62 protein-coding genes and 1 pseudogene (1 of these 63 only partly in view) are annotated in these 54,050 nt (G+C 69.1%); 29 read left to right on the forward strand and 34 right to left on the reverse strand.

All coding sequences use genetic code 11. The annotated features are described in order from the left end of the window. Nucleotides 1–97: 97 nt before the first annotated feature. Together ABFX45_RS31325 and ABFX45_RS31330 are read left to right on the forward strand one after the other, a co-directional pair. Complete coding sequence (locus ABFX45_RS31325; protein ID WP_233440051.1) at nt 98–970, forward strand: peptidase inhibitor family I36 protein; 873 nt, start codon at nt 98–100, stop codon at nt 968–970. Nucleotides 971–1,234: 264 nt separating this feature from the next. Continuing rightward, nucleotides 1,235–1,780 carry a polysaccharide lyase family 7 protein gene (locus ABFX45_RS31330; protein WP_346133848.1) on the forward strand — a complete coding sequence of 182 codons (546 nt, stop codon included), beginning with the start codon at nt 1,235–1,237 and terminating at the stop codon, nt 1,778–1,780. A 1-nt stretch (nt 1,781) separates the two neighbouring features. On the opposite strand, the gene ABFX45_RS31335 is transcribed toward ABFX45_RS31330, so the two are convergent. Then, a complete protein-coding gene (locus ABFX45_RS31335) occupies nt 1,782–3,035 on the reverse strand; it encodes a PucR family transcriptional regulator (protein ID WP_112228631.1) in 1,254 nt (417 codons plus the stop codon). Between the two features lie 191 nt (nt 3,036–3,226). On the opposite strand from ABFX45_RS31335, the gene ABFX45_RS31340 reads away from it, so the two are divergent. Continuing rightward, complete coding sequence (locus tag ABFX45_RS31340) at nt 3,227–3,547, forward strand: hypothetical protein (RefSeq protein WP_346133851.1); 321 nt, start codon at nt 3,227–3,229, stop codon at nt 3,545–3,547. Here ABFX45_RS31340 and ABFX45_RS31345 read toward each other — a convergent pair. Continuing rightward, a pseudogene (locus ABFX45_RS31345) lies at nt 3,513–4,156 on the reverse strand (DNA alkylation repair protein). The gene ABFX45_RS31340 and the pseudogene ABFX45_RS31345 overlap by 35 nt on opposite strands. A gap of 64 nt (nt 4,157–4,220) precedes the next feature. Continuing rightward, nucleotides 4,221–4,517 (reverse strand): RICIN domain-containing protein, encoded by a 297-nt coding sequence (locus ABFX45_RS31350; protein ID WP_346133853.1) that lies wholly within the window; start codon nt 4,515–4,517, stop codon nt 4,221–4,223. Between the two features lie 7 nt (nt 4,518–4,524). On the opposite strand from ABFX45_RS31350, the gene ABFX45_RS31355 reads away from it, so the two are divergent. Beyond that, complete coding sequence (locus ABFX45_RS31355) at nt 4,525–5,028, forward strand: hypothetical protein (protein ID WP_112228629.1); 504 nt, start codon at nt 4,525–4,527, stop codon at nt 5,026–5,028. 22 nt (nt 5,029–5,050) lie between these two features. Here ABFX45_RS31355 and ABFX45_RS31360 read toward each other — a convergent pair whose 3' ends face one another. Both ABFX45_RS31360 and ABFX45_RS31365 read right to left on the reverse strand, forming a co-directional pair. Further along, nucleotides 5,051–5,266, reverse strand: coding sequence for a hypothetical protein (locus tag ABFX45_RS31360; RefSeq protein ID WP_109639920.1), 216 nt, complete (start codon nt 5,264–5,266; stop codon nt 5,051–5,053). Nucleotides 5,267–5,316: 50 nt separating this feature from the next. Next, nucleotides 5,317–5,541 (reverse strand): hypothetical protein, encoded by a 225-nt coding sequence (locus ABFX45_RS31365; protein ID WP_346133855.1) that lies wholly within the window; start codon nt 5,539–5,541, stop codon nt 5,317–5,319. A gap of 186 nt (nt 5,542–5,727) precedes the next feature. On the opposite strand from ABFX45_RS31365, the gene ABFX45_RS31370 reads away from it, so the two are divergent. Continuing rightward, the gene (locus tag ABFX45_RS31370) at nt 5,728–6,300 is read left to right on the forward strand and encodes a dihydrofolate reductase family protein (RefSeq protein WP_109639922.1); all 573 of its coding nucleotides are present in this window, start codon (nt 5,728–5,730) and stop codon (nt 6,298–6,300) included. A 1-nt stretch (nt 6,301) separates the two neighbouring features. Here ABFX45_RS31370 and ABFX45_RS31375 read toward each other — a convergent pair whose 3' ends face one another. Then, nucleotides 6,302–6,964 (reverse strand): HAD family hydrolase, encoded by a 663-nt coding sequence (locus ABFX45_RS31375; RefSeq protein ID WP_112228626.1) that lies wholly within the window; start codon nt 6,962–6,964, stop codon nt 6,302–6,304. A 160-nt stretch (nt 6,965–7,124) separates the two neighbouring features. Between ABFX45_RS31375 and ABFX45_RS31380 the strand changes: the two genes are divergently transcribed. Further along, the gene (locus ABFX45_RS31380; protein ID WP_346133858.1) at nt 7,125–7,730 is read left to right on the forward strand and encodes a hypothetical protein; all 606 of its coding nucleotides are present in this window, start codon (nt 7,125–7,127) and stop codon (nt 7,728–7,730) included. Continuing rightward, nucleotides 7,727–7,870 carry a hypothetical protein gene (locus tag ABFX45_RS31385; RefSeq protein WP_170155178.1) on the forward strand — a complete coding sequence of 48 codons (144 nt, stop codon included), beginning with the start codon at nt 7,727–7,729 and terminating at the stop codon, nt 7,868–7,870. Before ABFX45_RS31380 ends, ABFX45_RS31385 begins: the two co-directional genes overlap by 4 nt. A gap of 1 nt (nt 7,871) precedes the next feature. Here ABFX45_RS31385 and ABFX45_RS31390 read toward each other — a convergent pair whose 3' ends face one another. From ABFX45_RS31390 to ABFX45_RS31400, 3 genes are all read right to left on the reverse strand, one after another. Next, nucleotides 7,872–8,291 carry an acyl-CoA thioesterase gene (locus ABFX45_RS31390; protein WP_346133861.1) on the reverse strand — a complete coding sequence of 140 codons (420 nt, stop codon included), beginning with the start codon at nt 8,289–8,291 and terminating at the stop codon, nt 7,872–7,874. After that, nucleotides 8,288–8,791, reverse strand: a complete 504-nt coding sequence (locus ABFX45_RS31395; protein WP_146231761.1) for a hypothetical protein — start codon at nt 8,789–8,791, stop codon at nt 8,288–8,290. The genes ABFX45_RS31390 and ABFX45_RS31395 overlap by 4 nt, the downstream gene beginning before the upstream one ends. A 113-nt stretch (nt 8,792–8,904) precedes the next feature. Next, complete coding sequence (locus ABFX45_RS31400; RefSeq protein ID WP_109639927.1) at nt 8,905–9,492, reverse strand: TetR/AcrR family transcriptional regulator; 588 nt, start codon at nt 9,490–9,492, stop codon at nt 8,905–8,907. 84 nt (nt 9,493–9,576) lie between these two features. On the opposite strand from ABFX45_RS31400, the gene ABFX45_RS31405 reads away from it, so the two are divergent. Then, nucleotides 9,577–10,359, forward strand: coding sequence for an SDR family NAD(P)-dependent oxidoreductase (locus ABFX45_RS31405; protein ID WP_346133863.1), 783 nt, complete (start codon nt 9,577–9,579; stop codon nt 10,357–10,359). 9 nt (nt 10,360–10,368) lie between these two features. Here the strand turns inward: ABFX45_RS31405 and ABFX45_RS31410 are convergent, their stop codons facing one another. Then, complete coding sequence (locus tag ABFX45_RS31410) at nt 10,369–10,656, reverse strand: Rdx family protein (protein WP_109639929.1); 288 nt, start codon at nt 10,654–10,656, stop codon at nt 10,369–10,371. After that, nucleotides 10,653–11,522: a helix-turn-helix domain-containing protein gene (locus tag ABFX45_RS31415; protein ID WP_109639930.1), complete on the reverse strand. Its 870-nt coding sequence runs from the start codon at nt 11,520–11,522 to the stop codon at nt 10,653–10,655. The genes ABFX45_RS31410 and ABFX45_RS31415 overlap by 4 nt, the downstream gene beginning before the upstream one ends. A gap of 143 nt (nt 11,523–11,665) precedes the next feature. Between ABFX45_RS31415 and ABFX45_RS31420 the strand changes: the two genes are divergently transcribed. Further along, a complete protein-coding gene (locus tag ABFX45_RS31420) occupies nt 11,666–12,706 on the forward strand; it encodes an NAD(P)-dependent alcohol dehydrogenase (RefSeq protein ID WP_428834208.1) in 1,041 nt (346 codons plus the stop codon). Between the two features lie 15 nt (nt 12,707–12,721). Here ABFX45_RS31420 and ABFX45_RS31425 read toward each other — a convergent pair whose 3' ends face one another. Beyond that, nucleotides 12,722–13,093 carry a MerR family transcriptional regulator gene (locus ABFX45_RS31425; RefSeq protein WP_346133866.1) on the reverse strand — a complete coding sequence of 124 codons (372 nt, stop codon included), beginning with the start codon at nt 13,091–13,093 and terminating at the stop codon, nt 12,722–12,724. Nucleotides 13,094–13,152: 59 nt separating this feature from the next. On the opposite strand from ABFX45_RS31425, the gene ABFX45_RS31430 reads away from it, so the two are divergent. Next, nucleotides 13,153–14,202 carry an alkene reductase gene (locus ABFX45_RS31430; protein WP_346133867.1) on the forward strand — a complete coding sequence of 350 codons (1,050 nt, stop codon included), beginning with the start codon at nt 13,153–13,155 and terminating at the stop codon, nt 14,200–14,202. Between the two features lie 123 nt (nt 14,203–14,325). On the opposite strand, the gene ABFX45_RS31435 is transcribed toward ABFX45_RS31430, so the two are convergent. The 7 genes from ABFX45_RS31435 to ABFX45_RS31465 form a co-directional block, all read right to left on the reverse strand. Then, a complete protein-coding gene (locus ABFX45_RS31435; RefSeq protein ID WP_346133869.1) occupies nt 14,326–14,844 on the reverse strand; it encodes a pyridoxamine 5'-phosphate oxidase family protein in 519 nt (172 codons plus the stop codon). A 44-nt stretch (nt 14,845–14,888) separates the two neighbouring features. Then, entirely contained in the window at nt 14,889–16,208 is a 1,320-nt protein-coding gene (locus ABFX45_RS31440) for a hypothetical protein (RefSeq protein WP_346133871.1), read from the reverse strand. Nucleotides 16,209–16,251: 43 nt separating this feature from the next. Then, nucleotides 16,252–17,736: a glycoside hydrolase family protein gene (locus ABFX45_RS31445; protein WP_346133873.1), complete on the reverse strand. Its 1,485-nt coding sequence runs from the start codon at nt 17,734–17,736 to the stop codon at nt 16,252–16,254. Between the two features lie 124 nt (nt 17,737–17,860). Beyond that, nucleotides 17,861–18,916 carry a heme/hemin ABC transporter substrate-binding protein gene (locus ABFX45_RS31450; RefSeq protein WP_346133875.1) on the reverse strand — a complete coding sequence of 352 codons (1,056 nt, stop codon included), beginning with the start codon at nt 18,914–18,916 and terminating at the stop codon, nt 17,861–17,863. A 9-nt stretch (nt 18,917–18,925) separates the two neighbouring features. Next, nucleotides 18,926–19,723: a phosphotransferase gene (locus ABFX45_RS31455; protein ID WP_346133877.1), complete on the reverse strand. Its 798-nt coding sequence runs from the start codon at nt 19,721–19,723 to the stop codon at nt 18,926–18,928. Then, nucleotides 19,720–20,259 carry a PH domain-containing protein gene (locus tag ABFX45_RS31460; RefSeq protein ID WP_109639937.1) on the reverse strand — a complete coding sequence of 180 codons (540 nt, stop codon included), beginning with the start codon at nt 20,257–20,259 and terminating at the stop codon, nt 19,720–19,722. The genes ABFX45_RS31455 and ABFX45_RS31460 overlap by 4 nt, the downstream gene beginning before the upstream one ends. Before the next feature lie 80 nt (nt 20,260–20,339). Continuing rightward, the gene (locus ABFX45_RS31465; RefSeq protein WP_346133880.1) at nt 20,340–26,414 is read right to left on the reverse strand and encodes a PA14 domain-containing protein; all 6,075 of its coding nucleotides are present in this window, start codon (nt 26,412–26,414) and stop codon (nt 20,340–20,342) included. A 440-nt stretch (nt 26,415–26,854) separates the two neighbouring features. Here ABFX45_RS31465 and ABFX45_RS31470 point away from each other — a divergent pair, with 440 nt between their 5' ends. Then, a complete protein-coding gene (locus ABFX45_RS31470; RefSeq protein WP_109639938.1) occupies nt 26,855–27,496 on the forward strand; it encodes a DedA family protein in 642 nt (213 codons plus the stop codon). On the opposite strand, the gene ABFX45_RS31475 is transcribed toward ABFX45_RS31470, so the two are convergent. The 4 genes from ABFX45_RS31475 to ABFX45_RS31490 all read right to left on the reverse strand — a co-directional run bounded on the left by ABFX45_RS31475 (nt 27,486) and on the right by ABFX45_RS31490 (nt 32,731). Beyond that, a complete protein-coding gene (locus ABFX45_RS31475) occupies nt 27,486–28,511 on the reverse strand; it encodes an amidohydrolase family protein (protein ID WP_346133882.1) in 1,026 nt (341 codons plus the stop codon). The two genes, ABFX45_RS31470 and ABFX45_RS31475, sit on opposite strands and share 11 nt — an antisense overlap. Nucleotides 28,512–28,570: 59 nt before the next feature. Beyond that, complete coding sequence (gene katG / locus ABFX45_RS31480) at nt 28,571–30,817, reverse strand: catalase/peroxidase HPI (protein WP_346133884.1); 2,247 nt, start codon at nt 30,815–30,817, stop codon at nt 28,571–28,573. A gap of 18 nt (nt 30,818–30,835) precedes the next feature. Beyond that, nucleotides 30,836–31,270, reverse strand: coding sequence for a Fur family transcriptional regulator (locus ABFX45_RS31485; protein ID WP_109639941.1), 435 nt, complete (start codon nt 31,268–31,270; stop codon nt 30,836–30,838). Nucleotides 31,271–31,336: 66 nt separating this feature from the next. Continuing rightward, nucleotides 31,337–32,731 (reverse strand): aminotransferase-like domain-containing protein, encoded by a 1,395-nt coding sequence (locus ABFX45_RS31490; RefSeq protein ID WP_346133886.1) that lies wholly within the window; start codon nt 32,729–32,731, stop codon nt 31,337–31,339. Between ABFX45_RS31490 and ABFX45_RS31495 the strand changes: the two genes are divergently transcribed. The 4 genes from ABFX45_RS31495 to ABFX45_RS31510 all read left to right on the forward strand — a co-directional run bounded on the left by ABFX45_RS31495 (nt 32,730) and on the right by ABFX45_RS31510 (nt 35,941). After that, nucleotides 32,730–33,647, forward strand: coding sequence for a DMT family transporter (locus tag ABFX45_RS31495; RefSeq protein WP_346133888.1), 918 nt, complete (start codon nt 32,730–32,732; stop codon nt 33,645–33,647). The genes ABFX45_RS31490 and ABFX45_RS31495 overlap by 2 nt on opposite strands. Before the next feature lie 39 nt (nt 33,648–33,686). After that, a complete protein-coding gene (locus ABFX45_RS31500; RefSeq protein WP_109639944.1) occupies nt 33,687–34,031 on the forward strand; it encodes an MmcQ/YjbR family DNA-binding protein in 345 nt (114 codons plus the stop codon). After that, a complete protein-coding gene (locus ABFX45_RS31505) occupies nt 34,028–34,393 on the forward strand; it encodes a VOC family protein (protein WP_109639945.1) in 366 nt (121 codons plus the stop codon). Before ABFX45_RS31500 ends, ABFX45_RS31505 begins: the two co-directional genes overlap by 4 nt. Before the next feature lie 75 nt (nt 34,394–34,468). After that, nucleotides 34,469–35,941: a peptidase M16 family protein gene (locus tag ABFX45_RS31510; protein ID WP_346133890.1), complete on the forward strand. Its 1,473-nt coding sequence runs from the start codon at nt 34,469–34,471 to the stop codon at nt 35,939–35,941. Nucleotides 35,942–35,955: 14 nt separating this feature from the next. On the opposite strand, the gene ABFX45_RS31515 is transcribed toward ABFX45_RS31510, so the two are convergent. Next, nucleotides 35,956–36,609 (reverse strand): hypothetical protein, encoded by a 654-nt coding sequence (locus ABFX45_RS31515; protein ID WP_346133892.1) that lies wholly within the window; start codon nt 36,607–36,609, stop codon nt 35,956–35,958. Between the two features lie 126 nt (nt 36,610–36,735). Continuing rightward, entirely contained in the window at nt 36,736–37,128 is a 393-nt protein-coding gene (locus tag ABFX45_RS31520) for a hypothetical protein (protein WP_170155181.1), read from the reverse strand. 55 nt (nt 37,129–37,183) lie between these two features. Here ABFX45_RS31520 and ABFX45_RS31525 point away from each other — a divergent pair, with 55 nt between their 5' ends. After that, the gene (locus ABFX45_RS31525; protein WP_346133895.1) at nt 37,184–37,852 is read left to right on the forward strand and encodes an SDR family oxidoreductase; all 669 of its coding nucleotides are present in this window, start codon (nt 37,184–37,186) and stop codon (nt 37,850–37,852) included. A 5-nt stretch (nt 37,853–37,857) separates the two neighbouring features. Here the strand turns inward: ABFX45_RS31525 and ABFX45_RS31530 are convergent, their stop codons facing one another. Continuing rightward, complete coding sequence (locus ABFX45_RS31530) at nt 37,858–38,715, reverse strand: serine hydrolase (RefSeq protein ID WP_109639950.1); 858 nt, start codon at nt 38,713–38,715, stop codon at nt 37,858–37,860. A gap of 137 nt (nt 38,716–38,852) precedes the next feature. Between ABFX45_RS31530 and ABFX45_RS31535 the strand changes: the two genes are divergently transcribed. The 3 genes from ABFX45_RS31535 to ABFX45_RS31545 are packed head-to-tail and all read left to right on the forward strand — an operon-like array spanning nt 38,853 to nt 40,437. Beyond that, nucleotides 38,853–39,275 carry a hypothetical protein gene (locus tag ABFX45_RS31535; protein WP_233442274.1) on the forward strand — a complete coding sequence of 141 codons (423 nt, stop codon included), beginning with the start codon at nt 38,853–38,855 and terminating at the stop codon, nt 39,273–39,275. A gap of 53 nt (nt 39,276–39,328) precedes the next feature. After that, a complete protein-coding gene (locus ABFX45_RS31540; protein ID WP_109640090.1) occupies nt 39,329–39,496 on the forward strand; it encodes a helix-turn-helix transcriptional regulator in 168 nt (55 codons plus the stop codon). Next, nucleotides 39,493–40,437, forward strand: a complete 945-nt coding sequence (locus ABFX45_RS31545) for an NAD(P)-dependent alcohol dehydrogenase (protein ID WP_346133900.1) — start codon at nt 39,493–39,495, stop codon at nt 40,435–40,437. The genes ABFX45_RS31540 and ABFX45_RS31545 overlap by 4 nt, the downstream gene beginning before the upstream one ends. Here ABFX45_RS31545 and ABFX45_RS31550 read toward each other — a convergent pair. Further along, nucleotides 40,395–41,576 carry an amidohydrolase family protein gene (locus ABFX45_RS31550; RefSeq protein ID WP_109639953.1) on the reverse strand — a complete coding sequence of 394 codons (1,182 nt, stop codon included), beginning with the start codon at nt 41,574–41,576 and terminating at the stop codon, nt 40,395–40,397. The two genes, ABFX45_RS31545 and ABFX45_RS31550, sit on opposite strands and share 43 nt — an antisense overlap. A 38-nt stretch (nt 41,577–41,614) precedes the next feature. Beyond that, nucleotides 41,615–42,250 carry a GTP cyclohydrolase II gene (gene ribA / locus ABFX45_RS31555; protein WP_109639954.1) on the reverse strand — a complete coding sequence of 212 codons (636 nt, stop codon included), beginning with the start codon at nt 42,248–42,250 and terminating at the stop codon, nt 41,615–41,617. A 93-nt stretch (nt 42,251–42,343) separates the two neighbouring features. On the opposite strand from ribA, the gene ABFX45_RS31560 reads away from it, so the two are divergent. Genes ABFX45_RS31560 through ABFX45_RS31575 form a run of 4 tightly spaced genes read left to right on the forward strand, consistent with a single transcriptional unit; the run spans nt 42,344 to nt 45,441 of the window. Further along, entirely contained in the window at nt 42,344–42,754 is a 411-nt protein-coding gene (locus tag ABFX45_RS31560; protein ID WP_109639955.1) for a 6-pyruvoyl trahydropterin synthase family protein, read from the forward strand. Continuing rightward, nucleotides 42,732–43,703 carry a glycosyltransferase family 4 protein gene (locus ABFX45_RS31565; protein ID WP_325051075.1) on the forward strand — a complete coding sequence of 324 codons (972 nt, stop codon included), beginning with the start codon at nt 42,732–42,734 and terminating at the stop codon, nt 43,701–43,703. The genes ABFX45_RS31560 and ABFX45_RS31565 overlap by 23 nt, the downstream gene beginning before the upstream one ends. Beyond that, nucleotides 43,700–44,479, forward strand: coding sequence for a class I SAM-dependent methyltransferase (locus tag ABFX45_RS31570; protein ID WP_346133903.1), 780 nt, complete (start codon nt 43,700–43,702; stop codon nt 44,477–44,479). The genes ABFX45_RS31565 and ABFX45_RS31570 overlap by 4 nt, the downstream gene beginning before the upstream one ends. Beyond that, entirely contained in the window at nt 44,479–45,441 is a 963-nt protein-coding gene (locus ABFX45_RS31575) for a lysylphosphatidylglycerol synthase transmembrane domain-containing protein (protein WP_109639958.1), read from the forward strand. Before ABFX45_RS31570 ends, ABFX45_RS31575 begins: the two co-directional genes overlap by 1 nt. On the opposite strand, the gene ABFX45_RS31580 is transcribed toward ABFX45_RS31575, so the two are convergent. Both ABFX45_RS31580 and ABFX45_RS31585 read right to left on the reverse strand, forming a co-directional pair. Continuing rightward, nucleotides 45,355–46,047 carry a creatininase family protein gene (locus ABFX45_RS31580; RefSeq protein ID WP_211337585.1) on the reverse strand — a complete coding sequence of 231 codons (693 nt, stop codon included), beginning with the start codon at nt 46,045–46,047 and terminating at the stop codon, nt 45,355–45,357. The two genes, ABFX45_RS31575 and ABFX45_RS31580, sit on opposite strands and share 87 nt — an antisense overlap. Beyond that, nucleotides 46,034–47,032 (reverse strand): zinc-dependent alcohol dehydrogenase, encoded by a 999-nt coding sequence (locus ABFX45_RS31585; RefSeq protein WP_109639960.1) that lies wholly within the window; start codon nt 47,030–47,032, stop codon nt 46,034–46,036. The genes ABFX45_RS31580 and ABFX45_RS31585 overlap by 14 nt, the downstream gene beginning before the upstream one ends. Nucleotides 47,033–47,073: 41 nt before the next feature. Here ABFX45_RS31585 and ABFX45_RS31590 point away from each other — a divergent pair, with 41 nt between their 5' ends. Together ABFX45_RS31590 and ABFX45_RS31595 are read left to right on the forward strand one after the other, a co-directional pair. Then, nucleotides 47,074–47,808, forward strand: coding sequence for a CDP-alcohol phosphatidyltransferase family protein (locus tag ABFX45_RS31590; protein ID WP_346133906.1), 735 nt, complete (start codon nt 47,074–47,076; stop codon nt 47,806–47,808). Continuing rightward, a complete protein-coding gene (locus ABFX45_RS31595; protein WP_109639962.1) occupies nt 47,801–48,202 on the forward strand; it encodes a DoxX family protein in 402 nt (133 codons plus the stop codon). The genes ABFX45_RS31590 and ABFX45_RS31595 overlap by 8 nt, the downstream gene beginning before the upstream one ends. Here ABFX45_RS31595 and ABFX45_RS31600 read toward each other — a convergent pair. Then, on the reverse strand, nt 48,183–48,845 hold the full coding sequence (locus ABFX45_RS31600; RefSeq protein ID WP_109639963.1) for a RibD family protein: 663 nt from the start codon (nt 48,843–48,845) through the stop codon (nt 48,183–48,185). The genes ABFX45_RS31595 and ABFX45_RS31600 overlap by 20 nt on opposite strands. Nucleotides 48,846–48,928: 83 nt before the next feature. On the opposite strand from ABFX45_RS31600, the gene ABFX45_RS31605 reads away from it, so the two are divergent. Beyond that, the gene (locus tag ABFX45_RS31605; protein ID WP_109639964.1) at nt 48,929–50,503 is read left to right on the forward strand and encodes a sulfatase-like hydrolase/transferase; all 1,575 of its coding nucleotides are present in this window, start codon (nt 48,929–48,931) and stop codon (nt 50,501–50,503) included. Nucleotides 50,504–50,508: 5 nt separating this feature from the next. On the opposite strand, the gene ABFX45_RS31610 is transcribed toward ABFX45_RS31605, so the two are convergent. Together ABFX45_RS31610 and ABFX45_RS31615 are read right to left on the reverse strand one after the other, a co-directional pair. Beyond that, a complete protein-coding gene (locus ABFX45_RS31610; protein ID WP_109639965.1) occupies nt 50,509–51,027 on the reverse strand; it encodes a DinB family protein in 519 nt (172 codons plus the stop codon). A 119-nt stretch (nt 51,028–51,146) separates the two neighbouring features. Beyond that, complete coding sequence (locus tag ABFX45_RS31615; RefSeq protein ID WP_109639966.1) at nt 51,147–51,338, reverse strand: hypothetical protein; 192 nt, start codon at nt 51,336–51,338, stop codon at nt 51,147–51,149. 190 nt (nt 51,339–51,528) lie between these two features. Between ABFX45_RS31615 and ABFX45_RS31620 the strand changes: the two genes are divergently transcribed. Then, nucleotides 51,529–52,098: a DinB family protein gene (locus ABFX45_RS31620; RefSeq protein ID WP_346133910.1), complete on the forward strand. Its 570-nt coding sequence runs from the start codon at nt 51,529–51,531 to the stop codon at nt 52,096–52,098. Here ABFX45_RS31620 and ABFX45_RS31625 read toward each other — a convergent pair. Continuing rightward, nucleotides 52,029–52,268, reverse strand: coding sequence for a hypothetical protein (locus tag ABFX45_RS31625; RefSeq protein ID WP_346133912.1), 240 nt, complete (start codon nt 52,266–52,268; stop codon nt 52,029–52,031). The two genes, ABFX45_RS31620 and ABFX45_RS31625, sit on opposite strands and share 70 nt — an antisense overlap. A 193-nt stretch (nt 52,269–52,461) precedes the next feature. Here ABFX45_RS31625 and ABFX45_RS31630 point away from each other — a divergent pair, with 193 nt between their 5' ends. Both ABFX45_RS31630 and ABFX45_RS31635 read left to right on the forward strand, forming a co-directional pair. After that, on the forward strand, nt 52,462–52,941 hold the full coding sequence (locus ABFX45_RS31630) for a phosphatase PAP2 family protein (RefSeq protein WP_215732472.1): 480 nt from the start codon (nt 52,462–52,464) through the stop codon (nt 52,939–52,941). Between the two features lie 8 nt (nt 52,942–52,949). Beyond that, nucleotides 52,950–54,050, forward strand: partial view of a sensor histidine kinase gene (locus ABFX45_RS31635; protein ID WP_109639968.1) — the 5' portion only. 369 nt of this gene lie beyond the right edge of the window; the window shows 1,101 of its 1,470 coding nt (coding positions 1–1,101); it begins with the start codon at nt 52,950–52,952; its stop codon lies off the right edge, out of view.

Below are 54,050 nucleotides of genomic sequence, written 5' to 3' on the forward strand. Positions count from 1 at the left end.
GATGCTGCTTCCAGCGGAAAACAAAAGCTTCCCTGTGAAAGTGGGCTCCGGCAATTTCAGCGGGGGCCGGATCCTGCGAAGAAGAGAAGGACCAAAAGTGCTCAAGAAGTTCACTCTCGTGGCGATGATGGGCGCGCTGATCAGCGTGTCCTTCGGTGCGGCGACGGCCAACGCGGCCACTGCCCGCAACGGTGAATGCGAGTCGGGCGAATTCTGCCTGTTCTACAACAGTGATCAGGGTGGGTCGGTTTCCGACTTCACCACGTCGGTTTCCGACTACGGTGACGAGCAGCCCGGCTGCTACGACTTCAAGGGCGCCGGAAACGGCAAGGGCCTTTGTGTGAAGAACGAGGCCGCCTCGGTCTGGAACCGCACCGGAAGTCCCGTCACGGTGTACTTCAACAGCGGTTACGGGGGCTCCAAGCAGACGATCGCCGCGAACACCAAGGCGAACCTGAACTCGGACCTCAAGAACGAGAACGCCTCGCACAAGCTCAACGACAGCGGCAGCGGCGGCGGTGGTGGCGGCACCGGCGGCACCTACGGTGCGCCGAACGACAACCCGCACCCGTCCGCGACGGCCCGCGCGCCTCAGGCCACGAAGCGCACGCAGCACGTGGACGACGAGATCCGCCGCCTGACCGGCGAGACGCACTGCTGGGTGGGCGACTACCGCAGCAACGAGCCGTCGGACAGCAACCACAACACCGGCAACGCTCTCGACTGCACGATCTCGAACGCGATCGGGCAGCACCCGAACGCCGCGCAGAAGGAGCAGGGCTGGAAGCTCGCCAACTGGCTGAAGAAGTACGCGAGCAAGCTCGACGTCCGGTACGTGATCTGGCAGGGCAAGATCTGGAGCGTCGCCCGCGCGTCCGAGGGCTGGCGCACCTACAACGGTGGCTCCGGTGTGACCAGCGGTCACTACGACCACGTCCACGTCTCGATCCAGAACCCGCACGGCGACTGATCTGATCCACTCCCGCGAGGCCACCCGATCACCGGTCGGGTGGCCTTCCGGCTTTTCCGTGAGCATCCCTCGGGTTTGGCAATTGTTGACTCACGCGTCAGACTCTCCCTCGCCGCCGCCTGTGTATCCCTGCAGTGCACAAGGAGCGCAAATGGCACGACGAGTCGCAGCAGCCGCCGTCACCACACTTCTCACCTTCGCCGTCATCCAGCCGGCGGCCTCGGCCGGGCCGGTGGGCAGCGGGTGGCAGGAGTACAAGCCCGCGTGGAACCTGCAGATCCAGAGAGCCGCGGCGAGATCACGAGCTACCCCAGCAGCACCACCAGCGCGTCCGGACCGGGAGGGTCGTACCGCCGGGCGGGCGGGGTGCAGACCTTCAAGCTCTTCAACAACGGGTCGAATCGCGTCGAGGCCAGGATCCAGGACAACTACCGGACCGGGCAGCGGCAGTTCGAGGGCGAGCTCAAGGTCACCTCGGGCACCGACGACGAGAGCGCCATGCAGATCTTCGGCAACGACGGCGAGGGCGCCACCACGTTGATGATCAGGTCTTACGCGCGCAACGGCGGCACGCTGAGGGGCGGTGGCAAGGACCTCGTCAGCAACATCTACGGCAAGTGGGTGCGGATCAACGTCACGCACAACGCCACGGCCACCGGCGGCAGCTATTCGATCTACATCAACGGAAAGCACGTCCACACCGCGAACGGGCCCAAGGGCGACCACTACTTCAAGTACGGGGTGTACGGCACGCTGAAGACGGCCGGTGCCGAACACCAGTGGCGCAACGTGCACTTCTACCGGAAGTGAGTCAGGGCCGCAGGTCGTGGACGATCAGTGACGCCGCGAGCAGCCGGATGTCCCCGGGATCGGCCGGGTTGTAGCCGGTCAGCTCGGTGACGCGGCGCAGGCGGTAGTTCAGCGTGTTGCGGTGCAGGTGCAGCTTTTCCGCCGTGCGGTGGCGGTTGTGGTCGCTGTTGATGAACTCCCGCAGCGTGTGCAGCAGGTCGGGATGCTCGGCCAGCCGGTCCATCACGCGGGCGAGGCGTTTGCGGCCGGGGCCCGGACGGCAGAGCTGGTACTCGAGCAGCACGTCGTCGAGCACGTACGCGCCGGACGGGCGGCCCAGTCGCTGGGCCAGCTCGGCGATGTCGGCGGCCTGGCGGGCCGCGGTGGGGATGTCGTCGCGGCTCTCGGCCGCGGCGATTCCGCCCACCAGGCCGAGGCCCGCCGCGGTGTGCAGCCTGCGAACCAGGTCGGCGGCGTCGGCCAGTTCAGCGTCCACGGTCTCCGCCGAGGTGGGCAGCAGCACGGTGCCGCCGTCGTGGTCGAGTGCGGAGAGCGCGTGCTTCGGCAGTTCGGCGCGGAGGCGACGGACGAGCACGTGCGCGGCGAGCCGTGCGTCGTGGCCGTCGGCGCCCTCGTTCAGTGGTGGCGGTTCGACCCGCACGGCCAGGACGACGTGGTGGCTGGCCAGGTCGAGGCCGATGCGTTCGGCCAGCGGTTCCGCCTCGCGACCGGTCAGCAGGGCGGCCACCAGGGCGCGGCCCGCCTCGCGGCGTTCGGCGTGCAGGGCCTGCTGTTCGGTGAGGTACGAGGCGGCGACGGCGGGCACGGCGAAGCTCAGGTACTGCAGCAGTGCGGGCACGGTCGCGAGCAGGTCATCGATGTCGTCCTTCTCGGCGACGCCGGCCATCGCGGTCCAGCCGACGTGGGCGGCGACGTGGTAGGTGCTCAGCACGACGTCGAGGGGAATGCCCTGCTGAGCTCTGCGGACTGCGGTGGCGATCTGGGCCGCCAGCTCTTCCGGCGCGGGTGGCCGCTGCTCACGCAAGGAGCGCAGGAAGACCTGCAGGTTTCGGGTCACCGCCTCGGTGATCTCGCGGTCGACGAGCTGGTGCGGGAGTTGCCGGTAGGCCGCGGATCTGGCGAAGAACGCCTCCAGGACCTGCTCGGCTATGCGGGGGATCTGCATCGCTGCGCGCTCGTACAGCGGTGCGAGGGGGTCAGGTGCCGGGATGTCGACCACCGGCAGAGGCTTGCGCATGCGGATGGCCCGTGCCATCGCCCGAATCGGTCTTCTTTCGTGGGCGTGTTGCACGAACGGAGGCACGCGGCGTTGTGCAGCTGACCCAAACGTTTGACCTGTTCGAGTGATGCCCGGTCGGGTGTACCTGTGCGTGCGTCCAGAATTGGCAGTTCACACCGGCAGGGGCAGGAGACTTGGCGCACAACGTGAGCAGTGTCCAGGAATGCATGAGGCTGTTGCTGCGGCGCGGATTTCAGCGGACCGTCGTGCAGGACCGGCTGACGTGCGTCAACGCCGTGATGTTCCGGCGTGTGTGGCGCGGGACCAACGAGACGGTGCTCGCCTACTCCGAGATCGAGGCGCTGGCCTATCGCGTCCGCGAGGACGATGTGGACCCGTCGGACCCGTTCGTCGTCGACCCGGACGTCACGCTCTGGCAGTGCGGTGGTGAGTTCCTCGACGTCGCCGGCCAGCTGCTCGAACTGCCGCCGGAGCCGGGGCACTCGACGTTCGCTACGCGTCCTGCCGGCGGCGGACCATCTCGTTGATCCAGATCGGGGCGAACGGCGACGTGCAGTTCGGCGGCGTCGGGTAGTCCTTGAGGACCTCGAGGCGCTCACCGATGCCGATCGCGCGGGCCCTGTGCGCTGGGTGTTCGATGCCGATCTGGGCCAGGCAGTGGTTCATCGCCCACTGCAGGCGTTCCGGCGCGCCCTTCATCTCCGCCTCGATCGTGTCGAGCAGCCCTTCGAGATCGAGGCCTTCCGGCTTGCGTGGCACACGCTCGGTCGTCAACGCCCAGCCCGCGCTCGCGACCACCGGGTCCGGGTCGGAGAACCAGGAGACGCGCAGGTCCTCGGCGTGGGCGCTCTTCTTCACCACGTAGTTCACGAGCCAGTCGTGAACCTTGGGACGGCGGGCTTCGCGCAGCATCGTGTCGAGCTGGTCGCGGGAGAACGCCTTGGGGCGGCAGATCAGGAGGGCGAGGAGACGGGCCGCGGTGTCACCGGTCGCCCACAGCTCCAGCGAGAGGTCCTGCTGGGTCTTGAGGCGCTTGGCGAGCGCGCGGAGCTTGCCGAGGTTCACGCCGTGGTCGTCGCCGTGCTTCTCGTTGACCGCGCGTGCCTTCGGTCCTCCAGCGCGGCCAGCTCGGCCATCACCCCGGCCACCGTCGTTTCCGCCACCTCGGCCCTCCTGTCCGTTTCCGGTCAGCCTAAGCCGTCAGCCGATGACCCACTCCTGGGCGCGGTGGGCGACGCACCGGTTCTGGTGCAGCTTCGCCTTGTCGGCGAGCCCGCGGCCCGCGATCTCCAAGCACTGGCCGCTGTGGCGCGCCCGCAGCTTGAACGAGCCCGTGCCGGTCGGCTCGACGACGAACTGCTGGTTGAACTTGGTGGCGCTGCACGTGTACTGCGTGGCGTCGGCGGTCGCGTCCTGGCTCGCGTCCCACACGTCGACGCACTTGCCGCTGTGCGCGACCCTGATCCGCACGGCACCGCGGTGGTGCCGGTGGATCATCGGCCTGGTGCTGGAGAAGCACGTCCGGCAGGACGAGCTGGTCGAGTACGTCGAGGAGAACCTGCGTCTCATCGTGGCCGGGTTGTACGACCTCGCGGGGGAGCAGGCGCCGCAACCGGATCCCGTCCGCGAGGCCGCCGTGCCCTCGCTGGTCGCGCCCGCGGAGGAGACGACCAAGGCCGCGATGGAGCGGATCGGGCCGCTCAGGGACGTGCTGGACGAGCTGACGGGACGGCCGGACGTCATCGCCGCGCACGCCACCACCTGGTTCAACATCGCGGTCGCGCAGCGGGAGATGGCCGACGAGCTCGAGGACTTCATCGAGCGTGACGTGCCCGCGTGGGACGGCGCCGCCGAGCACCAGCGGTTGATGGGGCACAACATCGAGGCGCTCAGAGGGCTCAGCTGGCGATGGCGCCGTCGGACGCGACGTTCCGGCGGATGGCGTGCCGGATCGCGGTGTACGGGGTGGCGCTGCACGCCACCCTCACGCACCTGGAGAACCGGCTGAACGGCTAGTGCCGGTCAGGCCACTAGGCGGCACGGCGGGCGCGGCGCCTGGCGATCGACGGCAGGAACCACATGTAGACGCCGGTGCCCATGAGGATGAACAACGGCAGCAGCGGCACGTAGGACACCCACACCGCGGAGTTGTCCACGGTCAGGGCGACGGCCGTGAAGACGACGGTGGCCATGAAGAACATGCTGACCACGCGGTGGAACTGCCGGATCCTCTTGTTGCCGCTCATTTTCGTTGTCCTCCCTGTTGTTGTTGAGGACAACGTTAGGAGCGGGAGGATCACCTGCGCTTCTTGATTCCTGACCGGATTGCGGCGCGGGCTTCCGCGGCCGTGAGATTGCCCGTCAGGGTCAGGCCCGCGAGGCCGAGAGTCAGCGCCAGGTGCTCGGCGGCGCGGTCGGAGCCGAGCGCGGTGAGCAGGGCGAGGAGCTCGGAGTAGCTCTGCCGCAGCCGCTCGGACAGCTCGGGGTCGGTGAGCGCGTGCGTCTCGAACGCCTGCGGCACGCGGAACAGGCGGTGATCTTCCGGCCTGGCGGGGGACGGTGCCGCACGAGAAGCAGTAGGACCAGGTGGGGTGTCCAGCGTCGCCGTGACGCATGGCGGAAACTTTCCTGGCGCGAGGTGTCGATCCCGGCATCTCCCGTTCGACACACTGATGACAGCACGCTTCGAACACCAAGGAGAACTCCGATGCGCACCCTGATCGCCACCGCGTTCGTCTCGCTCGACGGCGTCGTCGAAGCCCCCGGCGGCGAGCCCGGTCACCGCAGCTCCGGCTGGACCTTCAAGGACATCGAGTTCGACGAGGCCGCCTACGAGATCAAGGGCCGCGAGCAGGAAGAGTCCGCGGCGATGATGATGGGCAGGGTCAGCTACGAGGCGTTCTCCCCGGTGTGGCCGACCCTCGACTACTTCCCGCGCTACAACGTGATTCCGAAGTACGTCGTCTCCAGCACGCTCAAGGAGGACCAGCTCGTCGACAACTGGGGCGACATCACGATCCTGCGCTCGCTCGACGACGTCGCGGCGCTGAAGGAGACCGAGGGCGGCCCGATCACCATCCACGGCAGCGCGACGCTCAACCGCAACCTGTCCGACGCCGGCCTGATCGACCGCTACCACCTGCTGGTGTTCCCGGTGCTGCTCGGCGCGGGCAAGCGGCTGTTCAGCCAGACCGACAAGGACAAGCAGATGCTGAAGCTCGCCGAGAGCGAGTCGTACCCGAACGGCATCCAGAAGCTGGTCTACGACGTCGTGCGCTGAGTCAGAGGCACTCGCGCACAGCGGTGACGACCTCGGCGAACGAGTCGACGAGCCAGGTGGGGCCGGCGCTGAGCAACTGGTCGACGCCGTGCACGCCGTAGGTCACGCCGATCGACGACATCCCGGCCGCGCGCGCCATCAGCACGTCGCACGTCGTGTCGCCGACGACGACCGCTCGCTCGGGTGCCACGCCGAGCCTGTTCAGCACCAGCAACCCCGACGCGGGGTCCGGCTTGGGCATCGGCACCTGGTCCGCACCGACGACAGCGGAGAACTCGTCGCGGAGGCCGGCCGCGACGAGCAGCTCCTCGGCGTTCGCGCTGAACTTGTTCGTCGCGACGGCGAGCAGGAAACCGTTCTCCCGCAACGACGCCAGCCCGTCGAACACACCGCGGAACACCAGGTTCGGTGCCATCGGCAGCATGATCCTGCGGGACATCGACCGGTAGTGCGCGACGCACTCGGCGACGCGGGGCTCGTCCTCGGCGACACCGAGCAGCTTCGCGAACGCGGCCGGCAGCGGCAGCCCGATCGTGCCGCGGATCGAGGCGGAGTCCACTGTGGGCAGGCCGAGCCGGCTGAACACCGCGGCGAACGTCGTGACGATCCCGCGCGGGGTGTCGACGAGCGTGCCGTCCAGATCGAAGATCACGCAGCGGTTCACGGGCGCACTCCTCCGCCGGGTGGTGGAGACGCTACGTCCGTCAGCTCGAACCCGGCTGGAGCGCCTTGCACCCGATGACCTGCGGTACGGAATCCCCGCACTGGACCAACGGGGGATTCACACGCGTCGTACGACCGTGGTTTGCGCTGCGCTGCTTTCGTTGCCGGCACCGGCGGTGCCGGCGCAGGCGAGCTCGGGCGAGTTCCTGTTGTGGCAGAACGGCACGCCGATCGCCGTGAACGCGCCGGTCTCGACCCAGCACTACCTCCTTGGTGCGAACGGCAGTGGCGAGCTCATCGGCTACGACTTCGCGACGCGCACGCCGCTCGTGTACCGGGACGGCACCTTGCAGACGCTGCCCGTGCCCGACGGAACCTCGGCGTCGCCCGACGGCACCAACGAGTCGGGCGACATCGTCGGCACCGCCTTCTCCTCGACCGCGTGGCCGCGCAGCCAGCCGGGCACCTTCAAGATCGTGGCCGACGACGTGGCGCTGGGCATCGACGACGCCGGGCGCGTGGTGAACCCGGACGGGACCCGCGCCGACCCTCGAAAGCTCGCCGAACCTCATCATCCGCCCGGCCCAGGGCAGCCAGGCGCTCGGCGAGAAGTTCGGCGACCACACCGGTATGTGGCGGTGGGACCTCGTCACCGGCGCGGCCGTGCAGAAGTACGTGATGAACGACCCGCGTCCCCATCGGTGTCAACGCGGCCGGCCAGCCGGCCGCGCGGCAGGACGACGACAACGACGGCAGGCTCACCGTGAAGGTCTGGCGCGGCACCGAGTTCTACGGCGAGCTGCCCATCAACGAACGCGTCCTCGCGGTGGCGGAGAGCAACGATCTCGCCGGACAGCGCAAGGCCGCCGACGGTCGCTGGGTGTCGGCGACCTGGACGTGCGAGTGACTCAGCCGCGCAGGGGCCGCACCTCGCCGAGCGCCTTGACCAGCTGGTCGGGCAGCTCGATGGTGCCGTGCCCCTCGGTGGACACGGTGGCGTAGACGACGCCACCACTGCAGACGATCTCCCCGTCCCGGCGGAACGCGAAGTCGAGCGTGAAGCTCTTGCGCCCGATCCGGGACGGGCTGATCAGCACCTCGGCGATGTCACGCGACCTGACACCGGCGCGGAAGTCGAGGTCCACGTGCACGACGTGGGCGTCGAAACCCATGCCGGGCCAGTCGGAGTACGGCAGGCCACAGTGGACGAAGAAGCCGTCGACCGCCTCGTCGACGTGCCCGAGGTACCACATGTTGAACATCACGCCCTGGCCGTCGATCTCGTAGAACAGGGGCGTGAACGTGTAGCCGGACCAGACGTCGTTCATCGCATCGCCCGTCCGACCGGCGGCAGCACCGACACCATCGACGCGGCCAGCCACAGCAGCAACGCCACACCCGGCACGATGATGAACGTTCCCCCGTGGAAGGTCGTCAGCCGCACGATGGCGAAGATGTAGTAGACGACCACGAGGAACCCGAGCGCGGCGGCGATCCAGCGCGCGAACCCCAGCCGGGCGAACAGCAGCACCACGAGCAACAGGACCACGCCGCCCGCCGTGCAGGTCGCCGCGATCACCGCGTCACCGTTGCCGACGATGCCGGGCGGCAGCATGATTCCGATCAACGCCACGGCGGCTCTCGGTGTCTGTCCCACACCGTCTGCGGTGTTGAGGCCCGCGAGAACGAAGCACAGCACGGACACGAGCAGCCACAGCCCACCCGCGAGGAACGCCGGCGCGGTGCTCGGTTTCGGTGGCGGGCCCCAGCCGGGAGGCGGTCCGTATCCCGGTGGTTGCCGCGGTTGCCAGCCCTGGTTCGGATGCACGGCCCACACGATACGAGCTGACGTGCGAGTTACGGTGCCGGTTCGCCGCGAAAGGTGGAGAAACCGAAGGGGGAGAACCGATGCGGATCGACACCCCGCTCAGCGTCGGCTGATCATCCACTTCGGACAGCGGTGAGCGCGGCATAGGTGAGCCGCCGCAGCTCGTCGAGGCCGCCGTCGGCGCCCTGACGCACCCAGGCGGCGGAGGCCGCGTCGAGACACGCCAGCACGGTGGCCACGATCGCCTCGCCGACGAGGCCGGGCGGGGCGCCGCCGGTGCCGACGCGGCGCTCGACCTCCGGTGCCAGAACCTCCTGCCAGCGCAGGTGCTTCTCCAGGTGGGCGGCGCGCAACGCGGGGCTGGTGGTGACCAGCCTGCCGATCATCGCGCCGCGCTCCGGGCTCATGCGCGTGGTCAGCACGCCGAACGCGTGCCCCAGCGCTTCCCAGATCGGCTCGTCGTCGGGGCGCTCACGCAGCGCTTCGAGGATCGCCGGGCCCTGCTCGGCGAGATCGCCGAAGACGATGTCCTCCTTCGTGCCGAAGTAGCGGAAGAAGGAACGCCGCGAGATCCCGGCCGCGGCCACCACCTGGTCGACCGTCGTCTCCTCGAAGCCGTGCTCCAGGAACAGCGCGAGCGCGGCGTCCACGACCTCCTCCTGGACGCGGCGGCGCGTGCGGTCCCACAAGCGATCTGACACGTGCCCAGCCTAGTGCCACCTCGACTCCTGGCGCCTGCCTGGCATTTGATGCTAACTTGGCACTCGATGCCAAGGAGGAATCGAGTGACAATCGACTGTCGAGGCATGCGGGTGCTGATCACCGGAGCCAGTGCCGGAATCGGCGCGCAGTTCGCTCGTGAGCTCGCCCGCAGGGGTGCTGACCTGGTGCTCGTCGCTCGCCGGGCGGAACGGCTGGAGGCACTCGCCGCCGAGCTGAAGGAGGTCGAGGTGACAGTGCTGCCGTGCGATCTCACCGAACCGGGAGCCGTGGCGGGCCTGGCCGCGGAGCTTCAGGCGCGAGGGCTGAAGCTGACCGGGCTGATCAACAACGCCGGGTTCGGCACGTTCGGCCCGTTCGCCGGGGAGGACGCGGAACGGCTGCGCGCCGAGATCGCGCTCGACGTCTCGGCCGTGGTGGAGCTGTCCAGGACGTTCGTCGACGAGCTCGCGGCATCCGGCCGCGGCTTGCTGGTCAACATCGCGAGCATGGCCGCGTACGCGCCGGTGCCGAGGATGGCGGTGTACGGCGCGGCCAAGGCGTTCGTGCTCAGCTTCACCGAGGCGTTGTGGCAGGAACACCGCCGCAGTGGTCTGCGGGTGCTCGCGCTCTCGCCAGGAGCGACCAGGACCGAGTTCTTCGACGTCGCCGGCCCCGAGGCCGCGGCGGGCGCGCGGATGCACTCGCCGGAACTGGTGGTGGAGACGGCGTTGCGGACGCTGGGCCGGCGCAACCCGCCGCCGAGTGTCGCCGTCGGCCGGCTCAACCGGCTGCTGCTGACGTTGTCCAGGCTGCTCAACAGGCGGCTCGCGGTCATGGCGATGGGCGCGCTGAACGGCGCCCGCTGAGCGAGACGGTCAGGCCGGGTTCTTGCGGTCGGTGTGGCCCAGCGACCGCTCCGGCGCCACCCGGTCGCGCACCAGCTGCTTGAGCACGGCGAGGTCCGGGAAGCCCTCCTGCTCCTTGCGCGACCACACGGTCTCGCCGTCCAGCCGCACGTCGAACACGCCACCGGTGCCGGGGATCAGCGCGACCTCGCCCAGTTCGGTCGTGAACGTGGTCAGCAGCTCCTGCGCGGTCCAGCCGGCGCGCAGCAGCCAGCGGCACTGGGTGCAGTACTCGATCTCCAGGCGCGGTGTCCTCATGCCTGAGTCTTAACAGAGGTGCCGGCGCGGGTCGCGTCCGTACCCCAGTTCGCGAGCAGCTGCAGCGCCTCGGCGGACGCGGTGCCGGGTTCGGCGTGGTAGGTGGTGAAGAACAGGTCGGGCTCGCTCGGCATCTTCAGCGTCTCGTACGACAGCGTCATCTCGCCCACGAGCGGGTGCCTGAGCACCTTGGTGCCGAAGCTCTTCTCCTTGACGTCGTGCTTGGCCCAGAGCTGCCGGAACAGCTCGCTCTTCACCGACAGCTCGCCGACCAGCGCGGCCAGCTCGGGGTCGTCCGGGTAGCAGCCCGCGTCCATGCGCAGGAAGCCGACGACGTCGGCAGCCTTGCTCCGCCAGTCGACGAAGAGGTCCTGATAGGACGGTCGCAGGAAGATCAGCCGCGCCCAGTTGCGGTCGCGTGGCGCGAGCTCGCCCCAGTCACCGAACAACGCCGCCGCCATCGGGTTCCACGCGTGGATGTCCGAGCGCCGCCCGCCGATGTACGCGGGGACGCCGACGCCGTCCAGGAGATGCCTGAGCGCGGGCCGCACCTGCGTTCGCACGGTCTTCTTCTTGCCGTGCTTGCAGTTCGCCAGGTTCCGCAGGTGCGCGTGCTCGGCGTCGTTCAGCCGCAACGCACGGGCGATCGAGTCCAGCACCTCTGCCGAGACGTTGCGTCCGTTGCCCTGCTCCAGCCGCGTGTAGTACGCCACCGAGACACCCGCGAGCTGCGCCAGCTCCTCGCGGCGCAGGCCCGGCACGCGGCGGGTCCTGCCGTACCGGGGCAGCCCGACGTCGTCGGGGGACAGCCGCGCCCGGCGGCTGCGCAGGAACTCGCTCAGCTCGGTGCGCGGATCGACGGTCATGTTCCCGAGTATCCCCGGACCGGGAACGCCGTGCCTGCTACTGCCAGTGGTAGGCACGCCAGTCGTACGAAAACCAGGTGTCTGGGTGGGTCCCTCGAACCGGAGCAGTGTCGTCAAGCGACACGACGAACGAGGAGAACCTGATGAGCACCGTCGCTGCCTACGCCGCTCCCGCACCCAAGGCACCGCTGGAGCGCACCACCATCGAACGTCGCGCGGTCGGCGCGCACGACGTTCTGATCGACATCGAGTTCGCGGGCATCTGCCACTCCGACATCCACCAGGTCAACGAGGGCTGGGGCCAGGGGATCTTCCCGATGGTGCCCGGCCACGAGATCGCCGGTGTGGTCGCCGAGGTCGGCTCCGAGGTGACCCGCTACGCCGTCGGCGACCGGGTCGGTGTCGGCTGCATGGTCGACTCCTGCCGGGAGTGCGACAACTGCCTGCGCGGCCTGGAGCAGTACTGCACGAGCGGCAGCACCATGACCTACAACGGCATCGACCGTCACGGCGACGTCACCTACGGCGGCTACTCGAAGCAGATCGTGGTCGACGAGAACTACGCGGTGCGGATCCCGGACTCCCTGCCGCTGGACGTGGCCGCGCCGCTGTTGTGCGCGGGCATCACCGTCTACTCGCCGCTCAAGCACTGGGGCGTCGCACCGGGCAAGAAGGTCGCCGTCGTCGGCCTCGGCGGTCTCGGCCACATGGGCGTCAAGATCGCCGCCGCGCTCGGCGCCGAGGTGACCGTGCTGTCGCAGTCGCTGCGCAAGAAGGACGACGGGCTCAAGCTCGGCGCCCACGACTACCGCGCCACCAGCGACCCCGCCACGTTCACCGACCTGGCGGGGAAGTTCGACGTGATCCTGTCCACGGTGTCCGCGCCGCTCGACTTCGGCGCCTACCTCGGTCTGCTGAAGACCGACGGCGCGATCGTGAACGTCGGCGCGCCGGAGGAGCCGATCTCGCTGAACCTGTTCGGGCTGCTCGGCGGCCGCAAGACGCTCGCCGGGTCGATGATCGGCGGCATCGCGGAGACCCAGGAGATGCTGGACTTCTGCGCCGAGCACGGCCTGGGCGCGGAGATCGAGCTGATCAACGCCGACCAGATCAACGTGGCCTACGAGCGGGTGCAGTCGAGCGACGTGCGGTACCGGTTCGTGATCGACACCGCGACGATCTGACGTCCAGGTGCCCTGTCAGCTCGGCTGGCAGGGCACCCCGGACTCGTGGGACCTGGCGGCGCCCGCGATCACCGAGTCGAGCTGCCGGAGGGTCTCCTGGAGCTCCTCGATCTGCCGCACCACCGACGACCGGTGTCCGTGCAGCGTGGCCAGGACCTCCGGCGACGCCACCCCGGTCACCACGCACGGCAGCATCTCGAGGATCGAGGCGCTGGAGATCCCGGCCGCGTAGAACTGCTGGATGAGCCGCACGCGGTCGACGGCCTCGTCGGGATAGTGCCGTTGCCCGCTCTGGCTGCGTTCGCCGGTGAGAAGGCCCTGCTCCTCGTAGTAGCGCAACGCGCGCACGCTCACGCCCGTGCGTTCCGCCAGCTCACCGATGCGCATGAGACCTCCACCACAAAAGCTACCTCTGACGTCAATGTCAGGTTTCTAGCGTAGTCCTCATGCTTCTCACCAGCTACCGACTCGGAAACCTGACTCTGCCGAACCGCCTCGTCATGGCCCCGATGACCCGCGCACGAGCCGTGGACGGCAAACCGACCGCAGCGACGGCCACCTACTACGCCCAACGCGCCACCGCGGGCCTCATCGTCACCGAAGGCGTGCACCCGAACGCGGTCGGCCAGGCCGGCCCGTTCATGCCCGGCGTCCACACCGGCGACCAGGTCGAGGCCTGGCGGGTCGTCACGGACGCCGTGCACGCCAACGGCGGGCGGATCTTCGCCCAGCTCATGCACGGCGGCCGGATCGGTCATCCCGAGGTCGCCGGGCACCACCCGGTCGGCCCGTCGGCGATCGCGGCCGCGAGTGAGGTGTTCACGCCCACCGGCATCAAGCCCGCGCCGGTGCCGCGCGAGCTGACGATCCCGGAGATCCGGGACCAGGCGCAGGCGTTCGGTGACGCTGCGCGCTGCGCGCTCGACGCCGGGTTCGACGGTGTCGAGCTGCACGGCGCGAACGGTTACCTGATCCAGCAGTTCCTGTCCTCCAACGCGAACCGGCGCGCCGACGGCTACGGCGGCTCCATCACCGGACGCATCCGGTTCGCCGTGGAGGCGGTGGAGGCGGCGGTGGACGCCATCGGTGCGGACCGCGTCGGCATCCGGCTCTCACCCGGCGGTGAGGTCCAGGACATCGTCGAGGAGGACATGCCCGCGCTGTACGACGCGTTGCTGAAGGCGTTGCCGGACATCGCTTACATCCACGTGCTGGCGACCGCGGACGACGAGGTGCTGATGGGTCTGCGCAAGGCGTGGCCGACGGCGTTCATCCTCAACCCCGGCGGCCAGATCGGCCCGCACGAGGGCACGCGCGAGCAGGGGGAACGCTGGCTCGCCAACGGTGCCGACCTGATCAGCTACGGTCGCGCGTACCTGGGCAATCCCGATCTCGTCGAACGGTTCCGGCTGGGCCTGCCGCTCGTCAGCACCGACCGCGAGACGTGGTTCCAGACCGAGGCGGGATACATCGACCATCCCAGCTATCAGCACTGAAGCGCGCGCATCAGGTGGTCGCCGAGCCGTTCGAGGGGCTCGACGAGGACATCCGGCGCGGCGCGAAAGACCGGGTCACCACGACCGTCGAGGACGTGACGGCCCGGTCGTTCCGCGAGTTCCTCAGCTGAACGTCCACCGCGTCGCGCCGCCGGGCTCCACGGTGGCCACGGCGTGGGCGGCGCGCAGCGAGACCCGGTAGACGTACCAGGGCGGCGGGCCACCGCTCGGCGCGGTGTAGGGCGCGGTGAACGCCTGACCTTCCCGTTGCGCGGGCCAGCCGGACTCGCGGTATCTCGCGGCGACACGGTCCAAAGTGGACTCGTCGGTGATCCGGCAGGCGTCGCCCTCCAGCACGAGGTCCATTCCGGTCAGCCGCACCGACACCGTGCAGGCCGGGTTCTCCGCGAGGTTGCGGGACTTGCGGGTGCCCGGCCCGCTCACGAAGTGCAGGGCGTCGGAGAACCAGACGGCGCCGATGCCCACCGAGTGCGGTCTGCCGTCCGGCCGCACGGTGTTCAGGAAGAACGGCACGTCCTTGGAGGCGGACTCGGTGGCGAGCAGCTCCTGCGCCTGGCTCCACCGCAGGGCGGCGTTGCCGTACTGGTCGAGGTTGCGGGTCTCAATCGTCGTGTTCGTCATGCACACACGTCGAACGGGGATCCGCGTTTTCGACAGCCGTCCCGCTATCGGCTCACCGCGCTGCACGGCACGACGAAGAACCAGCCCTTCGGCTCGTGCTCCAGCCTGGCTTCCGGCGCACCGGCGGCACACTCCGCACGGGCCCGCGCGAGGCTCTCGTCCCACGGAATGCCCTTCAGCACGGTGTTCGGGACCCGCAGGTGGGCGAAGATGCTGACGACCACGGCGAGCCCGATCAGGTAGCGGCTGCCGCCGACCACCGCGCGTTCCCACGTCGTCGCCGGTGTCGCGTCGAGCCCCACGAAGATCGCGGTGAACAGGAACAGGCACGGGGCGATGCTGTAGCGCTGCCCGGCCATCACGACCTCGGGCACCTGCACCTGCAGCACGTGCGTCCAGTTCAGCACCAGGCACGCGACGATGACGATCACGCTGTACGCGGCCGCGACGAGCACCAGCGTCCGCCCCGCCCGGTCGCCGAACCGCAGTCCCGCCACCATCGGCACCGCGGCGACCAGCAGCGCCACCAGGATCACCAGGTTGCCGTGCGCCGGGTAGAACTGGCTGACCCGCTCGGAACCCGTGAACGCCACCACCGGCACCCGCAGCAGGCTCGCCAGCAGCACCTGCACCGGGTCGACCTCGTCGTGCGAGTACGGCGTCCTGGTCGCGAACAGCATCGCCGCCGCCTGGACCGCGAGTCCCACGAGGAACGCGATCGGCACCTCCTTGCGCGGCAGGAAGAGCCGCACGAGCGCGATGGGCGCCAGGATGTACACCAGCGGACTGGACACGGCGGCGAGGAACACGAACAACGCGACGGGCACGCGTGGGGCATTGCGCCACAACAACGCCCAGAAGGCGCCGTAGAGCAGGAACCAGTGCAGGTTCGACATGTTGTTCAACGTCTCGGAGTTGCCAGCCGGCAGCACGATGACGAGCGCCGCCAGCGCGAACCGCAGCGGCCCCGACCGCAGGTACGCCCCGGAGGCCGCGAACGTGATCAGCGCGACCAGCGCCCGCAGCATCGCCGCGGCGATCGCGAACCCGGCGGCGGTCCACTCGATCGGCAGCAACGCGACCACTTCCGCGACCAGGCGCGGCAACGTGTGCAGGTAGCCGCCGTAGGGCTCAACCAGGTTGCCGAGCGCGGGGGAGCGGACCGCGTCGACCATGAACCTGGCGCCGTCCTCCGCCCACAGGTGGTCGAGGCGGGCCCAGCCGGGCGGAATGAGCAGCAGGAACGCCACCGACGCCACGAACGCACCCGCGAAGCCCAGCCACGCCCGCTCGTGCGGAGGATCGGCTGGCAGCGGGATCACGCTGCCGGCGAGTGCTCTCGGTCGTTCGGTCGTCGCCGTCATCGGTCCCCCATGTCCCGTTTCGAACCGGGGAAACGGTACGGGGTCAGGTCGTGAGCCGCTCCCACCGGTCCCACTGCTCCTGGGTCACGATGGTGACCTCGGAGGAGTTGAGCTTGGCCGCGTCGAGCGAGTTCATGACCATCAGCTTGTTGTCCACCAGCAGGCCCACCTGGTCGCTCGGGCTCTGCACCGCGGGAACACCCGCGGGGACCCGGACCGCGACCTTGAGCGAGTCGACGGCCTTGGGGCGCTTGGCCAGCACACCGACGGCGTACTTGGCCGCGACCGAGCCGCGTTCGAACCGGACGATCTTGCCGCCGACCACGACGTCCGCGGTGCGTTCGGGGGAGGGCATCGCGAAGCCGTTGAGCGCCCTGGCCTCGTCCTCGGTGAGGCAGCCGTTGAGCCCGATCGCGTCGATGCCGAAGTGGCTGATGTTCGTCGGCGCGCCGGACCCGTCGCTCGTGGTGGCGCGCAGGACGTCCAGTCCGACCTTCTCGCACGGATCGCTGGTGCTGACCGGCGCGTGCCCCTCCGGGGTGCGCAGGAGGCCGGGGCCTTCCTTCCACGCGCCGGAGATGACCACCGGCTCGAACGGGTGCCGGGTGAACTCTCTGTTCCAGAACGTGACGGTGGTGCCCTCGTCGGTCGAGTGGGCGATCGCGAACGCCGACGCCGCCTCGATCCACATCCAGTCCGCGCTGAACGCCTCCACCAGCGACCGGGTGCGGGGCTGGTTGGTCCGCTCCACCGGCTTGAAGCCCTGCGGGCCCAGCGCCTCGACGTCCTTGCCGAACAGCGGGTCCCTCGAGCGCAGCACGTACTGGCCGGCACCGTTCGTCGCGGCCGCGTACCCCGTGGTGTCGGTGAAGAGCAGGTAGATCCAGCCGTCGAGGTAGATCGCGGACTGCTGACCTGCGCCGTAGGTGTTCGCGCGGATGACGTCGTTCGCGGGGCCGACGATCGCCTGGCCGCCGTTGGCCCGCGCCCAGTTGGTGCCGTCCTTGCTGGTCGCGACGCCGATCGAGCTGCCGTTCGCGTGGTTGTCCCGCGACGCGCCGGTGTAATACATGTAATACGTGTCGCCGATCTTGACCAGCGACGGGTCGCACGTGTGCATCGCGTCGAAGTTGCCGCCGCTGCCGGACAGCACCGCGCGCGCCGTGCTGAACGGGCCGTCCGCGCCGGGACCCTCGGCGTAGAGGATGTCGTCGCCGTTCGGCTGGGCGCTGCCCATCTGGCTGCACCACCACGTGCGGACCCTGCCGCCGTCGAGCATCACGGCGGGCGCGTAGTTGTAGACCGCGTCCTCGATCCCGGCGACGACCGTGCCGGGGCTCTGCCGCCGGTTCTCCGCGGTGAGCCTGATGCGTTCCCTCGGCGCGGCTGGAGCGTTGCTCTCCGCTGCCTGAGGCTGTCCCACCTGAGTGCCGACCGGGTCACCGGCCGCCGCGCTGGTACAGGCCGTGACCGGGCCGAGCAGCGCGAGCGCAGCCAGCAGCGCGAAGGGTCTACGACTCAGGGGCACTCACCCATCATAGTGATCAACTCCTCCGGACGGGTGAAGTCCGCGACCGCTAAACCGGAATCAATTCACCTTTCGCGCGATGAGCAGCACGAACCCGCCGTGGAACACACCGGTGAAGTGGCTCTCACGTGTACAGCGCCCGCGCCAGGCCGTCGATCACCGCAGCGGTCAACGGCCCGAAGCTCAGCACCTGGTGGTCGTTCATGTCGACGACCCGGCGCTGTTGCCCGGCCGGCGTCTGTGCCGCACCGGGCACGGACAGCACGCCCTCGATCCCGCCGACGGACCGAAGTCCCGTCGACATCACCAGGATCACGTCCGGCGCGGCTTTGGCCAACGCCTCGGGGCCGATCGGGTTCGCCCCCTCCAGCCCGATCTCGGACGCCGCGTCCACCGCGCCGACCGCGCTGATCAGCTCGTCGGCGCCGGTGCCCTTGCCGAGGATCTGGTGCACGCCGGACCGACCGCGCAGGTAGAGGAACACGATCCGCAGCTTCGAGTCGTTCGCGAGCTTCTGCACCGCGATCTTCGTCTTCTCGATCTCGAGGTTCGTGCGGCCGGCGAGCCGCCGTCCTTCCGCCGGCACTCCGAGCGCGTCCGCGACCTGCTGGATCACCGTGCCGACGTTGTTGATGGCGCGCCGCGAATCCGTGATGACGACGGGGACGCCGGCGTTCCGGAGCTGCAGCACCACGTCCCACGGCCCGAGCGTGGTGTCGGTGATCACGACCGTCGGCCGCAGCGCGTGGATCGCCTCGGCGTCGAGCTGGTGCCCGTTCGTCGTGACGAGCGGAAGCCCTGCCGCGGCGGGAAACCCGGTCGAGGTGTCGCGCCCGGCCAGCCGGTCGCCGAGCCCCAGCCCGAACACCGTCGCACCGAGCGTGCCGTACCGGTCGAACGCGAGAATCCGGTCCACGCTCGCCACCGTGACCTCGGTGTCCTGCGCGTCGGTGACCGTCGTGGGCAGCTTCGGCGACACCTCGTCGCTGATCGGGACGATGTCGGGCTCCGCGACCGTCGCGGTGCTCGGCCCCGTCCTCTGCCTGGGGTCCGCGGGTGTCAGCTGTTCCAGTGGCGTTCTGGCGGGACCACCTGAAGGCACCTCGGGCGTGTTCGGGTTCGCCGTGCCGGTGCAGCCTGCCGCCAGCACGAGCGTGAGCCCGGCCACCCAGATCCTCACGCCTTGAACCTAGCTGGTCGGCGGGTGCTCGCGAACCGCACATCGGCGGCGGAACCAGGCGAGGAACCTCGCCGGATCCCCGCCCTGCCGGATCTCGGACACCGCGCCGGTCAGCGGGAACATCGCGGCGTGCGTGCGCGCCCGTTCGTAGAGCTCCGGCCGGATGCGGCGGACCAGCGGCCAGCCGTAGTTGGCGAACGCGGCCGCGTCGAGCGCGGGATCGCCGGCGCAGGCGAAGTCCCAGTCGATGACTCCGCTGATCCTCCCGTTGTGCCAGCGGAGGTTCACCGGGGCGAGGTCGCCGTGCACGAAACCGGTCACCACGGGCAGGTCCGCGAAGCGTTGCAGGACTTCGGAAGCCTGAGCGCGTTCGTCGGCGTCGAGCAGCGGGAACACGAGCTCGGTGATCGCCTCGGCGACCTGACGCCCGCCCGCGTGGTGCAGCGGTTCGTCCAGCAGGGCGACGAGCTCGTCGTCCAGCTCGACCGCGGCGAGTGCGTCGAGCACCTCCCGCACCGCGTCGTCGCTCGCGGTCTCCGCCGGTTCGCCGGGCAGGTAGGAGACGATGACGTGTGCCCTGCCCAGTGGCAGGTCGAGCCGTTCCTCGACAACTTCCGGAACGGCGAACGGCAGACCGAGCCGCGCGATCCGCCGGAGTGCTTCAGCGCGGCGACGCGCATCGGCCAGGACCAGTGCGGTGCGGGGAAAGCGGGCGACCCACTCGTCCCGCACCACAACGGCATCGTGGAAGGTCCCGCGCGCCGCTTCCGCTCCCCGCGTCGCGAGCAGTGCCTCGAACTCGTTCACAGGGTTGTGACGAGCCACGAGCCGAACACCGCGGCCGGTACCACGAGCAGGTAGAGAACCGCGGGCCTGCGCGGAAGCTTTTCCGGCGGACGCACCGTTTCTCCGCGTTCACGCCCGTTCGCCAGCGCCTCCGTCAACGCGGCTTGGTTGCGTCCCTTGCGCGCCGCGTAACTCTTGGAGATCTTCGACCACAGCCACGCGTTGTCGAACTCCCACACTTCCTCGCTGTCGTCGGCGAGGACGATGTGAATGCGGTTGAACTCCTCCTCGAACCCGGCGATCTCGCTCCAGCGGAACACCGCCGTCGTGAACGGCCGCACCACGGCGATCCCGCCGTCGTTCCACATCAGCCGCGGCCTCAGGCCGGAACGCCAGAGCATCTCCATCAGCGGCAGTCCGATCACCAGGATCACCGCCCACGGCGGAACCCAGGCGGGCAACCGCAGCACGTCCGAGGCCGGGACGACCGACGAGCCCGCCGCCAGCACGACCGCGGCGAAGTAGTTGATGAGCGCACTGCGCCGAATCTCGTGCAACGTTCTCCCACATCCCGAAAAAGAGGGGCCGGCGGACGCGCCGCCGGCCCACCCTGCTCAAACCCTTTGTACCAGCGGTATTACCGGTAGCGGGCCTTGAACTGCTGCTGCCTGTTGTACTTTCCGCGTTGCTTCAACGCCCACATCAGTCCTGGCTTGAACTGGGCACGGGCGTTCTTGTACGACTTGAGGAAGCCGCCCTTGTGGCTGCGCGCCACGGGCCACTTCTTCTGGGCGTACTTGGCGATCGCGAACCCGCGCAGGCCGGTGATCGCACCCGAGATACCTCCTCGGACGACGTGACCCCAGACGTTCTCACTGCGGCGGTTGACGTACCAGTTCGCCGCACCGAGACCCGCGCCGACCGCGAAGCCGACGCCGACCGCACAACCGATACCCGCAGTGCCGACGCAGACCAGTCCGACCGCGAAACCGGTGAGGGCTCCGCGCACGTACTTGTTGTCGAGCGCCTTCTTCGCGAAGTTCTTCGTCGCGTTCCACGCCTTGCCCCAGTCCGGCCAGCGGCCGTCCAGGTCGGTGTCGTTGATCGGGTCGCCGTTGACGTAGTCGTAGTCGTTGGCGGACCCGCCGTCCACCGGGTCGACGGACAGGAACCTGCCGAGCAGCGGGCTGTACGGACGAGCGCCCATCTGCACGATCGACAACGCACCGGCGTGCTCGTACGGGCGCTGGTGCTGCCCGAGCCAGCCGTTGTCCATCTGACCGGGCTGGTTGTCCGGGACGTTGTCCGTGTCCACCGTGCCGTCGGCCTTCAACGGCTCACCGAACGGCGTGTAGCGCCGCAGGTCGCCGACCTGGTTGCCCGCCGCGTCCGTGGTGAGCGTCAGGTCACCGCGCACCGTCGGGTGGTCGTGCGTGCGCACGTCGCCCTTGATGGTCAGCAGCACGCCGCCGGGCAGCGCGATCGACCGCGACAGCACCTTCTTCGACTCGTCCATCACGAAGTCGGCGGTGTCACCGGAACCGGTGTAGCCGTAGAGCAGCACCGAGTGCTGGTCGCCCTGCGACGCACCGCGGCGGACGATCCGGTCGGTGGCGTCGCGCTGGTACGCGACGTCCGCCGGGTCCGCGCCGACCGAACGCGCGCCGATGCTGCGGCCCGCGCTGTCCCACGACAGGTGGGTGGTCGACCCGCTGGACGTGAACTCCAGGGTGTTGCCCTCGTCGTCGTACTTGACGTTCATGACCGCCGAAGCGCCCACGGTGCCGAGGAGCTTGTCCGACGCGTCGTAGCAGTAGCCGGTCTCGGCGGTGCCGGACGCGGTCACGTCGGTCAGTTTGACCCGGTTGGTGTTCAGGCCCGCGTTGCCCACCGCACCCGTCGGACAACCCGCGGGCGCGCCCGACGTGAAGTCGTAGGTGTAGTGGTGGCCCTGCACCCACGCCTGGGTCAACCGGCCGGCCGCGTCGTAGACGTAGTTCGGCTGACCGGGCCGGGCGTCCACGCCACCGAGGGTCTCGTCGACGATCGTGCCCGCACGGCTGCGGGTCACCGCCGACGTCACCTCGGCACCGGAGGCCGTCCGCCACGTGAGCGACGTGTCCCGGCCCGAGGCGTCCCTGCCGACCGCCGACAGCGAGGTGCCGTTGGCGTACGACACCGAGGCGATCTCACCGGCCGCGTTGTGGGTCGTCGTGGCGAGCACCGAACCGTTGAGCGACGTGGACTTCAGGCGGCCCGCGTCGTCGTAGGTGAAGGTGCTGGTCTGCGCCGCGTCGATCGGCGGGGTGACCTTCTCGGAAACCGAACGCCCGAGCTGGTCGTACTTCGTCTCGGTGCGCACACCGTGGATGTCGGTGTGCTCGACGACACGGCCGAGCAGGTCGACCTTCGTGGTGACCGTGCCGTTGTGGTCGGTCGCCGTCGACACCAGCGGGTCACCGTTGACGGCGTGGTTCGTCGTGACGGTCCGTTCGCCCGACGAGGAGTTCGCCGGGTACTTGATCGACACGATGCGGTCGCGCTCGTCGTAGGTGGTGCACTTCCACTTGCCGGACGTGCCTTCCGCGACGACCCGGCCCGACGCGTCGTACACCTGCTCGTCGGTGCGGCCGGACGCCAGCTTGGTCTGCTTCGCGAGACCGCCCTGGTTGATCGCCTCGACCTCCGTGGTGCACGGGTTGTCCCGCGTCTCGGTGTCGCCGTAGAAGGAGTAGGCCGACTGCGCGCCGTTGGGCATGGTCTTGCCCGTCTTGCGCAGGTAGCCCGCGCCGACCGCCTCGTAACCGGTGCGGTGGGTGAAGCCGGCCGTCACGGTGCTGGTCGCGAGCCCGTAGGCCGCGTCCAGGCCGTTCTCGGTGTAGTTCGTCGTCGTGACGGAGTTGGGCACCCCGTTCGACTCTGCACCGACCGTGGAGGTGGTCAGGCCGTACTTCGGCTTCAGGTTCGCCGCGGGCACGACCTGCTGGGTGCCGCCGGGGGTGGTCCAGTGCAGCTCGACCTGCGCCAGGCTGACCAGGTCGTAGTACTCGATCCGGATCTTCTTCGTGGCGCCGGCCGACGGGCTGTTGACCGTCGCCTCACGCCACTTCGCGCCGCCGTCGGCCCAGTCGTCGATGACGCTCGCGTCGTCGATCCAGACCCGGACACCGTCGTCGGCCACGACGCGGAGCTTGTAGTTGCCCGCCTCGGGGAACACGATGTCGCCGGTCGCCCGGATGGAGAAGTTCTCCGCCGGGATGCCGGTGACCGGTGCGCTCTCGCCCCAGTTGGCCGAGAAGGCACCGTCGGCGGCCAGACCGGTCTTGTACACCTTCGGTGCGCCGACCAGGTTCTTGTTGTCGTAGAACGACACGGCGAGGCCGTTGATGCCCTCGTCGTAGTTCGTCTTCGAGTGCGGCACGGTCGCCGCGCACTCCGGCTTGGGCAGCTGACCGTTGAAGCACGACGCGGGAGCCGGGCCGTACTTGTCGGTCGGCCGGTCCTGGGCGTCGTACACCGTGGTCGACACGCGACCCGCGCCGTCCGTGGTGGTGAGCTCCTGGTCCTTCACGCTCCAGGTCGACGATGCCGTCTTGCCGGTGGCGTCCGTGCTTGACAGCAACCGGAAGGCGTCGTCGTAGACGACCTTCGTGACGAACCCGATGGCAGGGTTCAGGCCATCAGCGTCCACATAGGACGTCCGGTTGGCCGGGTCGTAGCGGTAGCCGTGCCTGGTGCGTGCCACGTCGGCCGACGTCTGCGGCTGGTACACCTGGCGGGCGACCGGCTTCGTCGCCGTGTGGTCGACGTAGTGGACGATGTAGTTGGCACGGTCGTTCTCGCGGTTCGCCGGGTCCTGCGAGACCCAGTCGGCGCCACGGCTGTCACGCAGACCGTCGAGCAGACCGTTGGACGTGAAGCTGAACTGGGTCAGCTCCTTGCCCGGGTCCTCCACGGCCACGAGGTTCCCGCGGTGGTAGTACAGCCTCGTCTGGGTGCCGTCCCAGTAGACGATGCGGCAGAGCATCTGCGACGGCGGCAGGCGTTCCGCGTCCGGCGGAGGCGTGGCGCCCGCGTAGCAGTCGTCACCCGGCCGGTTGTAGTACAGCTTGTGCGAACGGCCGGAGACCGGGTCCTTGATCTCCTTCAACCGTGAGGGAGACCCGCTGTAGATGTTCTGCAACGCGGCCGGCTTGCGGGTGTCGGTCGCGGTGGACTGCGACTCCAGCTTGCCCTCGGAGTTGAACACGTACACGTCGGTGCCGTAGGTCAGCGTGACCCGGCCCGCCGTGTCGAGCGCGATGACGCCTTCCTCGCCGTTGGGCGGGGTGTAGCCACCGGTCGACTTCTTGGTCCACGTGTGCTTCGCGCCGGTGCCGTCGGTCAGGACGATGTTCTGGTCGGTGACCTTGGCCTCGGTGAAGCTGCTGCCGCTGCCGTCGAGGTCGGCGCTCAGCGTCCAGCCCTTGGGCATTGCGGGCAGGTCCGAGGAGTGCAGCCAGTCGGCGGGGACGATCTGCGACGGCACGGTGGTGCCGTCCGACGTGCGGGTGAACAGGCGCAGGTACGCCCAGCCGGTGGCCTCGGCGAGCTCGACCTTGATCGGCACGCGCTGGCCGGCGGTCAGCTGGACCTCCGTGGCCACGCCCCAGTTGACGTCGCTGCAGCAACCCTGGTCGTACACGGAGTTGCCGTTGACCCACACCCGCAGCCGGTCGTCGTGCACACCGGCGAACTGGTACTTGCCGGTGGCGGGAGCCTGGAAGTAGCCCTCCCAGCGCGCGACGAACCAGTCCTTCTCCAGTGCCGGCGCGAACGGTGACGTGTCGCCCCAGTCGACGTTCACCTGCGGCTCGGTGCGCACCAGCACGGGCTGTTGCTGCGCGCCGATCTCACCGTTGCGGGAGAGGTCGGGGTAGTACGACGCCCGCAGACCCTTCTGCTCCTGCTGCTGCGAGTTGTACGTCATGTTCAGACCCGCGGTGCCGCCGACGGTGGTGAACGTCGGCGACTCGACCGACGTCGTCACGTTGCCGTTGGCCAGGTTCACCGAGATCGGGCCGAGCGTGTCGACGGGTGCCGGGCCGCGGTCGCCGATGCGCTGGTCGACCTTCAGGTGGAACACCGCGCTCGGAATCCTCGACGTGGCACCGCTGAACGCCTTGGCCTGCCAGGTGTAGGACACACCGTCCTGCAGGATGCCGGGCGGGACCGTCCACGAAGGACTGGCGAGGCAGCCGGAGTCCACGACGACACCGGACTTCGCGTCCGGGCCGGTGGCCACGGTGAAGCAGTACTTCACCGGCTCGCCGTCCGGGTCGCTGACCGGGTTGACCGCCAGGGTCGGCGTGGTGTTGGTGATGACGCTGTGGTCCGCCGGCCCGACGAGGGTCGGGGCGGGCGGCGCGGAACCGGTGTCCACCGTGAGCGTCGCGGTGGCGTTCTTGTACGTCCAGGTGCCGGGCGCTTCGTGGCCGACGACCATGAACGTGGCCATGTGCCGGATGTCCGCGATGTGCTGCAGGAAGCTCACCAGGCTGTCACCGGTGAGCGTGCCGACCTGGCCGAAGTTGCCGGTCGCCAGGTGCCCGCCCAGACCGTTGAAGTCCATCGCCGACGCGTGGTACAGCTGCGCGGGCCACGTCTTGTCCGGGCTCAGCGGCGAGCGCTGGTTCTGCAGGTCGAGCTTCGCGCCCACGATCCGCTTGCCGTACAACGACTCGTAGTTGAAGCGGATCGCACTGCGCCAGTACTTGTCACCGCGGTCCAGTGCGTTGCCGACCTGCACACCGCAGTTGGTGCACTCGTAGCCGTCGGACTTGTACGACTCGCCGTACGCGACACCGAAGGTGAAGGTCGGGTCGACGCTGACCGGGTAGACCCGCTTCGGGTCCTTCAGCCACGCGTCGTCGACGGCGACCGTGAGCGTCCAGTCCCTGCCGGACTTCTCGACGGTGTAGGTGCCACCGGTCTGCGCGGGCGCGACGGTGTCACCGTTGCCGGCCGAGTCCCACGTGACGATCGGTGGCATCACGATCTTCGGGGTGCCCTGGGCGTCCCGCAGCTCGACCGTGCCCTGCTCCGTCACGGCCGGGGTGAGGTTGCCCGTCTTGAGGGTGAACCGCCACTTGTTCGTGGACGGCACCTTCTTGAGCTTGATGGTCTCCTTGACCGAGCCCGGCGTGACCTCGTAGGTCAGGTCGGTGTCCGCGGCGACGTCGGTGTACTCCGCCGTCTTGTCCGTGATCTTGGCCTTGGTGCGGGACTTCTTCTCGGGCGCCAGCGAGACCTTGTGTCCGTCGAACTCGACGTTCACCAGCGCCGGGTCGTCCGCCGCTGCCGCCAGCGACGGCTTGAGCGGGTGCTGCTTCGCCTTCACCCGGCGCGTCGGCACGTCGGCCGTCAGCGTCGGGTCGATGCTCTGCCACTCGCCCTTGGCGTCCTTGACGTTCAGAGGCTCCGTGGACTGCCTGATGCTCCGGGTGCCGTCCGGGTTCGAGTACTCCTCCACGAACATGGACTTGGAAGCCACCTTGGACTTCTGCGGGTCGAAGCTCGACCCTTCCCTCTTCGCCAGCGGCGTGAAGTCCGCCTTCGGGTCCGCCGGTGCCGTGGGCGCCTGCTCGACCTCCGCACCCTTCAGAACCGGCAGCGAAGTCGGGTCCACCGCCGTCACCTTGGGCGGCGGAGCGGCGAATGCCGGCACGTTCACCAGCGAAAACGTCAATGCTGCAACAAGCGTCGCGGCGATGCCCCGTGTTCTGTGCACGCGGAACCGCCGCGTCGCTGAACGACGCGTCATGCGTGAAGCCCCCAGCCTCAGATGCGATTTTCCCCAGTAGTCGCGTACGTCCCCCGACATCCGCGCGACCAGCCAAACCGGCAAGAGCATCGCTTCTGGATCGAAAGCGGACAAGGGGTCGAACGGGCACGGTTGCTCGGTTGTCGCCAACGTCACACTGCGTGCCCGTTTGGTTGCAGAATCAACATCCCGCGGTCACGGCGAGGTTCGCCCCCCGGCATTGTGGTTCTCCGCAGTATCGCCCTGCGGTTTCCCCCGCGATTCCCGATGGAGCACCTCATGGTGCGCCCGGTTCCCCGTTCCTAGCGTTGATCCCGACCAATTCCTTCGTCATCGCAAGGGGAAACGCAATGCTGGCTGAGTGGGCCGTCGGTCTGATGGAAGAACTGGGCGGCGTGGGGGCGGCCGTCGTGGTCGGGCTCGACAACCTGTTCCCGCCGATCCCGAGCGAACTGGTGCTCCCACTGGCCGGCTTCTCCGCGAGCAAAGGCGTGTTCAGCCTGCCCGCGGCCCTGTTCTGGACCACGCTGGGCTCGGTCGCCGGTGCCGTCATCGTCTACTTCGCGGGCATGCTCCTGGGACGCGACCGCACCCGCCGCCTGGTGGCCCGCATTCCTCTGGTGAACGTGTCCGACTTCGACAAAACCGAGGCCTGGTTCACCAGGCACGGCACCAAAGCCGTTTTCTTCGGCCGAATGGTGCCGTTGTTCCGCAGTTTCATCTCGCTGCCCGCAGGCGTCGAACGCATGAACTTCCCGGTGTTCCTGGCGCTGACGACGCTGGGCAGCCTGATCTGGAACACCGTCTTCGTGAGCGCGGGCTACCTGCTCGGCGAGAACTGGCACCGCGTCGAGTCCTACGCGGGCGTCTTCCAGAAGCTCGTGCTCGCCGCCGTGGCCGTCGCCCTCGCCCTGTTCGTGGTGACGCGCCTGCGCCGGCGCTCGAAGGGGGACCCGGAGGCCACGCAGGTGCTGCCGCGGGTCAGGCGATGACGTTGCCGCGCAACACGATCCGCTTCGGCCGCAACAACACCGACGGATCCTCCACCGGATCCGCCTCGTAGGCCACGACATCGGCGAACCCGCCGTCCACCAGCCCCGGCAGGCCGAGCCACGACCGCGCGGTCCACGACCCGGCCCCGATGGCCGCCTCGACCGGCATCCCCGCCTTGATCAGCCAGGCGATCTCGCCTGCGATCTCGCCGCAGGGCTTGCTGTCCGAGCCCGCCAGCACCGTCACCCCGGCCTCGTGGGCCGCGTGAACAGTGGGAAACGCGTGCTCCCAGCCGCTCAGGATCCACTCCTTGAACCGCGGATCCTTCGACTTGTCCAGGTTCTCCCTCGTCTTGCCGATCGCGGTGAGGGTGGGCACGAACGCCATGCCCTGAGCCGCCATCCGGGGAAGGAGCGAATGATCCAGGTGCATCCCGTGCTCGAGACTGTCCGCACCCGCCAGCACGGCGTTGCGGCAGCCCTCCGCGGTCTGGCAGTGGACCGCGACGCGCCCACCGACGGCGTGCACGGCCTCGACGGTCGCCGTCAGCACGTCCAGCGGCACGGGCGGATCGTCCGGCATCCAGTCGCCGATCACCTTGCACCAGCCGGCGACCGAGTCCTCGGCGGCGGCCAGGGGCAGCTCGTCCTCGGTGACCCGCCGGCCGTAGCCCTCGAAGAACCGGCCGGGCGTCGCGAGCCACCTGCCACCGCGGGCGAGCCGCGGCAGATCAGGATCGTCAGCCCTGTCCAGCAACGGATCCGGCGACCCCGGCGACCGCACGGTCAGCACTCCGGCGGCCCGGTGCGCGAGCATGTGCCGCCGGAACAACTCGTGGTCGTAGGCATCGCCGGGCGCCTCCATCCCGGGATGCGAGTGCACGTCGACCAGTCCCGGCAGCAGCCACAGATCGTCCGAAGTGGACTCGCCGGAAGCGCGCAACCGTTCCCCGTCCACGACGAACGAGACCGGAGTGCGCGAAGGCAGAGCGATGCCCGAGATCCTCACCTCCATGAAAACGAAGGTACCCCAGGCCGGGGGACTGGCCTGGGGTACTCGTGCCGTTCAAGGCATCAGGAGAGGCTGGACTCCACGTCGTAGCGGTCCGCGTTCATGACCTTGTTCCACGCGGCGACGAAGTCCTGCACGAACTTCTCCGACGCGTCGTCACTCGCGTAGACCTCGGAGAGGGCGCGCAGCTCCGAGTTCGAGCCGAACACCAGGTCGTTGCGGGTGCCGGTCCACCGGACGGCACCGGTGGCGCGGTCGCGGCCCTCGAAGTTCTCCTGGTCCTCGGTGACCGACTTCCACTCCGTCTCCATGTCGAGCAGGTTGACGAAGAAGTCGTTGGTCAGCGTCTCCGGCTTCTGCGTGAGAACGCCGGCGGTCGAACCGCCGTGGTTCGCACCCAGCACGCGCAGACCACCCACGAGCACGGTCATCTCCGGCGCGGAGAGGCCGAGCAGGTTGGCCTTGTCGATCAGCAGGTACTCCGACGGCAGCGGGTTGGCCTTGGTGCCGTAGTTGCGGAAACCGTCGACCTTGGGCTCCAGCACCGCGAACGACTCGACGTCGGTCTGCTCCTGCGTGGCGTCGGTGCGGCCCGCGAGGAACGGCACCTCGACCTCGTGGCCGGCCGCCTTCGCGGCCTGCTCGATCGCCGCGGCACCGCCGAGGACGATCAGGTCGGCCAGCGAGACCTTCTTGCCGCCGGTCTGGGCGCTGTTGAACGCCTCCTGCACGCCTTCCAGCGCACGCAGGACCCGCGCGAGCTGGTCGGGCTCGTTGACCTCCCAGCCGCGCTGAGGCTCGAGGCGGATGCGGGCACCGTTCGCGCCACCGCGCTTGTCGCTCTGGCGGAACGTCGACGCGGACGCCCACGCCGTCTTGACGAGCTGCGAGACCGAGAGGCCGGTCTCCAGGATCTTGGCCTTCAGCGACGCGACGTCGGCGGCGTCGATCAGCTCGTAGTCGCGGACCGGCAGGCGGTCCTGCCAGATCAGCTCCTCCTGCGGCACCTGCGGGCCGAGGTAGCGCTGGATCGGGCCCATGTCGCGGTGGGTCAGCTTGAACCATGCGCGGGAGAACGCCTCGGCGAACGCCTCGTGGCTCTCCGCGAACTTGCGCGAGATCGGCTCGTAGATCGGGTCGAAGCGCAGCGCGAGGTCCGTGGTCAGCATCATCGGCGTGCGGTTGAGCGTGCCGTCCTCGGGGTCCGGCACGGTGTTGGCGCCGGCGCCGTCCTTCGGCTTCCACTGGTGCGCGCCGGCCGGGGACTTGGTGAGCTCCCACTCGAACTCGAACAGGTTCTTGAAGAACAGGTTCGTCCACTTGGTGGGCTGCTGCGTCCAGGTCACCTCGAGGCCCGACGTGATGGTGTCGCGGCCCTTGCCGGTGCCGTGCGTGCTGATCCAGCCGAAGCCCTGCGCGTCCATCAGCGAGCCCTCGGGCTCCGCGCCGACGAGCGACGGGTCACCGGCACCGTGCGCCTTGCCGAAGGTGTGGCCACCGGCGATGAGCGCGACGGTCTCCTCGTCGTTCATGCCCATGCGGCCGAACGTCTCGCGGATGTCGCGGGCGGCGGCCAGCGGGTCCGGGTTGCCGTTGGGGCCCTCCGGGTTGACGTAGATGAGACCCATCTGGACCGCGGCCAGCGGGGACTCGAGGTCGCGCTCACCGCTGTAGCGCGCGTCGCCGCCGAGCCACTCGGTCTCCGGGCCCCAGTACACGTCCTCGTCCGGCTCCCACACGTCCGCGCGGCCACCGGCGAAGCCGAAGGTCTTGAAGCCCATGGTCTCCAGCGCGCGGTTGCCCGTGAAGATCATGAGGTCGGCCCAGGAGACCTTCTTGCCCCACTTCTTCTTGACCGGCCACAGCAGACGGCGGGCCTTGTCCAGGTTGCCGTTGTCCGGCCAGCTGTTGAGCGGAGCGAAGCGCTGCATGCCCGCGCCGGCGCCACCGCGGCCGTCGTGGGTGCGGTAGGTGCCCGCGCTGTGCCACGCCATGCGGATCATGAAGGGGCCGTAGTGCCCGAAGTCCGCGGGCCACCAGTCCTTCGACTCGGTCAGCACGGCGTCGACGTCGCGCGCCAGCTCGTCGAGGTCGACGGTCAGGAACTCCTGGCCGTAGTCGAACTCGCCACCCATGGGGTTGGCCTGGACGGGGTGCTTGCGGAGGATCCGGAGGTTGAGCTGCTTGGGCCACCAGTCGCGGTTGCCACCGCCCTCGGTGGGGTGGCTGAGTCGCCCGTGCGCGACCGGGCAGCCGCCAGCCTCCTCCACGTTCAGCTCGCTCAACTTCGCGTCAGTGCTGTCGGACACGGGAATCCTTCCGGGTGTTCAGGAACTTTTCGCGGCGGTCGTGCACTCGGGGCAGGTGCCCCAGTAGATGACCTCGGCCTCGTCGATGACGAAGCCGTGGTCGTCGGATGCGTCCAGGCACGGCGCGGCGCCGACAGAACAGTCGACGTCGGCGATGGCGCCGCAGGATCTGCAGACGACGTGGTGGTGGTTGTCCCCGACGCGCGCCTCGTAACGCGCGACGGAGCCCTGGGGTTCGATGCGGCGCAGCAGGCCGGCACCGGTCAACGCGCGGAGCACGTCGTACACGGCCTGGTGGGAGACAGCACCGAGGTTCTGACGCACGACACCGATGATCGAGTCCGTGTCGGCGTGCGGGTGTTCGTGCACCGCGGACAGCACAGCTATCCGCGGAGCCGTCACCCGCAGTGACGCTCCACGCAACAGGCGCTCGAAGTCGGAAGCCGTGGGCACGGGACCACCATGCCGCCTTTTCTTGAGCGAGTCAAGTTACTGAATGATGCCATTCACGTGAACCGGTCAGCGCCGCGCGGCGGCCACGGCGCCGGCCAGCCGCCGCACGCCCTCGGCGAGCACGTGCTCCGGTGCTCCGCCGTAGGTCAAACGAAGAAAACTGCCCCGTGGTTCAGCGGCGAACCACGGCCGTCCCGGGAACACGACGACGTCGCGCGCGGCGGCCGCCGCCGTCAGCTCCAGATCGTCGAAGTCGTCCGGCAGCTTCGCCCACAGGTGCAGACCGCCGGACGACCGCGCGACCTCGAACTCGGGCAGGTGTTCGCGGATCGCGTGAGCCAGAGCGTCGCGCCTGGACCTCAAGGACAGCTGCAGCATGCGCAGGTGCCGGCGCCACACCGGCGACGTCACGAAGTCGATCGCCGCATCCTGCAGCGGCCCCGCGACGTACAGGTCCTGCTTCGACCGCGTGTTCTTCAACCGGATGCCCGCGGGCCCCCGTGCCCCGATCACGGCGACGCGCAGGCCGGGCGCGGCGACCTTGGTCAGCGACCGGACGTAGACGACGTGCCCGTCGGTGTCGTGCGCCGCGAGTGTCGGGGGCGCGGTGCCGTCGATGGTGAGGCCGCGCGCCCAGTCGTCCTCGACGAGGAACGCGCCCGCCGCGCGGACGACCCGCACGACCTCGGGCCGCCGCTGCTCGGACAGCACGGCGCCGTGCGGGTTCGCGTGCAGCGGCTGGCAGTAGAAGAGCTTCGCGCCGGTCCGCTCGAACGCGGCCTGGAGCAGGTCCGGCCGCACCCCGTCCTGGTCCGCCGGCACGGGCACGACCTTCAGTCCGGCGTCGCGCGCGGCCGCGATCGCGCCGAGGTAGGTGGGCGACTCGACGAGCACGGCGTCACCGCGGTCGCCGAGCCCGCGAAACACGGTCGCGAGCGCCTCCTGTGCACCCGCGCACACCGTCATGTCGCCGGCCCTGAACTCGCCGCCGGCCTCCTTCGCGAACCAGGCGCGCAGCTCCTCCCTGCCCTCGACCGGCACGCGCCCCCACGAGGCGGGCCTGCGTGCCGCCCGGCTGAGCGCGGCACCGAGCGCCTCCGCCGGCTGCAGGTCGGGATCGAGGTAGCCGCTGGACAACGGGATGGCTTCCGGCTTCGGCACCGCGAGGAGGTTCGCCACGAGGTCCTCGCCCGGCCTGCCCTCGCCGAGCGCGACGGCCTGCCACGACAGGTCCTGGTGGTTGGTGACGGGCCGCTGGGCGACGTAGCTGCCGCGCCCCGGCCGCACCTCGACCAGCCCTTCGGCCGCCACGCGCTGAATCGCCTGCTGGACCGTCGCGGGCGAGGCCCGATGCCGAGCCATCAGATCGCGCACCGACGGCATCCGATCGCCCGCGCGCCCGGCAAGTGCCGCAGCTCTCAGGTCCTCGATAACGCGAACGGCTGCGTTATCCTCATTCATGAGAGCCAAGAGTAACGTTATCGTCCCAGCGGGGGTAACACTCGGCGCGCTGGGCGTCCTGGGTTTCAGCTTCTCGCTGCCGGCGGCTCGCCTGGCAGTGGCCGGACTCGACCCGTGGTTCGTGGCGTTCGGCCGCGCCCTCGTCGCCGGAGTCCTGGCGATCGCCTACCTGGCGTTATCGCGTGCGCCACTCCCAACGGTAACGCAGCTCCGACGCCTGGTGATCGTCGCCGCGGGCATCGTGGTCGGATTCCCGCTCTTCACGTCCCTGGCTCTCACCACCCAAACCTCTGCCCACGGCGCCGTGGTGATCGCCGTGCTGCCGATGTGCACCGCGGTCTGGGCGGTCGTGCGCGCCGCCGAACGCCCGCCGGTGGCGTTCTGGCTCGCCAGCGGCGCGGGTCTGCTGGCAGTGCTGGCGTTCGTCGCGACCGGCGGCGGCCTCTCCGGCTCCCTGAGCCTGGCCGACGCCTACCTGCTCATCGCCGTCTTGTTGTGCGGCCTGGGTTACGCAGAGGGTGGCGCCCTGTCCCGCGAGCTGGGCGGAGCCCAGACCATCTGCTGGGCCCTGGTCGTCTCCCTGCCCGCGACCGTCCCGATCTCCTTGTACACAGCCGACTTCTCGCGTGCCACACCCGTCGTCTGGCTCAGCTTCGCCTACGTGGCCCTGATCTCGATGTTCCTGGGCTTCTTCGCCTGGTACGCGGGACTGGCGGCGGGCGGCGTCGCCAAGATCGGCCAGATCCAGCTGGCCCAACCGGTGCTCACCCTGATGTGGTCGGCCGTGGTCCTGGGCGAACCGGTCGGCTGGCCGGCCCTGGCCACCGCGGCCGTGGTTGTCGTCTGCGTCGTGCTGACCCAGCGCAGCCGTGTTCCGGCAACGACGGCGGTCGCAGATCCCCAACCGGTCCGCTGACGGTTTTATACTGCCTGCCTTCGGCTTTGGGGGTCGGCAGTGGCGACGAGCAAGCAACTCTTCAAGATCGTGGACGCGCTGGCGGAGGTGCAGCGCTCCTCCGGTCAGCAGTACGACACGTTCCGGGTGCGGGGCAAGGTGTTCGGCTACTTCTGGCCGCGCACGCAGACCGTTGGCCTCAAGCAGACGTTGTCGGAGCAGCAGGCGCTGGTGGCCGAGCGGCCGGACGTGTTCGAGGAGCAGTTCACGGCGGGCGGGTTCGGCTGGGTCGTGGTGTACCTGGAGGGCGTCGAGGCCGACGAGCTGCGGGAGCTGGTGTTCGAGGCGTGGCGGCTGTCGGCGCCGGACGAGCTCGTGGCCCAGGTGCCGGACCTCGCGCGATGACCAGGGTCAAGTTCGAGCTGCCTGCCGACGATCTCGCACGGGCCACGGCGTTCTACCGCGAGGTTTTCGGGTGGGCGGCGCAGAAGCTGCCGTTCGAGTACGTGCTGGTCGACACGGATGGGGAGCCGGTCGACCCGCAGGACGCGGACGGCGGGATCTCGCCGCGCACCGAGTTCGTGCAGGGGCCGGTGCTGATCATCGAGGTGCCGAGCATCGACGACGTGGCGCCGAAGGTCACGGCAGCGGGCGGCACGCTCCTCAACGCCAAGGAGCGGGTGGGCGACTACGGCTTCTCGCAGTACGTCAAGGACAGCGAGGGCACCGTGCTGTGCCTGTGGGAATCCATCGCGGACGCCACGTGATCCCGAGTCACGAGCCGGGTCCTGATTGGACCACCGGACGGGTGCTACCTTTCCGCGCGTGACAGGGGGAAGACGATGACCAGGCAGCACACCGTGATCGACGGCGTCGACGTGTACTGGGAACAGGGGCCGGCGCCGATGATCGCCACCCTGACGTTCGGGTGCGGGGTGCGGGACGAGTCGTTCCGCACGCTCGGTGTCACGCACCTGATCGAGCACCTGGCGATGAGCACGTTGCCTCGCCTGCACCACGAGCACAACGCGACCGTGGGCATCGAGGTGACGCGGTTCTTCGCCACGGGCAGGCCGGCCCAGCTCGTGGACTTCATCGCCGCGGTGTGCGAGGCGCTGAGCGATCTGCCGCTGTCGCGCATCGAGAAGGAAGCCGGTGTGCTCACGGCGGAAGGCTCCGCCGTGTGCCACCCGACCGCGGGCGTGCTGCTGGCGCGCCGGTACGGGATCGCAGGACCGGGTCTCGCGCCGTGGGACGGCCCCGGCTACGACCAGCTGCCTGCCGAAGCCGTGACCACGCACGCCGCGAAGTTCTTCACCAGGGGAAACGCCGTGCTGACCCTGACCGGGCCGCCACCGGAGGGGCTGCGCCTGCCGCTTCCGGACGGTCCGCGGATGGTGCACGAGCCGACGCCGTCTCTCCTCACCGATGGCCCGCAGTGGCTCGCGGAGGAGGTGCCGTGCATCGGCATGTCGTTGCGGGGACCGTCGGTCTCGCCGGTGGACGCGCTCGGACTGCAGGTGCTCTCCCACCGGCTCACCGAGGTGGCCCGCAAGGAGAAGGGGCTGAGCTACGGCATCGACGGCGACCGTGCCAACGCCGATCCGTCCACAACGGACCGGTTCGTCTGGGTGGACGCCCGCGAGGGCCAGGAGGCCGAGGTCGCGTCGATCCTCTGGAACACCGCGCGGGAGCTCGCGACGTCCGGGCCGACCCAGGAGGAGCTCGATCACGAGCTCGCCGGCTTCCGCGAGATGGTCGAGGACCCGCGATTCGTCGACGGGGACCTCGACGAGTTCGCCCGCTCGGTGTTGCTCGGCGAGCCCTACCGGTCACCCGCCGAGTGGCTGGAGGCGATCGCCGCGGCAACTCCGGCGCACGTCGCCGCCGCGTTGGCCGAGTCACTGCGCACCGCGTTGATCGTCGTCCCGAGCGAGGTGCGGCTCGAACTCTCCGATCTGGACGGAAAGCCGGTCCCTCTCGGCGGTTGCGCCACGCCGGAATGGCAGCCGCAGGGCAGGGTGTTCAAGCCGTCTCTGCTCGCTCGTGCGATGAGCGCGGCCGCACGCGGGGCGCGGCTCCACCTTACCGCCGACGGGGTGGCGTTGATCGACGGCGGCGATCGGCACTTCGTCCGGTTCGCCGACGTCGTGGGTGTGCTGGCGCAGAACGGTTCCCGCACGGTGTTCGGCCGGTCCGGCTGCCTCGTGCCGGTGGACTCGGACCTCTTCGCGGGCATCGAGCCCGTGATCGCCGCGGTCGACGCCCACGTTGACCCCGGCTTGGTGTTCCCGCCGTCGGCCTTCGCCAGCTGATCAGAAAAGTCCATTCAGGACTGACGCAGGTCCAGGCGTGAGCCGTCGGCGAACGTCAGCCTGACCACCTGCCGCGCGGGCAGGCTGTGGCCGACCCGCACGGTTTCCAGCGACCGCACCGCGCTGCGCGGGATCTCGGCGAACGTCGTGAAGACGCTGGAAGGCTTGGCCTCGAACAGATGCGTCGGATACACGACGGCCACGCGCTGGTCGCTCGCCACCAGCCGGGCGTTGCCCAGGCTGAACGCGAAGTGGTCGGCCAGCCGCACGGCGGAGCTCGACGTGGTGGGTGCCTCCACCCAGTAGCCCAGCGTCGGGTCGTCGATCCAGTCGGGCGGTGACGGCGGAGCGGGCAGCGGCCACCGCGGCCTGTCCAGTTCCAGCAGAGGCATCGCGCCGACAGCGGTCCACGGCACCTGCAACGACCCGCCGACCACGCCGCCCACGTAGCCGACGATCGGCGGCAGGCCGAGCACGAGGTTCTCACCGCGCCGCAGCCAGAACTTCGTCAGTTCCTTCGTCACGACCTCGTCCGCGGTCGCGGCCGGGGGGATCGAGAAGGAACTCGAACCCCGACCCGTCGACCAGGACCACGCGCAGCGACTGCCGGAATGCACGTCGGCGATCTGCGCGCGCGGAATCTCCGCGACCACCCGGTGGTCCGGCACGGCGACCGGTTCACCCTCGACGTGCTCGCCGAACTTGCGGCGGTTGTCCGTCAGGATCTTGCCGACCTCCTTGCCGAACCCGATCGCCTTGCCCAGGAAGGACTTCGGAGCCGGTTCCGGAGAAGCCTAGGCAGCCGCGACCCGCTCCGCGACGACCAGCCGCTCGGACGTCAACGCCCACAACCGGTTCAGGTGCCCGCCGGGCCCGAACCGCGACACGGCACGAACCGCGAGCGACTCGCCAGAGGGGCCGAACACCAGGTGATCAGCGGCAGGGGCGTTGTCGTCGCCCGAATCCCCGCCGCCACCGACGAACGTCAGCGCGAGGTCACCCACACCCCGGCCCATCGCCGAAAGCCCGCGCGTGAACGACGAACGGCCCGGCGCACCGAGCTGGTCGAGGCCGTCGACGGCGTAGTAGAAGGTCTGCCGGTACATCGCCCAGACCAGCGACTCGCCGGCCCGGCAGAGGCGCTGCCGGGCGACGTGGCCTGCGCCGAGTGGTGCGGAGAAGATCACCACCAGACGCCGGCAACTTGACCTCCAGCGCGATGGAGGTTGCAACATGTGCGGCGTGAACGTGGTGATCACCGGCGGTGGCAGGGGTTTCGGGCGCACGATCGCGCGGCGGTTCGCCGCCCAGGGCGCCACGGTGGTGGTCACGGCCCGGGATCTCGCTGCCGCGCAACGCACCTGCGCCGAGCTGCGGGACGCGCACGCGGTGCACTGCGACCTCACGGATCCGGCGTCGGTCCGGCGTTGCGCCGAGCAGGTGGGGGAGCTGCTCGGCCACGTCGACGTGCTGGTCAACAACGGTGCGGCGTTCCTCGCGGAGTCCCAGGCGGACGATGACGCGATCGTGCGGACCATCTTGTCCGGTACGGCCGGAACGGTTCTGATGACCGAAAGCTTCCTGCCGTTGCTGCGTCGGTCCGAACGTGCGGACGTCGTGACGGTCGTGTCGCTGGAGGCCGAGTCCCGCAGTGATCCGGCGCACATCGCGCACGCGGCGTTCCACGCGGCCAAGGCGGGGCAGGGCCGGTACGCGGAGATCATGTCGCAACGGCTGCGGCCTGAGGGGATCCGGATGATCTCGTTGTACCCGCCCGACTTCGACAACGACGACAACGCGCCCCGTGACGGCGTGCTGACCGCGCAGTCCGTGGCCGATTGCGTGTTGTTCGCGGTGAACCAGCCACGCGACTGCTTCATCCGCTCGTTCCACTTCGAGCCGATGTCCTGAGTGGATCAGCGGAACAGGATGCGGGCGATCTCCGTGGCGGTCTCGCGGCCCTCGTCGTAACCGCCCTCGCCCTTGAGGTTGTTCATGATCGCGAGCGTGTAGCGCTCGTCCGGCCCGACGAACCCGACGGAGTTCATCACCCAGCCGCTGTCCTCCTGCGACCAGCCGTTCTTCGTGCCGGATCCGGGACCCCACACACCCCACTGCTGTTCGGGACCGACCTGGCGCATCTGCCCGACGATGTAGGCGCGGTCCTCGGCTGGAACGGTGTCGAGCACGTAGTTGATCAACCGGTCGAGGTCGTTCGCCGTGCACTTCTCGTAGCCCCAGTAGGGGAAAGTGGCCGAATAGCCCCTTTGTGCCACCAAACCGGTCATTCCGTACTTGGGGAACGCCGCGTTGAACGTCGAGCCGGTGTACCGCTTCCACAACGTGTCCGCGGCGTCGTCGTCGGAACTGTGCAGCATCGCGTTCATCAGCCGACGGTCGTCGCCGGTCAGCTTGATCCTGCCCGATCGGTTGCGCTCCAGCAGGTTCACCACCATGGCGAGCTTGATCGTCGACGCGGTCCACGTCAGCTCGTCCGCGTGGTCGTTGCGCCACATCGCCCCGGTCTTGCGGTCGCGCAGCACGATGCCGACGGTGCCCGGCCTGGTCTCGGCGTAGTTCTTCGCGTCCTGGACGCGCCGCTGGAACTCGCATTCGAGGCCGCTGTCGGGCATCGGGCAGACCTGGGGCGTTGCGACCAGAGGCGCCGCCGCCGGCGTGTGTTGCGTACGTGCGGCGGCTGGTGGTTCCGCCGTCACCGCCTGACCGCACGCGGTGAGGGCAAGCGCGCACGCAACAAGGATCGGACGGAGCATGTGCCGCACGCTATGGGGCTGATCGGCGGTAGTCGACCGCCATACGGACGCGTGATCAAGTAAAAGATATTTGACTTGGTGTCCGGTTCGCTTTACCTTGGGCGATGTCAGGTTTCTTTGACATCAGGAGTGGGACCGTGGCGTTCGAAGAGAAACGCGCGTGGTCCATGGCGATCATCGCCGTGGTCGGCTACGCCGTGTACGTGCTGGTCATCCTGGGTCGTGCGGCCGGACGGCCGTTGGCAGAGGTGCCGTACGCCAGCACGGCGCTGTGGACGATCGGGATCGGGATCGTCGCGGGCATCCTGTCCGGGATCTGGGCCGGCATCGCGTCGCGTGAGGAAGGCCTGCAGGTCGACGAGCGCGACCGCGAGATCGGCAGGTTCGGCGAGTACGTCGGCCAGTCGTTCGTCGTGATCGGCGGCGTGTCGGCGATGGTGCTGGCGATGGCGGAGGTGGCGCACTTCTGGATCGCGAACGTCCTTTACCTGTGCTTTGTGCTGTCCGCGGTGCTCGGCTCGGTGACGAAGATCGTGGCCTACCGGCGAGGTCTGCAGTGAAGCCGACAAAGGTGACGAACTCCATCCGTGCGCTGCGGTTCGCGCACGGTGAGATGAAGCAGGCCGATCTCGCTTCCGCTGTCGGCGTGACGCGGCAGACGTTGATCGCCATCGAGCAGGGCAAGTACTCGCCCTCGCTGGAGGTCGCGTTCCGGATCGCGCGCGTGTTCAAGGTGTCGCTCGAAGAGGTGTTCCAGTACCCGGAGGAGGAGACGACGTGAAGGCCGTGGTGCAACGAAGATACGGATCGGCGGTGCTCGGTGACCTGGATGTGCCTGTGCCCGGGCAGGATGAGGTTCTGCTGGAGGTGCGGGCTGCGGGGGTAGACATGGGCACCTGGCACCTGCTGAGCGGGAGGCCGTACCTGTTGCGGGTCATAGGGTTCGGCTTCCGCGGGCCGAAGTCGACGGTGCCGGGCATGGACGTGTCCGGTGTGGTGCGGGAGATCGGGCCGGGCGTGACCGGGTTCGCGGTCGGTGACGAGGTGTTCGGCGTGTGCTCGGGGTCGTTCGCCGAGTACGCCGTCGCGCCGGTCTCGAAGCTGGCGCGCAAGCCGGAGGTGTTGTCGTTCACGGAGGCGGCCGCGGTGCCGATCTCGGGCGGGACGGCGTTGCAGGCGTTGCGCGGCGTTCACCCGGGGCAACGGGTTCTGGTGCTCGGCGCCGGTGGCGGCGTCGGCTCGTACGGGGTGCAGATCGCACGGGCACTCGGTGCGCACGTGACCGGGGTGTGCAGCACGCCCAAGGTGGAACTGGTGCGTGAGTTGGGTGCGCACGAGGTCGTGGACTACACGGTCGCTGATTTCACCGGCACGTACGACCTCATCCTCGACTGCGGTGGGCACAGGTCGTTGTCACGGCTGCGCAAGGCATTGACCCCGGCCGGAACGCTGGTGCTGGTGGGTTCCGAGACCACGGAGCCGCTGCTGGGCGGGTTCGACCGCGCGCTGCGGGCCATGGCGCTGAACCCGTTCGTGTCGCAGAAACTCGTCACGCTGATGTCCCGGGAGCGCGGCGCGGACTACGACGAGCTGCGCGTGATGATCGAGGGCGGCGCCGTCAAACCCGCGGTGGACCGGACTTTTCCGTTGTCCGAAGCGGTCGACGCGATCTCGTACGTCTACACGCGACGGTCGGCAGGCAAGGTCGTCGTCACGATCTGACCACCGATGATCACGGTGGTGACGTCGTGCAGCGCCGTGATGTCCCGCATGGGATTTCCGCGCACGGCGATGATGTCCGCGTCCCAGCCGGGCTTCAGCACTCCCTTGGTGACACCGCAGACCTTCGCGGCCTGACTGGTGGCACTCGCCAGCGCACCCCTGTTCGGCACGCCGCCCTTGACCAGGTCGACGACCGAGTAGGCGATTGCTCCGTGCGGTTTCCCGGCAGCGATGCCGCCATCCGTACCCGCGACGGTCTTCACGCCGTGGTCGTACATCAGGCCCGCCATGCTGACCTTGGTGGCGTAGCTCATGCCGATCTTGTCCCACGCCTCCTTCATGAAGGGCGGTGGCTCCTGTGTGACACCGAGCGTGTGACAGACCGCGATGTCCGCCTCCGCCAAGGCGTCCAGCAGGTCGTCCGGGACGTGCATGCCTCGATCGGTGAGGCAGGAGAGGTGTTCGATGCCGTCCACCCCCGCGGCCACGGCCCGCTGCGCCGCGGTCAGGCTGTGGGCGTGGGCGGTCACCGGCAGGCCGTGAGCGTGCGCCTCCTCGACCACGACCCGGAGCTCCTGCTCCGTGAACTGGCAGTCGCCGACGGCGGTGCCCGGCGTCGCGAACCCGCCGCTGGCCATGATCTTGACGACGTCGACCTTGCGCTCGGCCCTCTCCCGCACGGCACGGCGGAGCTCGTCCTCGCCGGCCGCCTCGCCGCCCATCTGCCAGCAGTGGCCCCGCGGGCAGGTGATGGGCGGGCCGGAGGCGAGAACGCGCTGACGGTGCTTCGAGCGCTGCTCGACCACGGCCCACTGCCGGTCGCCCAGGTCGCGGACCGTGGTCACACCGGCCCTCAGGTGGCGGTCGAGGCTGTCCTCGATCACCGCGTCGAGGTGTTCCGGCGAGAAGTCCGGGAGGCGGTCGAGCGCTCCGTTCTCGCTGTCCGCGCACAGGTGGACGTGGGTGTCGATCAGTCCGGGTAGGACGGTGGCGGTGCCGAGATCGACGACCTCGGCACCGGGAACGTCCGGATGGCCCTGCTCGACCGCTTTGATCGTGCCGTTCTCGATCAGGACCGTGACCGGCCCGGCGAGCGAGTGCTCACCGTCGAACGCACGCCCAGCACGCAGCGCCAGCATCGGGACATTCTGAGCGCCACATGCTGGGAAAGCAATGGTCAGCGCGCGTGCGGGAGCTGCGAGAACTCCTCGACCTGCGGGAGGTCGTGCCCGAGCCGGTCACGCTTCGCCGTCAGGTACGCGATGTTGTGCGTGTTCGGCGCCATCAGCAACGGCACCCGCGAGGTCACGGGGATCCCGTTCTCCTCCAGTGCCGCGATCTTGTCCGGGTTGTTGGACATGAGACGCACGGACTGGACGCGGAGGTGCCGGAGCACTCTGGCCGCGGGCGTGTAGTCGCGAATGTCCACAGGCAGGCCGAGCGACGTCGCCGAGTCCAGGGTGTCGAGGCCGGCGTCTTGCAGGACGTGGGTGCGGACCTTCGCCACCAAACCGATTCCGCGGCCCTCGTGGCCACGCAGGTAGACGAGGATGCCGCTGCCCTCGCGCACGATGGTGCTCAGCGCGGCGTCGAGCTGTTCGCCGCACTCGCACCGCATGGCGCCGAAGATGTCACCGGTCATGCACTCGGAGTGGATGCGCACCAGCACGTTCTCGCGCAGCTTCGTCTTGCCGTAGACGAGGGCCATGTGCTCGTGACCGTCCGCACGGAAAGCGACCGCGCGGAACGTGCCACGGCGGGTCACCAGGTCGGACTCCGCCACGTCCTCGTCGTTGAAGGCCTGTTCGAACATCTAGGGTCCCCTCGTCCACCTGGCGCCTTCCGAACGTCAACTACGCTCGGGTGCGAGGTCGCACCGTAACCCGACCGCACAGCGGAGGTCACCCTGTTCAGCATCACCGTCCGCGATCACGTGATGATCGCCCACAGTTTCCGCGGCGAGGTCTTCGGTCCGGCACAACGTCTGCATGGAGCAACGTTCCTGGTGGACGCAACGTTCAAACGTGCCGAACTCGATTCCGACAACATCGTTGTCGACATCGGACTCGCGACCCAGGAGCTGAACAAGGTCCTGGCCGCGTTCAACTACCGCAACCTGGACGAGGAACCGCAGTTCGCGGGCATCAACACGTCCACGGAGTGGCTCGCAAAGCACATCGCGGACCAGCTCGCGGAGAAGATCTCGGAGGGCGCTCTCGGTGAGGGTGCTCACGGCATCGATGCGATCGCCGTCACACTCCACGAGTCGCACGTGGCGTGGGCGAGCTACGAACGTGCACTTCGTACTGCCGGCTGACGTCGACGATCCGGCCAGTCCCAGCGGCGGCAACGTCTACGACCTCCGGGTCGGAGCAGGGCTGAACCGCCTGACCGTCGCTGGTGACTGGCCGCGACCGCACGACACCACGGCGTTGGAGCAAACGCTTGCGGGCATTCCCGACGGGGACGTCGTCCTCGTCGACGGCCTGGTCGGCTGCGGTCTGCCGGAAGTGGTCGTGCCGCACGCGCGACGGCTGAAGCTCGCCGTGCTCGTGCACCTGCCGCTGGCCGACGAGACCGGGCTCGATCCCGCGACGGCCGCGCTGCTCGACGAGAAGGAACGGCAGGTCCTGAGGGCCGCGAGCGCGGTCATCGCGACCAGCCCGACGGCCGCGCACAACCTCAGGGCCAGGCACGGGCTCGGCACCGTCCACGTCGTCGTTCCCGGCACCGACCCGGCCCCGGTCGCACGGGGCGCGGACGGCGTCAGCCAACTCCTCTGCGTTGCCTCGATCACACCTCGCAAAGGCCACGACCTGCTGGTCAGGGCCCTGCAGAAGATCGACCACGAGTTCCGGCTCGTCTGCGTGGGGCCGCACCGGCCGTTCCTCGAGACGCTCCCGCACGACGATCGCGTCAGCTTTCCCGGACCGCTCACCGGCGAGGCTCTGACCAGCGCGTATGCCAAGTCGGACCTCTTCGTGCTGGCGTCGCGTGCCGAGACCTGGGGCATGGTCGTCACCGAGGCGCTCGCGAGAGGTCTGCCGGTGATCGCGAGCGCCGTACCGGACGCCCTCGGCGACGGCGGCCTGCTGCTCCCCGCGGGCGATCAAGATGCATTGGAAGCTGCACTAACACAGTGGTTCCATGATCCAGAATTCCGCCGGGAGCTGCGGGCGAAAGCGCTGACCCGGCGAGCAAGTTTGTCTACTTGGGACGAATCCACAGAGGACCTGCGGAGGGTGCTGGCTAGTCTGCGGCCATGACCTTCTCGCCGGAATGGCTGGCACTGCGGGAGAAAGCGGACGCCGAGGCACGCTCGACCGAGCTCGTCGACGTGGTCCGCGCAACTCTGGTGAACCGAAACCCACTGACGATCCGTGACCTGGGTTGTGGCACGGGATCGATGGGACGATGGCTCGCCGGGAGGCTCGGCGGCGTACAGCACTGGGTGCTGCACGACCGCGACCCCCGGCTGCTCGCGCTGGCGGAGGCCGGCATGAGCGCCATCGAGAACGTCACCGCCGAGACGCGTGAGGGCGACCTCACCGCGCTCACCGCCACCGACCTCGCGGGCGCCGACCTGGTCACATGCTCCGCGTTGCTCGACTTGCTCACTGCTGACGAGATGAACGCTCTGGCGGTTGCATGCGTAGAAGCACATGTGCCCGCACTGTTCACGCTCTCGGTGGCAGGCCGGATCGACTTCGACCCGGCCGAGCCGCTCGACGCCGCTTTCCAGGACGCGTTCAACGCTCACCAGCGCCGCGGCGTGGACGGGCGCCGCCTGCTCGGACCGGACGCTCCGGCCGCTGCCGAAGAGGCATTCGCAGCGCTCGGCGCTTCGGTTCGGACGGCACAGAGCCCCTGGCGCCTGAACGCCGACGCCCTGCAGAGGGAGTGGCTGAAGGGCTGGGTCGGTGCGGCGGTCGAGCAGGAACCCGCACTCGCCGCAGAGGCACCGGAGTACCTGCGCCGCAGGTCAGAGGCTTCCGCGGTGGTCCACCACGTCGACCTGCTAGCGATACCGAGGGCTGTCTGATGAAGAAGTTCTGGCCGTGGCTTCGCCTGGTGTTGGCGGTGGCGATCCTGGTGGCGGTGGGCTTGCGCCTGGGCACCGGGGCGTTCGTGGACGGACTGCGCGCGATCGACGCGTTCTCCGTCGCCGCCGCGCTGGCGATCGGGTTCGCGACGACGTTGCTCAGCGCCGGTCGCTGGGTGCTCATCGCGCGCCGCCTCGGCCTGTCGCTGTCCATGCGCACCGCGGTCAGCGACTACTACCGCGCGCTGCTCGTCAACGCCGTGCTGCCTGCGGGCGTGCTCGGCGACGTGCACCGCGCGGTCAACCACGGCCGTGAGTCCGGCGATGTCGGACGTGGCGTGCGCGCCGTGTTCTTCGAGCGCTTCGCCGGCCAGATGGTGCTCATCGGGATCGGGCTCGCGGTGCTGCTCACGCACCCCGCGCCCGGCCTCGGCCTCGCACCGGACGGCACGACCGCCGCGCTCGTCCTCGCTGGTCTCGCCGCACTCGTCGTGGTCGGCTGGCGCATCAGGCCGGTGCGGAAAGTGCTGGTCAACACGCTGGCGGACGGTATCCGGCTGCTGTCGTTCAAGACCTGGCCCGCGGTCATCGGGCTGTCGGCCGCCACGGTCGCCGGCTACGTGGCGATGTTCGTGGTCGCCGCCCGCGCCGCCGGGTCGGACGCCACCATCACGCAGCTCGCGCCGGTCGTGGTGCTGGCGCTGCTGATCATGGCGATCCCGGTCAACATCGGCGGGTTCGGGCCGCGCGAGGCGTTCCTCGCGGTGGCCTTCGGCGCCGCCGGCCTCGGCGCGCAGCACGGCTTCACCACGGGCATCGTCTACGGCGTGCTGGCGCTGATCGCGGCTCTGCCCGGCGCGGTCGTGCTGTTCCTGTCACGCCGTACCAAGGTCGAAAAGGCCGAGGTAGTGGCGGAACGACTCGGCCAGCCCCGCGAGCAGGAGCTCGCCCTTGCGCGCTGACGCGAGTGAAGGACGCCCGATGACGCCGGACTCCGTGTACGGCGCCAGACCCAGGGTGAGCAGGTGCCGCCTGTCCTCCGCCAGGTGGTCAGCAGTCTCGTAGCCGGGCCGGATCAGATCGGGGTGAGCGTGCAGGAGGATCGAGGTCTCCAGCTCACCCGCGTGCATGTCGCTGTACGCCGAGGTCTCGATGCCCGCCTTCTCCCGCGCGAACGCCCAGTCGTCCCGGCCGGGGAAGAGCGCCAGACCCTCGCCCTCCTGCACGATGTTCGACAGCACGTAGTTGCCGCCGTGCCCGTTCACCAGCACGAGACCCGTGACACCGTTGTGCCGCAAAGAGTCCGCGATGTCCGTGATCACTGAGACCAGCGTGCGCGCGGAGATGCTGACGGTGCCCGGCCAGCCGGCGTGTTCCTGCGAGCACGAGAACTGGATCGGCGGCAGCAGCCGGACCGGGTACTTCGCGGCGATCTCCGACGCGATCGTCCACGCGATCACCGAGTCGGTGGCCAGCGGCAGGTGCGGGCCGTGCTGCTCGGTGCTGCCGACCGGGAGCACGGCCACGCGCTGGTCGCGGACGTCTGTGGTGGTGTCACTCGGAAACATGGGAACCACCGTAGTTAATGTGGCTGTAGTCAATGCGGTGGCAAAGCGCGGGAATCTCGCCGTCGGCCAGCTTCGGCATCACGTCGGGCAGTTCCTCGAACCTGCTGTCTCCTGTGATGAGCGCGTCGAACCGGTCGTCGGCGAGCAGGTCGAGGGCGAGCGCCATGCGTTCGGCGTAGGTGCGGTCAGGGCGGCCGACCGTGCCGACCTGGCTGCTGCGGATCGTCAACCGTCGCGAGTGGAAGAACTCGCCCAGCGGCACCGCGATCTTCCGGTCGCCGTACCAGCTCAGCTCGACGACCCGGCCTTCCGGGGCGAGCAGGTTCAGCGCGGTGGTGAGGCCGGGTTCCGTCGCGCTGGCGTGGAAGACGAGATCGCAGCCGTCGAGAGCGTTGCCCGGCAAGGCGAAACCGATGCCGAGCTGGTCAGCGACGGCCGCACGGGCGGGATCCGCGTCCACGAGCTGGACGCGCGCGCCGGGGAACGTCGCCAGCACGGCCGCGATGCTCGACCCGACCATGCCGCCGCCGACCACCGCGATCCGGTCGCCGATCAGCGGACGCGCGTCCCACACCGCGTTCACAGCCGTCTCGACGGTGCCCGCGAGCACCGCCCGAGCTGCCGGAACGGTGTCCGGGACGAGGGTGACCGCGGTTTCCGGGACCACGTAACGAGTCTGATGTGGATAGAGGCAGAACACCGTGCGCCCGCGCAGTCGTTCGGGTCCGTGTTCAACGACGCCGACGTTGAGGTACCCGTACTTCACCGGCCACGGGAACTCGCCCTCCTGGAAAGGAGCCCTCATCACCGCGTACTGGTTCTCCGGCACGCCACCGCGGAAGACGAGGGTCTCCGTGCCGCGGCTGACCCCGGAGAACAGCGTGCGCACCTCGACCTCACCCGGTCCCGGCCCGGCCAGCGTGACCTGCCGAACCTCTCCTTCTCCGGATTCATTGAGCCAAAAGGCACTCGCCGTACGTGTCACTCACAACACCTCCGCCGCACGAAGTTCACCAGGAGCACCTGATGATCACACTTCAGCACACCAGGGCGTCCGCTGTCGTACGCGAGCCTGCCGTCTGGGCGGCCGCCCAGGTACTCCTGCTGGGCGTGGTCGGTGCCACCGCCGGCCTCGGCCCGCTGGGCTGGGCCGCCGGTCTGGCCTACGGGTTCGCCACCTGGGCGTTCCTCGGCTACGGCATGCAGCGGCACCGCACGGCCTCCTTGGGGCCCGCTGACCGGGTCACTCTGGCCCGTGGCCTGATGGTCGGCGCCGTGACCGCGCTGGTCGCGGACCGCGCGGGCCAGGACGTGCCGGTCGCGCTGGTCGTGACGCTCGCGGCGGTCGCACTCTCACTCGACTGGGTGGACGGTCAGGTCGCTCGCCGCACCGGCACGTCGACCGCGCTGGGTGCGCGGTTCGACATGGAGGTGGACGCGTTCCTGATCCTGGTGCTGAGCGCGTACGTGGCCGTGCAGATGGGACCGTGGGTGCTCGCGATCGGGCTCATGCGGTACGTGTTCGTGGCCGCGTCGTGGCGCTTCCGTTGGATGAACGCGTCGCTGCCGCCGAGCTACGCGCGCAAGGTCGTGGCCGCGGTGCAGGGCATCTTCCTGGTCGTGGCGGCCTCCGGCGTTATCCCGTTCGCCGGGGTTCTCGTCGGTCTCGCGCTGGCATCGCTCGTGTGGTCGTTCGGTCGCGATGTCCTCTGGCTCTGGCGCAACGCAGGAGTTCCGGTGGGAGGATCCGGGCATGTCTGAGCAGACCTCGACCGCGGCGAAGATCGGCAACATCGTCGTCTGGATCCTGCAGATCGTGCTCGCGTGGCAGTTCGTGATGAACGGCTACGCGTTGTTCACCGACCAGTTCGTCGCCAAGTTCGACGACATCGGCTTCGGCCAGTGGTTCCGCTACTTCACCGGCGTGCTGGAGATCGCCACCGCGATCGGCCTGCTGATCCCGCGCATCTGCGGCCTCGCGGCGCTGGCGCTGGCAGGGATCATGGGAGGTGCGGCCCTCACCGAGCTGTTCCTGGTGACGAACGGCGGCTTCAAGGCCGCCACGATGCCGATCATCTTCATGGTGTGGGCGCTGGTGATCGCGGTCTACCGCCGCGAGCAGATCCTCCGCCCGCTCAAGCTGGTGAAGAGCTGACTTTCGGGAAGTAGCGCAGCACGGCGACGTCCCCGACTTTCGTGACGTCCTCCAGGTGGAATCGGCGCGCCGGTCCGCCGGGGAATTCAGCGGGATTCACGAAACGCGGGGCCGTCGCCTGTCCGATCAGCATCGGCGCGACCGCGATCCGGATCTCGTCGGCGAGTCCCGCTTTGAGGAACGCCGTGTGAATGCTCGTGCCGCCTTCGACCATGAGCTTTCTCACGCCGCGTGCGCCCAGATCGTCCAGAATTTCTGAGAATGAGCTGAACCTTCTGGTTTCGGCGAGGTGGTCGACCGTGGTCGGCGTTGTCGCCGTGTAGACCAGCCGTTCGCCGCCGCAGTGCCAAAACAGCAGCTCAGGATCCAGTTGTCCGCTTCTCGTCACGGTGACCCGCAGTGGGAACTCCGGTTTGCCGTCCGCTATTCTCTGCGCGCGCCGCTCGTCGCTGTAGACGAGCAGTCGTGCGTTGTCGCGCCGCAGCGTCTCGGCCCCGGCCAGAATCGCGTCCGACTCCGCGCGCATCCGGTCGACGTGATCGAAGTCCTCGGCGTTGGAAAGCGGAAACCTCTCGGTGCCGCGATCGTCGATGTGGCCGTCGAGGCTGACGGCGACGCTCAGCAGAACGTGCGGGCGGGTCACAGCCGAGATGGTAGTGCAGTTGAACCGGTCGCGGGTCGTGGTGCGTTTCCCTCATAGGTCAGGAAAGGGGATTCTCGGTGAGGATGTTGCTGCGTCGGACGGCCACGGTCTTGGCAGGGCTGTTCGTGTTGTTCGTGCTCATCGCACCGAGCGACCTGGAGAAGTTCACGTTCGAGGCGTTCCTGCGGGTGCCGCTCGAAGGTCTCATCGGCGTCATGGCGCTGGTGCTGGTGCCGGACCGGTTCCGCAAGCCGCTGGCGATCGCCGGTGGTGTCGCGCTGGGGTTGTTCACGGTCGTCAAGATCATGGACATCGGCTTCGACATGGTGCTGTACCGGCCGTTCGACCTCGTGCTGGACTGGCCGTTGCTGGTGCCCGCCGTCGACTTCGTCGACGTGACGTTCGGCCGCGTCGCCTCCGTACTGGCCGTGCTGGCTGCCGCGGCGATGGTCGTCGGGATCGTGGTGCTGGCCTCGTTCTCCGTGCTCCGGCTCAGCTCTGCCGCAGCCGGGCGGCGTCCGGTCGCGATCCGTGCCGTGGCGTTGACGGCCGTGGCGTGTGTCTCGCTTGCTGTCCCAGGGGTTCCGGTGTACTCGGACGCCGCCGCGACGTCGCTGGTGGATCACGCACGGCGCTTTCAGGCCGGGCTGCAGGACCAGGAGGCGTTCGCGGCCGAGGCGTCCGTCGACGCCTACCGCGGGCATCCGGGGCTGCTGTCCTCCTTGCAGGGCAAGGACGTCGTCTTCACGTTCGTCGAGAGCTACGGCAAGTCGGCGCTCGACCTGCCCGACGTGGCCGCGAAGCTGGCGCAGGGCAACGACCGGTTGAAGGCGGCCGGGTACAGCGCCCGTTCGGCGTTCCTGACCTCGCCGACGGCCGGTGGCGGCAGCTGGATGGCGCAGGCGACGCTGCTGTCCGGGTTGTGGATCGACAACCAGCAGCGCTACCGCAACCTCGTGGCGAGCGACCGGCTGACGCTGCCGCGGGCGTTCCGCGAGGCGTCGTGGCGTTCGGTGGGCGTGGTCCCCGGCATCACCCAGGCGTGGCCCGAAGGAAACTTCTTCCACTACAACGAGATCTACGCGGCGCAGGACCTCGGGTACACCGGGCCGCGGTTCGGCTACGCGACGACGCCCGACCAGTTCACCTTGGAGTCGTTCCAACGCGCAGAACGCACCGGGGAGCACAAGCCGGTGATGGCGGCGATCCCCATGGTGTCCTCGCACGCGCCGTGGTCGCCGACGCCGGACTTCGTCGACTGGTCGGCGCTGGGCGACGGCTCGATCTACCGCACGATGCCCGCCTCGAACGACCCGCCGGAGTCCATCTTCGGCCGCGACCCGGCGGCCGTGCGCGCCGACTACGGCCACTCGATCTCGTACTCGCTGGAGTCGGTGATCTCCTACGTCGAGCGGTACGGCGACGAGAACCTGGTGTTCGTCTTCCTGGGCGACCACCAGCCGGCGCAGATGGTGACCGGCGAGGGAGCCTCGCGGGACGTGCCGATCACCATCGTCGCCAAGGACCCCGCCGTGCTCTCCCGGGTCGAGGGCTGGAAGTGGGACGACGGCATCAGGCCGGGAGGGTCGGCCCCGGTGTCGCGGATGAGCGACTTCCGGGACCAGTTCCTCTCGACCTTCTCGCCGCCGCGGCCCTGAGGGCCTCAGCCCATCGTCTTCTGGCCGTCGATCGTCTCGCGGATGATGTCGGCGTGGCCCGCGTGCTGCGAGGTCTCGGCGACGATGTGCACCAGCACGCGCCGCGCCGACCACGTCTTGCCCTCGGGGAACCACGGGGCGGACGGCAGCGGGTGCGACAGGTCCAGGTCGACCGTCTCGACCAGCTTGTCGGTGTAGGCCGCGACCTCGTTGTACCGCTCGAGGAGGCTCGCCAGCGTCTCGCCCGGCTCCATCCGGAAGTTGGCCGCGTGGTCCTCGTGGTCCGTCGACTCCGGGTCGGACGCGATGGCCTCGGTGCCGTACTCGATGAACCTGACCCAGTTCTCCTCGACCGACGTGACGTGCTTGATCAGACCGCCGATCGACAGGGCGCTGACCGTCGGGCTGGACGCGGCCTGCTCGTCGGTGAGGCCCTGCGCGGTGAACGTCAGGAACCACCGGTGCTGCCGCAGGGTCTCGAGGAGGTCCGCGCGCTCGCCGGTGAGGATCTCGGTGCTGGTCATGGTTCTTGTCCTTCGTTCGTTTGTCCCGACAAGAAGAACACTATGACCACTTGCGGTCAGCTTCTGTCCTAAAGAACGAACGATCGTGCGGCGAGAATTCGGCGTTGTGTTTGCGCAGGTCAGCCCACGTAACCGTCGTCGGGCCGGTCGACTCTGCCGCCGCCCTCCTCGGTCTCTTCGATGTGCATGGCGGTCTCCTCGGTCGCGGAGACGTAGTCGCCTTCGCCCGCGGCAACCGCGACCGCGTCCGGCTCGTCGTCGACGAGCTCGCCACCGCCCTCCGGCGTCGTGAACTGCTCGTGTTGGGTCATGCCTTGGTGGTTTCCGACGAGCCGGACCGGCAAACGTCAGCAGACGAACCGGGGTGCGCGCGGGGCGTTGGCCTTGTCGAAGCCGGCGCCGTCGGCCATCTGTCTCGCGAGCCACCCGGCGGCGACGATCAGTTTCTGCACGGGATCGAGGCTTCCAGAAACTGTCGGACCCGGTGGCTACTGTCGCGACATGACCTCCGACGACCTGCGCCACTACCTCCAGGCCTCACGTGACTCCATCGTGTCCTCTTTGGATGGACTGAGCGAGTACGACGCCCGCCGCCCGCTCGTGCCCAGCGGCACCAACCTGCTCGGCCTGGTGAAGCACCTGATCGGCATCGAGCTCGGCTACCTCGGCGAGTGCCCCGGCCGTCCCTCGCCCGTCAAGCTGCCGTGGGTCGAGGACAAGTCCGTCTGGGAGAACGGCGACATGTGGGCCAAGCCCGATGAGAGCCGCGAGTACCTGCTCGATCTCTACCGCCTCGCCTGGCGGCACAGCGACGAGTCGATCGCGCAGCTGCCGCTGGACGCGCCCGCGTCGGTGCCGTGGTGGCCGGAGCACCGGCGGCAGACGACGTTCGGGCACCTGCTCGTCCGCGTCGTGGCGGAGACGGCGCAGCACGCCGGCCACTGCGACATCGTGCGGGAGCTGATCGACGGCCGGTCCGGCGCCGACAACCCCGAGGGCTTCTACGACCTGGTCCTGAGCATGGCGAGCGCCCCGGCGAGCGGCCCCGGCGCGAGTAGCAGGAACGCGTAACGCCAGGTCACGAGCTCGGCGAGCAGCGGCACGAGCTGGATGCCGACCACCGTCAGCCCGAACCCGACGGCGGACAGCGCGGTGAGCGCCGTCCCGACGTAGCGCGGGTCCGCGACCTCGCTCAGCGACGCGGAGAACACCCCGAAAACGGGGCAAAGGCTGACTGCCACGGCACTGGAACCCGGACGAGGGCAATGGCCGCACGCTGGATCAGCACACCGAGTCGCTCTCCTCCAAGGGCCGAGGGGTGGATTCTCCACCGTCCAGACCGGATCGGCGCGGGGCCGACCTTGTCGAAAGTAAGGTCTGATCGGTTCCCATCGGCAGAGGTGCGACGGCCGGGATCTTCGTAGCTTCGGCTGGGTGACTTGGCTCGTGGTGGGCACCGATGCGGTGCTGGTCGTGTTCGTGTTGATGTTCGCCTGGCTGGTGATGAAACTCCGGCTGCGCGCCTTCCTCGCCGGCGCAGGTGTGGTGGTGGCGTACGCGGTGAGCGAGGTGGTCAAACTCGTCGTGCAGGAGGAAAGGCCGTGCCGCACGGCGCCTTCGCTCGCCGAATGCCCCGCACCGGGCGACTGGTCGTTTCCCAGCAACCACTCCGTGATCGCCGGGTCGTCCGCGATGGCGATCTGGGCGATGCACCGGACTCTCGGCTGGGTCGCGGCGGTTTGCGCGCTCGCGGCCGCGTCGTCGAGGGTGATCGTGGGTGTCCACTATGTACACGACGTGCTGGCGGGGTTGTTGCTGGGCGCGCTTGTCTCCTGGGGAATCGCGGTGTTGCTGAAGAAGAAGCAAGCACGCCATGACGACGCACCGACCGTGGTTCTCAGCCGGCTGGGATGATGGGCCCCGTGTGGGTTCGGCTGATCCTGTGGGTGTGCGCGGCGACGCTGGTGGTGGCCGCGGCGGCGACCTCCCGGCCAGGCCGGCTCGCGGTCTGGGAGGTCGTGCTCTACCTGGTCGTGCTCGCCGCCGCGTTCTCCGTCGTGCACCGCAGGCCGGCGGTGGCGCTCGGCCTCGCGCTCGGGGCATGGCTGGTCTGCTACCTCGTCCGGGTCGAGTCCGACAGCGTCATCGGGTTGATCGCGCTGGCGCCCGCGCTCGCCCTCACGAGCTTCCTCGCCGGACGGCACGCGAAAGACCCGCGGGCGACCGCGATCGCGCTGACCATCGCCGAGATCGCCGGTGTGGTCGTGGCACTGATCGAGCGCGGTGGATCGGACACCGCGCTCGCCGTCACGTCCGGCATCGGCGTGCTCGGTGTGGTGCCGTGGGCGTTCGGGCGGTTACGGCGCCGGTACGCGGAGCTGCAGGAGGTCGGCTGGGAGCACGCTTCCCTGCTGGAGCGGGACGCCGACAACGCCCGCAACGCCGAACGCGCGCGCCTCGCCGGTGAGATGCACGATCTCGTGGGCCACGAGCTCGCACGGGCGGCGCTGCTGGTGGGCGCGCTCGAACTGGAACCGACTCTCACCGCACAGCAACGCGAGGCGGCCAGGACCGCTCGCGCCAGTGTCACGGCGGCAGCGGAACGGCTCGCCGACGTCATGCAGGTGCTCAGGTCCGACGCGGACGAACCCGTGGCGACGATCGAGGAGGTCGTGGCCGGCAGCGGCCTCGACGTGGAGCTCACCAACGGACGCAGAACGGCGATCGACGGGATCATCGCGCGGACGGTGCACCGGGTGACCGCCGAAGCGTTGACGAACGTGATCAAGCATGCTCCCGGCGCGAAGGTCACCGTCCGCCTCAGCGCGAACCTCGAACTGCGGATCACCAACGGACCGGCGCCGAAGACCTCCGCGGTGGGCAGCGGCAAGGGACTGGTCGGGCTGGCCGAACGCGTCGCCCTCGTCGGCGGCTGGTTCGAGGCCGCGCCGACCGATGACGGCGGGTTCGAGGTCAGGGCCAAGCTGCCGGAACGCCCGTTGCCACGCACCACTCCCACGCAC

Origin of the sequence: Lentzea roselyniae (genome assembly GCF_039537795.1) — a bacterium.
GTDB lineage: Bacteria > Actinomycetota > Actinomycetes > Mycobacteriales > Pseudonocardiaceae > Lentzea > Lentzea atacamensis.

What these genes read in the sequence shown, in the direction of transcription:
- ABFX45_RS31335 (WP_112228631.1), bottom strand. Translation starts at nt 3,035, where the DNA reads ATGGCACGGGCCATCCGCATGCGCAAGCCTCTGCCGGTGGTCGACATC.
- ABFX45_RS31340 (WP_346133851.1), top strand. Translation starts at nt 3,227, where the DNA reads ATGAGGCTGTTGCTGCGGCGCGGATTTCAGCGGACCGTCGTGCAGGAC.
- ABFX45_RS31350 (WP_346133853.1), bottom strand. Translation starts at nt 4,517, where the DNA reads ATGATCCACCGGCACCACCGCGGTGCCGTGCGGATCAGGGTCGCGCAC.
- ABFX45_RS31360 (WP_109639920.1), bottom strand. Translation starts at nt 5,266, where the DNA reads ATGAGCGGCAACAAGAGGATCCGGCAGTTCCACCGCGTGGTCAGCATG.
- ABFX45_RS31370 (WP_109639922.1), top strand. Translation starts at nt 5,728, where the DNA reads ATGCGCACCCTGATCGCCACCGCGTTCGTCTCGCTCGACGGCGTCGTC.
- ABFX45_RS31390 (WP_346133861.1), bottom strand. Translation starts at nt 8,291, where the DNA reads ATGAACGACGTCTGGTCCGGCTACACGTTCACGCCCCTGTTCTACGAG.
- ABFX45_RS31410 (WP_109639929.1), bottom strand. Translation starts at nt 10,656, where the DNA reads ATGAGGACACCGCGCCTGGAGATCGAGTACTGCACCCAGTGCCGCTGG.
- ABFX45_RS31415 (WP_109639930.1), bottom strand. Translation starts at nt 11,522, where the DNA reads ATGACCGTCGATCCGCGCACCGAGCTGAGCGAGTTCCTGCGCAGCCGC.
- ABFX45_RS31420 (WP_428834208.1), top strand. Translation starts at nt 11,666, where the DNA reads ATGAGCACCGTCGCTGCCTACGCCGCTCCCGCACCCAAGGCACCGCTG.
- ABFX45_RS31425 (WP_346133866.1), bottom strand. Translation starts at nt 13,093, where the DNA reads ATGCGCATCGGTGAGCTGGCGGAACGCACGGGCGTGAGCGTGCGCGCG.
- ABFX45_RS31430 (WP_346133867.1), top strand. Translation starts at nt 13,153, where the DNA reads ATGCTTCTCACCAGCTACCGACTCGGAAACCTGACTCTGCCGAACCGC.
- ABFX45_RS31435 (WP_346133869.1), bottom strand. Translation starts at nt 14,844, where the DNA reads ATGACGAACACGACGATTGAGACCCGCAACCTCGACCAGTACGGCAAC.
- ABFX45_RS31440 (WP_346133871.1), bottom strand. Translation starts at nt 16,208, where the DNA reads ATGACGGCGACGACCGAACGACCGAGAGCACTCGCCGGCAGCGTGATC.
- ABFX45_RS31470 (WP_109639938.1), top strand. Translation starts at nt 26,855, where the DNA reads ATGCTGGCTGAGTGGGCCGTCGGTCTGATGGAAGAACTGGGCGGCGTG.
- ABFX45_RS31475 (WP_346133882.1), bottom strand. Translation starts at nt 28,511, where the DNA reads ATGGAGGTGAGGATCTCGGGCATCGCTCTGCCTTCGCGCACTCCGGTC.
- ABFX45_RS31495 (WP_346133888.1), top strand. Translation starts at nt 32,730, where the DNA reads ATGAGAGCCAAGAGTAACGTTATCGTCCCAGCGGGGGTAACACTCGGC.
- ABFX45_RS31490 (WP_346133886.1), bottom strand. Translation starts at nt 32,731, where the DNA reads ATGAATGAGGATAACGCAGCCGTTCGCGTTATCGAGGACCTGAGAGCT.
- ABFX45_RS31505 (WP_109639945.1), top strand. Translation starts at nt 34,028, where the DNA reads ATGACCAGGGTCAAGTTCGAGCTGCCTGCCGACGATCTCGCACGGGCC.
- ABFX45_RS31510 (WP_346133890.1), top strand. Translation starts at nt 34,469, where the DNA reads ATGACCAGGCAGCACACCGTGATCGACGGCGTCGACGTGTACTGGGAA.
- ABFX45_RS31530 (WP_109639950.1), bottom strand. Translation starts at nt 38,715, where the DNA reads ATGCTCCGTCCGATCCTTGTTGCGTGCGCGCTTGCCCTCACCGCGTGC.
- ABFX45_RS31540 (WP_109640090.1), top strand. Translation starts at nt 39,329, where the DNA reads ATGAAGCAGGCCGATCTCGCTTCCGCTGTCGGCGTGACGCGGCAGACG.
- ABFX45_RS31550 (WP_109639953.1), bottom strand. Translation starts at nt 41,576, where the DNA reads ATGCTGGCGCTGCGTGCTGGGCGTGCGTTCGACGGTGAGCACTCGCTC.
- ribA (WP_109639954.1), bottom strand. Translation starts at nt 42,250, where the DNA reads ATGTTCGAACAGGCCTTCAACGACGAGGACGTGGCGGAGTCCGACCTG.
- ABFX45_RS31570 (WP_346133903.1), top strand. Translation starts at nt 43,700, where the DNA reads ATGACCTTCTCGCCGGAATGGCTGGCACTGCGGGAGAAAGCGGACGCC.
- ABFX45_RS31575 (WP_109639958.1), top strand. Translation starts at nt 44,479, where the DNA reads ATGAAGAAGTTCTGGCCGTGGCTTCGCCTGGTGTTGGCGGTGGCGATC.
- ABFX45_RS31580 (WP_211337585.1), bottom strand. Translation starts at nt 46,047, where the DNA reads ATGTTTCCGAGTGACACCACCACAGACGTCCGCGACCAGCGCGTGGCC.
- ABFX45_RS31590 (WP_346133906.1), top strand. Translation starts at nt 47,074, where the DNA reads ATGATCACACTTCAGCACACCAGGGCGTCCGCTGTCGTACGCGAGCCT.
- ABFX45_RS31595 (WP_109639962.1), top strand. Translation starts at nt 47,801, where the DNA reads ATGTCTGAGCAGACCTCGACCGCGGCGAAGATCGGCAACATCGTCGTC.
- ABFX45_RS31605 (WP_109639964.1), top strand. Translation starts at nt 48,929, where the DNA reads ATGTTGCTGCGTCGGACGGCCACGGTCTTGGCAGGGCTGTTCGTGTTG.
- ABFX45_RS31610 (WP_109639965.1), bottom strand. Translation starts at nt 51,027, where the DNA reads ATGACCAGCACCGAGATCCTCACCGGCGAGCGCGCGGACCTCCTCGAG.
- ABFX45_RS31615 (WP_109639966.1), bottom strand. Translation starts at nt 51,338, where the DNA reads ATGACCCAACACGAGCAGTTCACGACGCCGGAGGGCGGTGGCGAGCTC.
- ABFX45_RS31620 (WP_346133910.1), top strand. Translation starts at nt 51,529, where the DNA reads ATGACCTCCGACGACCTGCGCCACTACCTCCAGGCCTCACGTGACTCC.